Source organism: Hydrogenophaga sp. GW823-FHT04C09, from assembly GCF_058796355.1.
This window is the reverse complement of record NZ_JBXAIO010000002.1, coordinates 707879-763035: the sequence shown is the minus strand read 5'-3', so window position 1 is coordinate 763035 and position 55157 is coordinate 707879. Positions and strand designations below refer to the sequence as shown.

The window sequence follows — 55157 nt, the reverse complement described above, 5'->3', positions numbered from 1 at the left end:
CCTCGACGGCGGACACCACGGCCTGGCTCATGGGCTTGAGCAGGCGGGCGGGCTGCCGCAGCGGCGAGTACAGCAAGTGCGCCACGGCGTGGGCCACGCTGGCGCGGTAGAGCCCGCCGGCCGGCGCGGCCGCGTCCTCCAGCGCCTGTCGGCTGAGCAGCACCTGCCCGCGCGTGAGGATGGTGCGGCGAGCGCGAGGGCCGGCGCTGGCCTCGGCCACCGACAGCGGCCCGCCCAGCAGGCCCGAACCGAGCCAGGCCAGCGAGGGCAGCAGGCCGTCGATCGCGTCGACATCCGGTGGGAGCACGTGCGCCGGCAGGTCGCTCTTCATCCGAATTGCGCCTTCACGAAATCGCGGATGGCCTGCGCCATGTCGGGGTCGTCCGTCAGGGCGCGCACCAGGGTCATCTCGCAGCTCTGCGTGGGGGTGAGTCCGTCGCGCACCAGCACGCCCGCGTAGATGAGCACCCGGGTGGAGGCGCCTTCGTCCAGCCCGCGCTGCTTGAGGGCGCGCGTGCACTGCGCGATGGTGACGAGCTGGCGGGCCAGCGCGGCGTCGATGCCCGCTTCCTGCGCGACGATGGCGACCTCGGTCTCGGTGTCGGGGTAGTCGAATTCCAGGGCCGCGAAGCGCTGCCGGGTGGAGGCTTTCATGTCCTTCGCGCTGCTCTGGTAGCCCGGGTTGTAGGAGACCACCAGCTGGAAGTCCGGGTGGGCCTGGATGACCTCGCCCTTCTTGTCCAGCGGCAGGATGCGCCGCGCATCGGTGAGCGGGTGGATGACCACCGTGGTGTCCTGGCGGGCTTCCACCACCTCGTCGAGGTAGCAGATGCCGCCATGGCGCACCGCGAGGGTCAGCGGCCCGTCGTGCCAGGCGGTGCCCTGGGCGTCGAGCAGGTAGCGCCCGACCAGGTCGGAGGCGGTCATGTCCTCGTTGCAGGCCAGGGTGACCAGGGGGCGCTGCAGCTTCCAGGCCATGTACTCGACGAAGCGCGTCTTGCCGCAACCGGTGGGCCCCTTGAGCATCAGCGGCAGGCGGTGCCGGTACGCCCGCTCGTAGCATTCGATCTCCTCGCCCGAAGGCTGGTAGAACGGTTCGGAGCGGATGAGATGGTCGTCCAGGGGTGACTGCATGGAACGGGGTCCTCCGGTGCGGAACAGGGCGCGGTTGGGGGTGACGGGCTCAGCGGTGTTTCGTCTCTTCGTTCGGAATGCCTTCCATCGGGCACTCGGCGGTGCCGACGGTGGTGCGCGTGAACGACTCGACCATCTCGCGCGTGGCCTCGGGGTCGTTGACCCATTTGGCGTAGAAGTTGTACGGGCAGGCGGCCACGCCCTTGTCCCCGTCGCCCGAGTTGATGAGGCCGGTGTAGCCGCGGTGCACGAGCTTGAACAGGTGGTTCTGCGACTGGCCGTTCTTGCGCGCGTCGCGGATCAGGCTCTTGGACAGCTCGGCGTACTGGATGCCCATTTCCTCTTCGCCGCATTCGCCCAGCGTGCGGCCGTCGAAGCCGATCACGGCGGAGTGGCCGAAGTAGGAGTACACGCCGTCGAAACCGGTGGCGTTGGCCACAGCCACGTACGAGTTGTTCATGAAGGCCATGGTCTTGGCCACCATGATCTGCTGTTCCTTCGCCGGGTACATGTAGCCCTGGCAGCGGATGATGAGTTCGGCGCCTTTCATCGCGCAGTCGCGCCAGATCTCGGGGTAGTTGCCGTCGTCGCAGATGATCAGGCTCATCTTCATGCCCTTGGGGCCTTCGCTCACGTAGGTGCAGTCGCCCGGGTACCAGCCCTCGATGGGCACCCACGGCATGATCTTGCGGTACTTCTGCACGATCTCGCCCTTGTTGTTCATCAGGATGAGCGTGTTGTAGGGCGCCTTGTTGGGGTGCTCCTCGTGGCGCTCGCCGGTGAGCGAGAACACGCCCCAGACGTTGGCGCGGCGGCAGGCATCGGCGAAGATCTCCGTCTCGGCACCGGGAATCGTGGAGGCGGTTTCGTACATCTCCTTGGCGTCGTACATGATCCCGTGGGTGGAATACTCCGGGAAGATCACCAGGTCCATGCCCGGCAGGCCTTTCTTCATGCCCACCAGCATGTCGCCGATCTTGCGGGCGTTGGCCAGCACCTCGGCCTTGGTGTGCAGGCTGGGCATCTTGTAGTTGACGACGGCCACGCCGACGCAATCGTTGCTGCTGGAAATGTCACCATGTCGCATGAAAGACTCCTTGGGGGGTTGACGTCAGACGGTCAGGAAGGACTTGACCTTTTCCTGATCCAGATTGGCACGGGCTTCTTCGTGCACGATGCGCCCTCGGTCGATGACCAGGAACCGGTCGGCGAGATCGAGGGCAAAACTGAGCACCTGCTCCGACACGACGACAGCAAAGCCGCGTTCCCGCCGGAGCACGTTGAGGGTCTGGGCCAGCTCCTTGATGATGGAAGGCTGGATGCCTTCGGTGGGCTCATCGAGGATCAGCACCTTGGGCTCGGAGATGAGCGCGCGCGCGATGGCGAGCATCTGCTGCTGGCCGCCCGAGAGGTTGCCCGCCTTGCGGTGCTTCATCTCCTTGAGCACCGGGAAGAAGCGGTGGATGTAGTCGGGCACCTCGCGGTGGCCCGAATGCTCGGCGCCCGAGAGGATGTTCTGCTCCACCGTGAGGAACGGAAACACCATGCGCCCCTGGGGCACGAAGGCCAGGCCGTGCTGCACGCGGCGGTGGCTGGGCAGGCCCTGGAGGGCGCGGCCATCGAGCTGGATGTCGCCCGAGCGCGTGGGCAACAGGCCGATGAGGGACTTGAGCAGGGTGGTCTTGCCCATGCCGTTGCGCCCCATGATGGCCACCGACTCGCGCGCCTGCACCTGGAACGAGATGTCGTGGATCACGTGCGACTCGCCGTAACACACGTTCAGCCGGGAGATGTCGAACATGGGGTGCCTCCTCAGTGGCCGAGATAGACGTCGATGACGCGGGGGTCGGCCTGCACCTGGGCGGCGCTGCCTTCGCTCAGCAGCCGGCCCTGGTGCAGCACCGTGACGCGGTGGGCGATGCGCTTGACGAAGTCCATGTCGTGCTCGATCACCACCACCGAGCGGCCGCTGGCGATGCGGCTGAGCAGGTCACCGGTCTGCTCGCGTTCGCGCGGGCTCATGCCGGCCACCGGTTCATCCAGCAGCAACAGGGTGGGCTCCTGCATCAGCAACATGCCGATTTCCAGCCACTGCTTCTGGCCGTGGCTGAGCAGGCCGGCGCGGTGGCCCAGGCGATCGATCAGGAAGACCTGCTCGGCCATGGCCTTCACGCGCTCCACGATGGCGCCGCTGCGCCGGAACGTGAGGGACTGGAACAGGCCATGCATGCGGGGCAGGGAGATCTCCAGGTTCTCGAAGACCGTGAGGTCTTCGTAGACCGAGGGCGTCTGGAACTTGCGGCCCACGCCGAGGCGCACGATCTGGTGTTCGCTCAGGCGGGTGAGGTCCCGCCCTTCGAACAGCACGCGGCCGGCGGTGGGCCGGGTCTTGCCGCAGATCATGTCGAGCAGCGTGGTCTTGCCCGCGCCATTGGGACCGATGATGACGCGCAGCTCGTTGCGCTCCACCGCCAGGCTCAGGTCGTTCACGGCCTTGAAGCCATCGAAGGAGACGGTGAGGTTCTCGACCTGCAGCACGTGGTCGCGGGTTTGAGAGGGGGTCATGGAAGACAGGGCGTGGGTGGGAACGTGCATGGCAAGTTGGGCGCTCATCCCGCGCTCCTCGCACCGCCGCGGCGGGCCTGCCACTGGTCCTTCAGGCCCGCCAGGCCGTTGGGCATGACCCACACCACGAGGATGAACACCCCGCCCAGGAAGTACAGCCAGGCCTCGGGGAAGGTCTCCGACAGGTAGGACTTGAGAAAGCCGATGAGCAGCGCGCCCACCACGGCGCCGGGGATGGACAGGCGCCCGCCCACCGCGGCGTAGATGACCATCTCGACCGAGGCCACCACGCCGATGACGCTGGGCGAAATCAGGCCGACCTGCAGCGTGAAGAACGCGCCCCCCACCGAGGCCAGCACCGCGCCGCAGGCGAAGACGAAGGCCTTCATGTGGGCGGTGTCGTAGCCGCTGAAGCGCACCCGGTCCTCGCGATCGCGGATGGCGATCAGGATCTTGCCGAAGCGCGTGCGCACCAGCGTGAGCGCCAGCAGCATGGCCACGGCCAGGAAGGCGACCTCGACGAAGTACAGCACCCGAAGGGCCTCGTCGCTCAGGATGTCCATGCCCAGCAGCGTCTTGAAATCGGTGATGCCGTTGGCGCCGCCGGTGTCGCCCTGCTGTCCGACCACCACCACCGTGAGGGTGAGCGCCAGCGACAGCGTGACGATGGCGAAATACACCCCGCTGACCCGGCGGCGGAAGATGGCGAACGAGAACAGGTAGGCGATCACCGCCGGCAGGACGAAGATGCCCAGCACGGTCCAGCCCAGCGAGCGGAACGGCGTCCACCAGACCGGCAAGGTCTCCACGCTGCTCCACACCATGAAGTCGGGCAACTCGGGGGCCGAGGCCTCCAGCTTGAGGAACATGGCCATCAGGTAGCCCCCCAGGCCGAAGAACACGCCCTGCCCCAGGCTGAGGATGCCGCCATAGCCCCAGGTGAGCACGATGCCGATGGCGACGAAGGCCAGCGCCAGGTACTTGCCGATGAGGTTGAGGCGGAACGGGTCGAGCAGCAGGGGCAGCGCGATGGCCAGCAGGGCGATCAGCGCGACGGCGCTGGCGAAGTCGAGTCGGTGCGTCTGGGATGACATGCTCAGCTCCTGGAACGCACGGCGAACAGGCCGTTGGGACGGAAGTACAGAACCAGGATCACCAGCAGCAGGATGGTGGCCTTGGCCATGGAGCCGCTCATCAGGAACTCGAGCCAGGTCTGGCCCTGCGCGATGGACAGGGCCGAGAGCGCCGTGCCGATCAGGCTCTGCACGCCGCCGAAGACGACCACGATGAAGGAGTCGACGATGTAGAGCTGGCCCGTGCCCGGGTTGGTCGAGCCGATCATGGTGAACACGCAACCGGCGATGCCCGCCAGGCCCGAGCCCAGCGCGAAGGTGAGCGCGTCCACGCGGTGGGTGTCGATGCCGACGGCACCGGCGATGGCGCGGTTCTGCGTGACAGCACGCACCTTCAGGCCCCAGCGCGTGCGGTACAGCAGCAGGTACACGCCCACGGCCACGGCGATCGTCAGGCCGACGATGAAGATGCGGTTGATCGGCAGCTGGATACCCTCGGTGGGCTCCCAGGCGCCCGCCAGCCACACGGGCAAGGGCACGCTGACCTCCTGCGCGCCGAACACGGTGCGGTAGGTCTGCTGCAGGATGAGGCTCAGCCCCCAGGTGGCCAGCAGCGTGTCCAGCGGGCGGTTGTAGAAGAAGCGGATGAAGCCGCGTTCGAGCACGTAGCCAAAGGCGAACGTCACGCAGAACGCGAACGGGATGGCCGCGAACAGGTAGATGCCCATCCACTCGGGCGCCCAGTGCTCGAAGCCCCGCGCCGCGAGGTAGGTCATGTAGGCGCCCAGCGCCATCAACTCACCGTGGGCCATGTTGATCACGCCCATCAGACCGAACACGATGGCCAGACCGATGGCCATCAGCAGCAGGATGCTGAACAGGCTCACGCCGTTGAACACCTGCATCACCGCAATGTCGAAACCCATTGACCGACTCCTGAATCGTTGGAATCGACCGGCCGCCCACGCGGGCGACCGGCCGGCCTCCTGCCCCGCGATGTCAAATCTTGGGGAACGGGTTGGGCTCGATCAGGGACGGCGTTTCCCACACGATGTCGAACTGGCCGTCGGCGCGCGCGCGGCCCACGCGCACCTTTTTCCACACGTGGTGGTTGGTGGCGTGCATGCGCACCGTGCCCTCGGGCGCTTCCAGCTCGATGCCGCCGGAGGCGGCGATGACCTTGTCCACGTCGAAGGACTTGGCCTTCTCCACCGCCATCTTCCAGAGGTACACGCTGTTGTAGGCCACCTGCATCGGGTCGCCGATGACGCGCTCCTGGCCGTACTTGGCCTTGAAGGCCTTCACGAACTTCTCGTTCGCGGGCGACTTGATGCTCTGGAAGTAGCCCATGCAGGCGTAGTAGCCGGCGGCGTTGTCCTTGCCGATGCCCTCGACCTCGTTCTCCGACACCACGGTGGAGAGCAGCGTCTGCTTGGAGCCATCGAGGCCCGCGGCGCGCAGCTGCTTGTAGAAGGCCACGTTGGAGCCACCGACCACCGTGCTGTAGATGCAGTCGGGCTTGGCGGCCTTGATCTTGTTGATGATGGACGAGAACTCGGTGTGGCCCAGGGGCGCGTACTCCTCGCCCAGCACCTTGCCACCGGCCTTGGTGATGGTGGGCTTGGCGATCTTGTTGCAGGTGCGGGGGTAGATGTAGTCCGAGCCCACCAGGAAGAAGCTCTTGCCCTTCTCGCGCGCCATCCATTCGACGGCGGCGATCACCGACTGGGTGGCTTCCTGCGAGGGGTAGAACACCTGCTTGTCCTGCTCCTGGCCTTCGTAGTAGGTCGGGTAGTAGAGCAGGCCCTTGGCGCGGCCGAGCGCCGGCAGGATGGCCTTGCGCGAGGCGGAGGTGTAGCAGCCGATGATGGCCGCGACCTTGTCGCGCTCCAGCAGCTTGCGGGCCTTCTCGGCAAACACCGAGTTCTCGCTGGCGCCGTCCTCGACCACGACCTCGATCTTGCGGCCGAGCACGCCGCCGGCGGCGTTGATTTCGTCGATGGCCATCTTCTCGGCGTCCACCAGCGAGGCTTCGGCAATCGCGATCGTGCCCGAGAGCGAATGCAACAGACCGAGTTTCACGGTCTCCTGCGCGGATGCGATGGCAGGCAGGCCGCCTGCGGCGCCCAGAATCAGCATGGACCCACCGGTCTTCACGATGTCGCGACGATTCATCTCACTCATGGCCTTGTCTCCTAGCGTTGGTATGGACGGATTGAGAACCTGCCACCCCCGGGGTGGCTGACAAGCAGCCGGTCACATCCACGCCTTCGTGCCAGACACGCGCAGGGCTCCGCCAGCGGATGCAGGCCATGGCCTGTCCGGAACCCATGCGAACGAGCAGAACAAAAAAAAGCCCGAACCGGTGTTCAAACCGGTTCGGGCTTTCTTGCCCAACACCTGACTGGCAGCACTGGCAGTCGGCGTCGATGAATGCGTGACAACTTCTTGTCAGCGCGCATCTTCCTTTTCAGGTCTTCGGGCCGCCATAGGAAATCCACCAACTAGACAAGGTGGCGCCGTCGGTGGTATTCGCGCAGCGCCCGCACGGGCGCTCACACCCGCGAATACACCAGCCCCGAGGCCACACCGCCGAACAGATCGCCCTCCACCAGCGGCACACCGGCGAACTCGGTCTGCAGCGCGAGCTGGAACGGCCGCAGGGCCGACGAACCACCCGTGAGGTAGATCGCGTCCAGCGACGCATCGCCCAACCCGGCGCGTTGCACGCATTCGCGCGCGCATTGCACCGCGCGCGCCAGCAGCGCGGACAAATGCTCGGCCATGTCGCCCGGACTCAGCGAGGCCGCCAGGCCCGGCTCCACGTCCGACAGGTCCACCCTGGTCGGTGCGTCCTGCTGCGAGCAGCGGATCTTGGCCTGCTCCACCTCGTGCGCGATGCGGTGCCCATCGCGCTGCCGCAGCACGCGCATCAGGCGCTCGTGCAGGCGCACGTCGGTGTAGTTCACGCGCAGCCCCTGCGCCTGGCTGAGCGCGCGCGGCAGGTACAGCCACTGGATCAGGTGCCAGGTGGAGAGGTCCATGAACACACGGTTGGGCACCTCGCGGCCCTGCGGCCCATGGTGCCGGTAGCCCAGCAGCGGCATCACGCGCGCCAGGCTCAGGCGCTGGTCGAAGTCCGTGCCGCCGATGTGCACGCCCGCCGTGGCCAGCACGTCGCCGCCGCGGTCGGCCCGTGCCATGCGCTGCGGGCCCAGGCGCACCACGGTGAAGTCCGACGTGCCCCCACCCACGTCCACCACCAGCACCAGGCTCTCGCGCGTGAGGCGGCGCTCGTGGTCCAGGGCGGCGGCGATCGGCTCGAACTGGAACGACACGGCCTCGAAGCCCACGGCCAGCGCCGCTTCGTGCAGCGACTGCTGGGCCAACGCGTCGCGCGCGGGGTCGTCGTCCACGAAGTGCACCGGCCGGCCCATCACCACGCGCGCGGGTTCGTGGCCCAGCGTGCGCGCGGCGCGCTCGCGCAGCTCGGCCAGGAAGATCTCCACGATCTGCTGGAAGCTCACCTGCTGGTGGTTCACCTCCGTGGATTCGTTCAGCAGCGGGCTGCCCAGCAGGCTCTTGAGCGAGCGCAGCAGGCGCCCTTCGGTGCCGCTGAGGTACTGCGCCACGGCATCGCGGCCGAAGTGCGTGTGCCGGTCTTCGACGTTGAAGAACACCGCCGTGGGCAGGTTCGTGGCCTCGCCTTCCATTGGCAGCAGCCGCGAGGCGCCGCCGGGTTCGGCCCAGGAGACGGCGGAGTTGGACGTGCCGAAGTCGATGCCCAGCGTGCCGGGTGGCGAAGATGTCATGGAGAGGGAAGAGAAAAAAGAGGGCGGGGCCTGCGGGAGCCATGCGCCGGCGAGGAGGCTGGATTCTGCCACCCAGCCCCATTGCTTACACGGCGCAGCGGTTCCCGACGCCTTACAGCGGCCCAAACCGGGGCGACTCGCTCTTTTTCTCTTCTTCAATGATCTCGCTGGGGCCGATGCTGGAGTCGTGCATGGCGAGCAGTGAAATGTGAAAGGAATTGCCGTTGTGCCCCGCCTGGCTGATCGGCGTGATGGGCTGTCCGTTGTGGGGCTGGCCAAAGCTCCAGACCGTGCCGCTGTGGCTCATCGGCGAGATGCTCAATGGGGTCACCTCGCTCGGCGGCGTCGGATCGGACCCCAGGCTGTTCAGGTTCAGATAGGAAATGCCCGCCGCTTCGAAGCTCTGAAGCAGCTTCTTTTTCACCCCTTCTTCTGGGGCGCACGCGGCCACCCGCGCTTGGCCATCCTCGTCCAATGGCAGGCTGTACAAAGCCCCGAAGGCGGCCTCCTTCATCTCGATGGAAAGACCGCCCATGGACAGCACAGCCAGACAAAACCTCAGCCGATCGTCGGCATCGGCGTTCAGGGCGGCGAGCAGGGCCCGTCTGAATGCCTCGCCAAACGCATCCGGCACCACGTGCTGGCTGCGCAGCACGTCGGAGACGTGGCGGCAAGACGGGTTCAAGGAGGGCAAATCTTCCAGCGCACCGGCCAGCAAGGGGTCGTTCTGCGCCGCCTGGCGAATGCCGGTGGGCGCGTTGAGCACGTTGAAATGCTCCATGAAGCACAAGGCGGCCCATTGGGTCGCCCAATCGGCTGAGTGAAAGGCTTGCAGCAATGCGGCGTTTTCAATCACCCCGAAAGCGGTGCGGTTCAGTTGAGACAACTTGAGAGGTGTCGAATCAAGCGATGGGGAATTCGAGCCGAGGAGGAGCGGGGAGATCATGTGGGATGTGGTCAGAACCGAGGGACGCCCTCGGCGGGCGAGCCGTTGCAACGCGGACGGCCGCTTTGAGTGGCCCCGCATGGCGGAAGGTTCGAAGGCGAGCGGATCAGATGCGCCAGAGCAGATTCAGCCGCGCCTGCGCCAGGTGGTCGAAGATCGCGCGCCGCGCGGTGTCCACGTCGCGCTGGCGCAGCGCGGCCACGATCTGGCGGTGCTCCTTTTGCAGCACGGCGCGCCGCTCGGCCGTCAGCACCTTCTGCTTCAGAAAGCCCCACTCGCCGCTTTCGCGGATCTCGGCCATCAGGCGGAACACGCTGATGAACAGCGCGTTCTGCGTGGCCAGGGCCAGTTGCTCGTGCAACTCGCTGTCGAGCTTTTCGAATTCGTCCAGCGTCTGCGCGGCCTCGGCGCGCGCGCAGCAATCCTCCAGCCGCTCGAAGTCGGCGGTGTTGGCGTTGTTCACGATGAGGTCCACCAGCATGGGCTCGAGCAGCAGCCGGGCGTCCATCAGCTCGGCCGGGCTCACCGACGGCACGGCGAGAAAACGCCCGGTGCCGGTGGCGCCGTCGGCCTTGCCGGTGGCGCCGCTGGGTTTTTCCGCCACGTAGGTGCCGCTGCCCACCTTCTGGGTGATCAGGCCTTGTTCGCGCAACTCGGCCAGCACACGCCGCAGCCCCGAGCGGCTCACGCCGAAGGTGGCGCACAGGTCGCGCTCGGTGGGCAGGCGGCTGCCGGGCGGCCAGCTGCCGCTCTGCAAGCCCTTGAGCAGCTCCATGCGCAGGGACTCCATGGAATCCGTCTTGATCTGCAAGGTGGCGGTGTTGGTCATGGCGCGCATTCTAGATTGGCTTCAATTGGTTTGAACCAAAGGGGCGCATTTTGGCCTGAAACCTCGGGTAATCCCCGATCTTTGTGGCGCACGACCTCGTCTAAAGTTGAACCAAAGCAGATCATAAGAAACCAATTTGAACCAATTGGTGGGCAGCCTTTCCCTCAAAACCAGGAGACCAGCAGCATGAAGACCCAGGTTCTCGCGGCCGTCCTCGCGGCCGCCTCGTTCGTGGCGGCAAGCCCCGCCCACGCGGAGTACCCCGATCGGCCGATCAGCCTCATCGTGCCCTTCCCGCCCGGCGGCACGGCGGACAACATGGCGCGCGCCCTGCAGCCCGCCCTGCAGCGCGCGCTCAAGCAGACCGTGCTGGTGGTGAACAAGGCCGGCGCGGGCGGTGCCATCGGCGTGAGCCAGGTGGCCAATGCGCCGGCCGACGGCCACACCGTGCTGCTCTCGCTGCTGAGCGTGGCCAGCCTGCCCGAGCAGGCCGTGGTCAACAAGCAGAAGCCGCCGTTCACGCTTGACCAGCTCACGCCCGTGGCATTGCTCAGCGCGGAGCCGGTGGCCATGGTCGTGCCCGAGGCCAGCCCCTACAAGAGCTTTCGCGAATTGATCGCCGCCGCCAAGGCCAGGCCCAACGCGCTCACCTTCGGCTCCACCGGTTTCTTTGGCGAGGTGCATGTGCGCTCCGAAGCCTTCGTGGACACCGCCGGCATCGATGCCCGCCACATTCCTTACCAAGGCGGCGGGCCGCTGCTCAACGCGCTGATCGCCAACGAGGTGGACTTCGCCCTGCTCTCGCGCGCGCTCACCGCCGCCCAGGTGAAGGCGGGCCGGCTGCGCTACCTCGCCACGGCCGGTGACGAACCCTGGACCGAACCCGCCGGCCTGCCGCGCATGAAAGACCAGGGCGTCAACTTCGACACCGTGGCCGGCACGGCGGTGTTCATCCCCGCCGGCACGCCCGAGGCGGTGGAGCGCAAGCTGCGCCAGGCCGTCGAGGCCGCCGCGCAGGACGCCGAGTTCAGGCAGATGGTCACGCAGACCGGCGGCGCGGTGAAGTACGTGGCGGGCGGCGAGTTCGCCAGCTTCTGGTCGGGCTACGTGAAAGCCATCGCCGTCATCACGCGGCGCATCGCCCAGAGCGAAGCGCAAGGGAAGGCCCGATGACCTCCAAGAACCCGGTGTTCATCGGCACGGAGGCCATTGAACGGCTCATGACCTGGGACGCGCTCATCCCCGCGCTGCGCGCGGCCTACGCCCAGCCTTACGACGAGCGCACCAGCCCGCCGCGCACCTTCGCCAAGGGGCCCGACGCCTCGCTGCGCGCGCTGGCGGCCGTGCCACCGGGCCAGCGCTTCATGGGCGCCAAGGTGTTCGGCCGGGGGCGCAACAAGGGCATGAACTACCTCATCTCGCTGGCCGAGCAGGACACCGGTGAAATCCGCGCGCTGGTCGACGCGAACAAGATCACCGCCTTTCGCACCGCCGCTACCTCGGCGCTGTTCGTGGACGCGCTCGCCCCCCAGGCGCCGATGCGCCTGGGCGTGCTGGGCAGCGGTGCCGAAGCGCGCTCGCACGTGCAGGCCATGGCCTCGCTGCGCCCGGTGGAAAGCCTGCGCGTGTACAGCCCCACGCCGGCCAACCGCGAGAAGTTCGCGAGCGACTTCTCCGCCGCGCTCGGCATCCGCTGCGAAACCGCCGCCACGCCGGCCGAGGCGCTGGACGGCGCCAGCGTGGCCATCGCCGCCGCGCGCTCGCACGACGAATCGCCCATCCTGCACGCCGACGCGCTCCAGCCCGGCATGCTGCTGGTCTCGGTGGGTTCCACGCTGCCGGTGCAGCGCGAGATCGACGTGAGCGTGATCGAACGATGCGACCTCATCGTGAGCGACATGCCCGACGAGGTGGCCCACGAGTCCGGCGACATGCGCGCCGCCACCGCCGCCGGCATCGCCTTCGAACACAAGATGCGCTCGCTCAACGCGCTGGTGCGCGGCGAGATCGAAACCACGGCGCGCCTGCCCATGTTCAAGTCCGTCGGCTCCGCGCTGCAGGACATCGTGGCCGCCGAACTCATCTACGAACGCGCCATCGCCGCCGGCCTGGCCGTGACGCTGCCCATCCAGTTTTCCTACAAACAGTAAACAACCCCAACCAGGACCGACACCGACATGGCACTCTACCAACGACACGAAGCACGCGAATGGGCCCACGCACACCTCAAGGGCGTGGCCAACGTGGTCATCCCCTCCTTCACCGCCGACCTCAAAGGCCTGAACGAACAAGGCATCCGGCACGACATCCGCCACGAGATCGAGCTGGGCTTCTCGGGCACGCTGCTGGTCTCCGAAGTGGCGATGAGCCTGGCCGAGTACGAGCAGTTCTTCCAGTGGTCGAACGACGAGGCCCAGGGCCGGCTCCAGCTCATCCACCACGCCAGCTTCAACACGCTGGAAGAAAACATCGAGGCCGCGAAGATCGCGGAGCGCAACGGCGCCGCGCTCATCCTGCTGTCGTACCCGGCCAACTTCTACGCCGCCACCTCGCAGGACATCTACGACTACACCAAAGCCTTCTGCGACGCCACCAGCCTGGGCGTGATGCTGTTCCAGGTGCCGCACTGGGGCTTCGACCGCGTGCACCCCTCGGACATCGACGCCGCCCTCATCCGCCGCCTGCTCGACGACTGCCCCAACATCTGCGCGCTGAAAGCCGAAGGCGGCATGCCCAGCATCATGGGCTGGGTGGAGGCCTACCGCCTGTTCAGCAAGGAAGTGGTGGTCACCATGCCGCTGGAGCAGTTCGCGCTCGCGCTCGGCCAGCTCGTGCCCATCCAGTTCATCGGCACCAGCGACACCGAGTACTACGGCGGCATGATCCCGCGCATCTTCAAGCTCATGCAGGAACACAAGTACGACGAGGCCACCGCGCTGTACTGGCAGATCAACCCGGCGCGCAAAGCCCGCGCCGCCGCCAATGCCTATTCGGCCCAGGCACAGTTCCTCAACCGCATGCTGTGGAAATACGAAGGCTGGCTCAACGGCTTCAACGGCGGCCCGCTGCGCCAGCCCACCATGCGCATCAACGAAGGCACCATGAACAGCCTGCGCCAGGCTCTGGTCAAATCGGGCATCACGCCGACGGACCTGCCCAACGGCGACTTCTTCACCGGCCGCCACCCGGTGGCCACGGTGAGCTGACCGGCCTTTTCAAGGAGACGCGCATGCACCAGCTTCCCCCCTGCCCCACGCAGCTCTACATCGACGGCGAATGGCGCGCCCCCCACAGCGGCCGCAGCTTCGACGTGGTGGACCCCGCCACCGGCGAGGTGATCGCCCAGGTGGCCGACGGCGACCTGAACGACGGCCAGGCCGCCGCCCACGCCGCCGCCGCCGCCCTGCCGGACTGGAGTGCCACGCCCCCGCGCACCCGCGCCGAGGTGCTGCGCAAGGTGCATGCGCTGATGATCGAACGCCTGGAACCCCTGGCGAAGATCATCACCCTGGAAAACGGCAAGCCCCTGGCCGACAGCCGCGCCGAGGTGCGCTACGCGGCCGAGTTCTTCCGCTGGTATTCGGAAGAAGCCTGCCGCAACCTGGGCAGCGTGAGCCATGCGCCCGCCGGCGGTTACCGCATCCTCGTGCAGCACCAGCCCATCGGCGTGGTGGTGCTGGTGACGCCCTGGAACTTCCCCGCCGCCATGGGCACACGCAAGATCGCGCCCGCACTGGCCGCCGGCTGCACCGTGCTGGTGAAGCCCGCCGGCATGACGCCGCTGAGCATGCTTGCGCTGGCCGATTTGCTGGCCGAAGCCGGCGTGCCCAAGGGCGTGGTCAACATCGTGCCCACCACCAAGTCCGGCGCGCTGGTGGACATGTGGCTGCACGACCCGCGCGTGCGCCTGGTCTCGTTCACCGGCTCCACCGAGGTGGGGCAGAAACTCATCAAGGCCGCGGCCGACCAGGTGCTCAAGACGCCGATGGAACTCGGCGGCAACGCACCCTTCCTGGTGCTCGACGGCGCCAACGTGAAAGACGCGGTGGACGGCGCCATGATCGCCAAGATGCGCAACATGGGCGAAGCCTGCACCGCCGCCAACCGCTTCTACGCGGGCGATGCGGTCTGCGACGCCTTCACCGCCGAGTTCGTCCAACGCATGCAGGCCCTGCGCATCGGCCACGGGCTGGATGAAAACAACCAGGTCGGCAGCCTGGTGGACGAACCCACCCGCAAGAAGGTGGACGAGCTCGTGCAGGACGCCGTCTCGCGCGGCGCCAGGATCCTGTGCGGCGGCAAGAAGGTGCCCGGCCCCGGCCACTTCTACGAACCCACGGTGCTCGGCGACGTGCCGCTGGACGCGCGCATCCTGAAAGAAGAGGTGTTCGGCCCCGTCGCGCCCATCGTGCGCGTGAAGGGCGGCGTGGACGACATGGTGAAACACGCCAACGACACCGAATACGGCCTCACCGCCTACCTCTACAGCGCCGACCTGGCGCAGGGCCTCAAGATCGCCGAACGGCTGGAGTTCGGCATGGTGGCGGTGAACCGGGGCCTGGTCTCCGACCCGGCCGCGCCGTTCGGCGGCGTGAAGCAGAGCGGCCTGGGCCGCGAAGGGGCGGCCGAGGGCATGCACGAGTACATGGAGACCAAGTACATCGCCGTCACCTGGTGAGGCGACGACCGCGACAGGGGCGCCCTGGCGTCAGGGCGCCTTCTTCGCGATCCGGTCCCAGTCCTTCAGCGTCTGAGCCAGGCGGTTCTTCGCATCCGCGTGGCTCTTGTTGAACACGCTCGCGAGCCGCTTCTTCAGCGCCTCGTCGGCCGGCGGCGCGCCCAGCGCCTTGAGCCGATCGATCACCAGCATCACGGTCTGGAAGTTGCCCGAGTGGATGGCCATGTACAGCGGCGTGCGCCCCGCCACGCTCACCTCGCCGTCCGCCGCGTCCAGCACATCGGCACCGCGCTCCAGCATGTGCTTCACCAGCCCGGCCTTGCCTTCCGAGCAGGCCCAGTGCAGGGGCACGAGGCCGCCTTCCAGCCGGGCGTTGAAGTCGGCATCGGGCGCCAACAGCAGCTCGGGCGCGAGCGGCCAGCCGGAGGCCTTGATCATCTGCTGGGTTTTCCAATCGCTCATGGCTGGGGCTGCTGCCGGGTGGTGGTGGGGTGTGCGAGTGTACGCACCGGCTGCGTGCATGGGAAATGCAGGGGCTCATGCGCCATGGCGGCAGAACCCCGTGGCTATACTGCCCCGCTCACGCCAAAACCGCGTGATCGGAGTTGACGTTCCGCTTCCCTCAAGTTTTGGTGGCCCGAATGGGGAGCCGCAAGGCTCGCCGGCTTCGCGCAGCGAGGGACTGGTACGTCAACCTGTTCGGGCCGCCGCCCCTGCTCCACAAGAGAGGGGGCGGCGGTGTGTCAAACACACGACCGGGAGGCCGACATGGTCACCAAAGCCAAAAAATCTCCAATGGATTTGCGCGCGCCGCACAAGCGCAGCGCTTCCCTCACCTTTTCCCACGACGCGTCGCACCGGGTTCGCGTGCTCACCAAAAGGGCATCCACCCAGATCGGCCAGCTTCGCCAGCTGATGCCGCTTTACCAACGCACCGAACGCATCCTCATGCCCGAAGGCCTCAAACGCATGCGCGACACCTCGGGCATCCCGGCCGCGCAACTGGAAGCGGGCGCGATGCTGTACGCGCTCAACCACGAGCTGGTGCTGTTCATGAACGGGCTCACGGACACCGTCGCGGCGCTGCAGGCCTATGTGGAGGACGCCTCAGGGTCGGACGACTGACACAGGATCTTCGGTGGCCTGGGGCTGAAACAGCGATCGGCGGCTGGCACAGCAGTTGCTAACACCCTGAACCAGAGAGGCGCTGTGCCCTGCACCGCACACGCCAGCCTAGAAGACCGCTAGGGTTCCGGGCGCCGCGCAGTTGACCACCAACTGAAAGACAGACACGCGGCGCCGTCTGGTCCGAGAGCGGTCGGCCACGATCGTGTGGCTCCACGGAGGGACAAAAGCCCGGGAGACGCTGCTGCGCGCAACGAAGCGCAAGCACGACGCCTCTCCGCTTTTGTGTCCCCCGTTCAGGAGCCTGCATGTCTTCCTCGCCACCCGCCATCGAGATCCGCGCGCCGCAAGCCGGCGCCCGGCGCCGCCGCACCCACAGCCTCTGGACGGTGCGTGCGCCCATCGCCCGGCGCACCTATTGGGTGCTTGCGCTCATCGGTCTGTTCACCCCTTTGGTGCTTTGGGCGGTGCTGGCGGCCTACGGCGGGCTGGACCCGGTGTTCCTCCCCGCCCCGCTGCAGGTGCTGACCAAGACCTGGACCTGGCTGACCGAAACCGGCCTGCTCGATGACATGGGCATCAGTGTCTACCGCGTGGTCACGGGCTTTCTGCTCTCGGCGGTGATCGCGCTGCCGCTGGGCCTGTTCATCGGCTCGTACCGCGCGGTGCAGGCGCTGCTGGAGCCGCTGACGGATTTCATCCGCTACATGCCGGCGGTGGCCTTCATTCCGCTGGTGATGCTGTGGGTGGGCATTGGCGAGGGCTCCAAGATCGCCATCATCTTCATCGGCACCTTCTTCCAGATGGTGTTGATGGTGGCCGAGGACGTGCGCCGCGTGCCGGCCGCGCAGGTGGAGGCGGCGCAGACCATGGGCGCGAACCGCTCGGAGCTGATCGAGAAGGTGATCTTCCCCAGCGCCAAGCCGGCCTTGCTGGACACCTTGCGCATCACCATGGGCTGGGCCTGGACCTACCTGGTGGTGGCCGAGCTGGTGGCCGCGAACTCGGGCCTGGGCTACGCGATCCTGCGCGCGCAGCGCTTCCTGCAGACGGACACGATCTTCGCCGGGATCATCGTCATCGGCCTCATCGGCCTGGTGACGGACCAGCTCTTCCGCCTCGCGCACCGCCGCGCCTTCCCCTGGCTTTACCTGAAGGGCTGATGCGATGAGCACCCCACATCCCCACACCCACCCCGTGCCCAAGATCGCGATCCGCGATGTGTTCAAGCGCTTCGACGGCGCGCCGGTGAACGCGCTCGAAGGCATCAACCTGGACATCCGCGCCAACGAGTTCGTCACCTTCGTGGGCGCCTCGGGCTGCGGCAAGTCCACCCTGCTGCGCACCATCGGCGGGCTGGAGGTGCAGAGCAGTGGCGACCTGCTGGTGGACGGCCAGGCCGTGACCGGCCCGGGCATCGACCGCGCCATGGTGTTCCAGCACTACAGCCTGTACCCCTGGATGACGGTGTGCCAGAACATCAAGTTCTGCCGCCAGCTGCAGGCGCACACCGAGGGTCGCACCTCGTCGGACGTGGAGGCGGCCGATGGCCGGGCCGACGCGCTGCTGCGCCTGATGGGCCTGGAGGCGATGGGCCACGCCTGGCCCAACCAGCTCTCGGGCGGCATGCAGCAGCGCGTGGCGATCGCGCGCGCGCTGATGGGCCGGCCCGACATCGTGCTGATGGACGAACCCTTCGGCGCGCTGGACGCGCAGACGCGCGAGGTGATGCACGACCTGATCCGCTACGTGCACAAGCTGGAGAAAGCCACCATCGTGTTCGTGACGCACGACGTGGAAGAGGCGCTGTACCTGGGCGCTCGCGTGGTGCTGATGGCGCCGCGCCCAGGGCGCATCGACACCATCTACGAGGTGCCCTTCGGCGACCAGCGCACGCAGGACCTGAAGCACGCCCCCGAGTTCGTGCGCCTGAAGCGCGACATCCTGGACCGCATCCGCGAGACCTCCGGCATGAAGACCGACCTGGAGCAGCTCCAGCGCATGACGGGCGCCCCCGTTTGAAGCACTTTTTGAAGACCCCCACATGAACCACACCCTCGACGACACCCCGGTGGACGCCCCCGCGTTCTGGCAAGGCTTCCCCGCCCCCACGCTCGCGGGGGTGGACACCCGCCAGCTGATGTGGAGCGAAATCGTGCCCGGTGGCAACCACTGGGGTTGGCGCATGCCGCGCGGCAGCGCGATCCGCTTCGTGGCGCTGGAAGCCGGCGCGAACGTGAGCCTGGTGCTCTACAGCGCGCTGGAAAAACTGGAGCGCTACAACATGCCCGACTCGCTCAAGGCGCAGCACACCGCGCACTACTCGCGCGGCCATGTGCTGATGAGCGACATGGGCCGCAGCATGGCCAGCTTCACGGCCGACAGCCTGGGCTGGCACGACCCGCTGGGCGCGCTGCTGGACAGCGAGCTGATGCGGCAGAAATACGGCGAGCAGCGCTACGAATCGCACCGCAACGCCATGCACCGCTCGGGCAAGGACGGGCTGCTGATCGAGATCGGCAAGCACGGCCTTTCCAAGCGCGACCTGATCGCGCCGGTGAACCTGTTCAGCAAGGTGGGCGTGGACGCGCAGGGCCGCTTCGCCTTCGTGCCGGACCACGCGAAGGCCGGCGACTTCGTGGAGCTGCGCTTCGACATGGACGTGATCGCCGCCATCAGCACCGCGCCGCACGGGCTGGACCCGGCGCCCACCTACGCGCCGAAGAAGGTCGGCCTGGTGGCCTGGCGCTGCGGCGCCGCGCCGGCCGACGACGTGTGCCGCGCCTTGCGCCCGGAGAACGCGCGCGCCCTGCACAACACCGACCTGCTCTACCTGTGAGGGAGACGATGACCATGAACACCGCCACCGCGATTCGACTTCAAGAAAGCGCGCTGGACCCCGCGCACGCCGTGCTGAACCAGCGCCACCCGGCGGGCGAACCCATCCTGTTCGAGGTGAAGCGCGGGCAGACGCTGCGCATCGTGGACCTGGAAGGCAACCAGGCCGCCGACGTGCTGTTCTACAACCGGCACGACCCGGCCGAGCACTACAGCGCCACCGACACCATGCAGCGCCAGGGCGGCATCTACCTCACCACCGGCTCGGTGATCCGCAGCAATGACGGCAACCCCATGCTCACCATCGTGGCCGACACCTGCGGCCGGCACGACACGCTGGGCGGCGCCTGCGCGGCCGAGAGCAACACGGTGCGCTACGCGCTGCAGAAGAAGTACATGCACAGCTGCCGCGACAACTACCTGATCGCCCTGCAGCACGCCGACGTGGGCCTGGGCAAGCGCGACCTGGTGCCCAACATCAACTTCTTCATGAACGTGCCGGTGACGGCCGAGGGCGCGCTGAGTTTCGAGGACGGCGTGTCCGGCCCCGGCAAGTACGTGGAGATGCGCGCCGAGATGGACGTGTGGGTGCTGATCAGCAACTGCCCGCAGCTCAACAACCCCTGCAACGCCTACAACCCGACGCCGATCCAGTTGCTGGTCTGGGACTGACCCCGCCTTCTGAACCCCATCGCCCCGGGACGGCCCGGGGCGCCAAGACAGCTTTGCAGGACGGCCTGCATCCGGAGACCCCCTCATGTTCAGCAAGGTCCTGATTGCCAACCGCGGCGCAATTGCCTGCCGCATCATCCGCACGCTGAAAACCCTGGGCGTGCGCAGCGTGGCCGTGTATTCCGAGGCCGACGCCCAGGCCCGCCACGTGCGCGAGGCCGACGAGGCCTGGCTGCTGGGCCCTGCCCCGGCGGCCGAGAGTTATTTGCGCGCGGACCGCATCCTTCAGATCGCCAAGGACTGCGGCGCGCAGGCCATTCACCCCGGCTACGGCTTCCTGTCGGAGAACCCGGCCTTCGCCGAGGCCTGCGAGGCGGCGGGCATCGCCTTCATCGGCCCCGCGCCGCAGCAGATGCGCGCCTTCGGCCTGAAGCACACGGCGCGCGACCTGGCGCAGGCGCGCGGCGTGCCGCTGCTGCCGGGCTCGGGCTTGTTGCTCGACCTGGCGCAGGCCACGGCCGAGGCCGCGCGCATCGGTTACCCGGTGATGCTCAAGAGCACGGCGGGCGGCGGCGGCATCGGCATGCGGCTGGTGTGGAATGACACCGAACTGCGCGACGCGTTCGAGTCCGTGGGGCGGCTGGCGCAGGCGAACTTCAAGGACGCGGGCCTGTTCCTGGAGAAGTACGTGGAGCAGGCGCGGCACATCGAGGTGCAGGTGTTCGGCGACGGCGCGGGCGGCGTGATCGCGCTGGGCGAGCGCGACTGTTCGGTGCAGCGGCGCAATCAGAAGGTGATCGAGGAAACCCCGGCGCCCGGCCTGAGCGACGCGCAGCGCACCGAGCTGCACGCCACCGCCGTGCGGCTGGCGCAGGCGGTGAACTACCGCTCCGCCGGCACGGTGGAGTTCGTGTACGACGCAGCGAGCGGTGCCTTCTACTTCCTGGAGGTCAACACGCGCCTGCAGGTGGAGCACGGCGTGACCGAGCAGGTCTGCGGCGTGGACCTGGTGGCCTGGATGCTGCAGCTCGCGGCCGGCGACCTGCCGCCGCTGGCCACGCTGCAGCCGGTGCCGCGCGGTGCGTCCATCCAGGTGCGGCTGTACGCGGAAGACCCGGCGAAGAACTTCCAGCCCAGCGCGGGCCTGTTGACCGACGTGGTGTTCCCTCCCCGCGCGCGGGTGGACAGCTGGGTGGAGCGCGGCACCGAGGTGCCCGCCTGGTACGACCCCATGCTGGCCAAGCTGATCGTGACCGCCGACACGCGCGAGCAGGCCCTGGCGCAGCTCGAAGACGCGCTGGACGCCACGCGCCTGGCCGGCATCGAGACCAACCTTGGCTACCTGCGCCAGGTGGTGCGCGACCCGGTGTTTCGCGAAGGCCGGCAGGTCACGCGCTTTCTCTCCACGTTCGAGTTCAGGCCGCGCACCATCGACGTGCTGGAGCCCGGCGTGCAGACCTCGGTGCAGGACTGGCCGGGCCGCCAGGGCTACTGGGCCGTGGGCGTGCCGCCGAGCGGGCCGATGGACGCGCACGCGCACCGCATGGCCAACCAGCTGGTGGGCAACGCCAGCGATGCGGCGGCGCTGGAGATCACGCTGGCCGGGCCCACGCTGCGCTTCAACGTGGCCACGGTGGTGGCGGTGACGGGCGCGCCCGCGAAGCTCACATTGAATGGTCAGCCCGTGGCCATGTGGCAGTCCCTTCAGGTGCCGGCCGGCGCCACGCTGGCCGTGGGCCGCTGCGAGACCGGCGTGCGGCTCGCGCTGGCCGTGGCCGGCGGGCTGGACGTGCCGCTGTACCTGGGCAGCCGCAGCACCTTCACGCTGGGCCAGTTCGGCGGCCACGCGGGGCGGCACCTGCGCACGGGCGATGTGCTGCACCTGGCGGACGCACCGGCTTCGGTCGAGGCACAGACCATGAGCGACTACGTCTACGCACCCGAGTACACGAACCACTGGGACATCGACGTGCTCTACGGCCCGCACGGCGCGCCGGACTTCTTCACGCCGGAGGACATCACGATGTTCTTCGGCACCGACTGGAAGGTGCACCACAACAGCAGCCGCACCGGCGTGCGCCTGATCGGCCCCAAGCCGCAGTGGGCGCGCAGCGACGGCGGCGAGGCCGGGCTGCACCCGTCGAACATCCACGACAACGCCTACGCCATCGGCGCGATCGACTTCACCGGCGACATGCCGGTGATCCTCGGGCCCGACGGCCCGAGCCTGGGCGGCTTCGTGTGCCCGGCCGTGGTGCTGCACGACGAGCTGTGGAAACTGGGCCAGCTGCGGCCGGGTGACACGGTGCGTTTTCACCGGCGCGCGGGCTCGCCGGCCAGCCCCATCCTGGACGACCGCGCGGCCGAGGGCGAGCGCCCGCGCCGCGTGGTGCGGCAGGCGGGCGACCGCTACGTGCTGATCGAGTTCGGCCCGCTCACACTGGACCTGGAGCTGCGCATGCGCGTTCAGGCCCTGCTGGAAGGCCTGAAGCGCCAGCACCTGGACGGCGTGATCGACCTCACCCCGGGCATCCGTTCGCTGCAGGTGCATTTCGACCCCACGCGCCTGCCGCGCGAGGCGCTGCTGCGCGTGATCGCCGAGGTGGACGACGCGCTGCCACCGGTGGACGAGATGGTGGTGCCCTCGCGCACCGTCGTGCTGCCGCTCTCGTGGGACGACCCGCAGACGAAGCTCGCGATCGAGAAGTACATGCAATCGGTGCGGCCGGACGCGCCCTGGTGCCCGAGCAACATCGAGTTCATCCGCCGCATCAACGGGCTGGACTCGATCGAGGACGTGTTCCAGGTCGTGTTCGACGCGCGCTACCTCGTGCTGGGCCTGGGCGACGTGTACCTGGGCGCGCCGGTGGCCACGCCGCTGGACCCGCGCCACCGGCTGGTGACCACCAAGTACAACCCCGCGCGCACCTGGACGCCGGAGAACGCCGTGGGCATCGGCGGCGCCTACCTCTGCGTGTACGGCATGGAAGGCCCCGGCGGCTACCAGTTCGTGGGCCGCACGCTGCAGATGTGGAACCGCTGGCGGCACGGCACGCCGGGCACGCCGTTCGAGCAGCCCTGGCTGCTGCGCTTCTTCGACCAGATCCGCTTCGAGCCGGTGAGCGAGGACGCACTGAAAGACATCCGCGCGCGCTTCCCGCACGGTGGTTACGCGCTGCGCACGGAAGACGGCACGTTCAGCCTGAAGGACTACCGGCGTTTCCTGGCCGAGAACGACGCCGCCGTGGGCGCGTTCAAGGCAAGGCAGCAGGCCGCGTTCGAGGCCGAGCGCGAGCGCTGGGCCGCCGCCGGCCAGGTGGACTACGCGAGCGAGGCCGATGTGACCGCCGCTGGCGTGGAGGCCGAGATCGACCTGCCCGAGGGCGGCCGCGCGCTGGCCACCAGCGTGCCGGGCAACGTGTGGAAGGTGGCCGTGAGCGTGGGCCAGCAGGTGCGCGCCGGCGATGTGCTGCTGGTCATCGAGTCCATGAAGATGGAGTTCAACCTGCTCGCGCCCGCGGACGCAACCGTCCACAGCCTCATGTGCGCGCAAGGCGGCGCGGTGGCCGCCGGGCAGAACGTGCTGGTGCTCATTGATGAAGCCGCGGCCTGAGATGAAACACCCCCCTGCGCCGCTGCGCGGCTTCCCCCCTCCGTGGCGCGCCTTCGGCGCTTCGAGGGGGGACGGCACCTGGGGCCGGCAAAGCCGGACCCTCGGTGCCTCTGGTCGGCGTTGTTTCATGCGTTGCGTATAGACCTTTTCACGAATTCCAAGGAGATTTCATGTCCCTGAGCTCACTGTCCTTCGATCTCGCCAGCCTGCAGGCCGCCTATCGCAAAGGCACCGCGACCGCGCGCGAGGTGATCGCCGAAGCCTTGCGCCGCAGCGCGGCCGACCCGCACCACGCCTACATCCACGTGCTGAGCGAGGCCGAGGTCGAACCCTACCTCACGCGCCTGGACGGCGTGGACCCGGCCAGCCTGCCGCTGTACGGCGTGCCCTTCGCGATCAAGGACAACATCGACCTCGCGCACGTGCCCACCACCGCCGCCTGCCCCGAATTCGCCTATACGCCGCAGGACAGCGCCTTCGTGGTGCGCCAGCTGATCGCGGCCGGCGCGGTGCCGGTGGGCAAGACCAACCTGGACCAGTTCGCCACCGGCCTGAACGGCACGCGCTCGCCGTACGGCGCGTGCCAGAACCCGCACCACCCCGCCTTCATCTCGGGTGGCTCCAGCTCCGGCTCGGGCGTGGCCGTGGCCAAGGGGTATGTGACGTTCGCGCTGGGCACCGACACCGCCGGTTCGGGCCGCGTGCCGGCGTCGTTCAACGGGCTGATCGGCCTCAAGCCCACGCTGGGCCTGCTCTCGGCCTGGGGCGTGCTGCCGGCCTGCCGCTCGGTGGAGACGCCCTCCATCCTCGCGCTCACGGCCGGCGACGCGCAGGCCGTGCTGGGCGTGGCGGCGGCGTTCGACGAGGCCGATGCCTACAGCCGACCCGCGCAGCCACTGGGCGTGGACTTCTCGGCCGGGCCGTTCCGCTTCGGCGTGCCGCGCCACGAGGACCTGGACTTCTTCGGCAACGAGGCGGCGGCCACGCTGTTCGCCGACGCGGTCAAGCGCCTCGAATCGCTCGGCGGCACGGCCGTCACCATCGACCTCACGCCCTTCCTGGCCGTGGCCAAGCTGCTCTACGAAGGCCCCTGGGTGGCCGAGCGCTACGTCGCCATCCAGGGCTTCATCGACGCGCAGCCCGAGGCGGTGTTCCCGCCGGTGCGCCGCATCATCGAAGGGGGTCGCGGCAAGACCGCCGCCGAGGCCTTCGCGGGCGCCTACAAGCTCAAGGCGCTGCGCCGCGTGTGCGACCGCGTGTGGAACGAGGTGGACTGCCTGCTCACGCCCACGGCCGGCACGGTCTACCGCATCGCCGAGATGCAGGCCGACCCGATCCGCCTCAACGCCAACCTGGGCCGCTACACCAACTTCGTGAACCTGCTGGACCAATGCGCCGTGGCCGTGCCGGCCGGCGTGCTGGCCAGCGGCGACGCGAAAGGCCTGCCCTGGGGCGTGACGCTGGGCGCGCCCGCGCACAAGGACCTGGCGCTGCTGCGCCTGGCCGATCGTTTTCACCGCGCGCTCGGTGGCTCGTTGGGCGCGACGGGCACCGACGTGTCGGCCACACCGGCGTGCGTGGGCCTGCCGGGCGGCGAGGTGGGCGCGGCCGGCTCGGGCACGGTGCGCGTGGCGGTGTGCGGCGCGCACCTCTCGGGCCTGCCGTTGAACCACCAGCTCACAGCACGCGGCGCGCGGCTCGTGGACAGCCCCGTCTCCGCACCCGAGTACCGCTTCTACGCCTTGGCCGGTGGACCGGTGCAACGGCCCGGCATGGTGCGGGTGGCCGAGGGCGGCGCGGCGATCGCGATGGAGGTGTGGGAAGTACCGTCGGCTCTTTTCGGCAGCTTCGCGGCCGGCATTCCCGCACCGCTGGGCATCGGCAAGGTGAAGCTCGCCGACGGCAGCGAGGTGCCGGGCTTCATCTGCGAAGGGCTGGGCGTCGGTGGCGCGACCGACATCACCGCCTTCGGCGGCTGGCGCGCCTGGCTCGCGGCGGGTGCACCCCGATGAACCAGCGCGACGCGGTGGTCACTAGGGTGCATGAACGCCTTTCACCCTTTGCACATCTCACACGACTCACTTGACCCGATCGCCCTTCAGCCGCAGGACACCGTGCCCTCGCTGCAGGACCTGGAAGACCAGGTGGCCCGTGCCATCCAGGCCAGGAACGATTTCATCCACTCGCGCCTGCCCAGTTCGCTCTCGCACTGTGGTTACTGGTTTCTCGCCGGTGTGTTCGCCACAGGGAGCGCCACGATGCTCGGGGCCACGGCGGTGTGGGCCGCCACGCTCGGGAAAGACATCTACCAGGCGACCACCCGAGGGAACGCCTCTCCGATGGGTCTGGCGTTCTCGCTGACGATCGGCACCGCGTCGCTGGGCGTTCCCCTGATCCCGGCCCGGGCGTTGGCGCAACTGGCGGTCCTGACGGTGAGGCAGATCACCGAGGACAACGAGGCCATCGTGCAGCAACTGGAGCGCGACATCAAGGACGCCTGCCAGCGCGTGGCGGAGGCGGCCAAGACCTTGTCGCCGGTCGAGTTCGAGCGCCTTTTGCACAGGGGGGTCGTCCCCCTGCCCTCGCTCATCGCGGCATGCACCGAGGACGTCGAGAAGGCGTCGATGCTCGCGCAGGGCCTGCTCGAAGCCGGGCAAGCGGCCCCGCTCCTCGCCCTGGCCAGCCTCGGCCTCCACCATTGCAGCGAGGTGGGCGACGTGCTTCTGGGCGCACTCGCGGCGCCTCAGGCGTTCGTCGCGCTGCTGGCGTCGTCGCCCGATGCGGCGGACGTGCTCGCCGTGTTGTGCATGGCGCGCAACGCGATGTCCGACAGCGCGCCCGAAGCGCTGGAAGCCTACCTGGAGGAGCACCCGGATGTCGCGCGCGACGCCCTGGCGCGGCTGGAGACACGGGTCGCGAACTGCGGTCTGCACGAACTGCACGATCAGATCCGCCAACGCCGGCTCGCCGGCGTGGTGATGGCGATCGCCCGCCACGCGCCATCGCTGGACGCACAACCTGTGCCGGCCTGACGCCGTCGCCCGTGCAAAAAAAGCCAGGCCCTAGGGCCTGGCTTTTTCATGGATGACCGGATCGATCAGCGCGGTGCGCGGCGCGCCATCGGGCGGGCCGGGCCGCCTTCGTTGCGGCGCGGCGCGAACTCGCCACGCATGGCGCCGCGCTCAGCGTTGCCACGGTCGCTGAAGCCACCACGTTGCTCGCCGCCCTTGTCGCTGCGGCCGAAGCTGGAGAAGCCACCGGGCTTGCCACCGGTGCGCGCCGGGGCGGCGCCCCGGTCGCCGAAGCCCCGGCTGGCCGGGCGCGTGTCGTTGCGGTAGCCGCCTTGATCACCGCGGTTCTCGAAGCGGTTTTCACCCCGGTTGTCGAAGCGATTCTCGTGGCGCGGCTGCGGCTCGGCACGGCCTTCGAAGCGCGGGTCGAAGCGCGTTTCCGGGCGGCTGTGGTCGACGCGGGGGGCGTCGAAGCGGCCTTCCGGGCGACCTTCGAAACGCGGGCCGCGCGGTGCGGGGCCACGGGCGTTGAAGTTGCTGCGGTCGGCATAGTTGCGATCACCACCACCACCGAAGCGATCACCACGGCCTGCGCCCGGGCGGCCACGGCCACCGAACTCGGGTTGCGGCGCGCGCTGGCGCGGTTCGAGGCCGGGCACGGTCTCAACGTTGATGCGCTGGCGCGTGTAGGCCTCGATGTCGCCGATCTTGCGGCGGTCGCGGAACTCGGCGAAGGTGACGGCCAGGCCGTCGCGGCCGGCACGGCCGGTGCGGCCGATGCGGTGCGTGTAGTCCTCGGCCTTCATCGGCAGGCCGAAGTTGAAGACGTGGGTGATGGTGGGCACGTCGATGCCGCGCGCGGCGACGTCGGTGGCCACCAGGATCTGCACCTGACCGTTGCGCAGTGCCATCAGGCGGCGGTTGCGCATGCCCTGGTTCAGCGCACCGTGCAGCGCCACGGCGGCAAAGCCGGATTGCTGCAGGTCGTTGGCGAGGCCATCGCATTCGATCTGCGTGCTGCAGAACACCACCGCCTGGTTGATGGTGGTGTCGCGCAACCAGTGGTCGAGCAGCTTGCGCTTGTGGTCGGCGTGGTCGGCCCAGAACAGCACCTGCTTGATGTTGGCGTGTTGCTCTTGCGGCGAATCGATCTGCACCTTTTGTGCGTGCTTGCCGTTGTCGTGCATCACGCGCATGGCGAGTTGCTGGATGCGCGGCGCGAAGGTCGCGCTGAACATCATGGTCTGGCGGCGCTGGCTGGTCAGGGCGTTGACTTCGGCGAGGTCGTCGGAGAAGCCCAGGTCGAGCATGCGGTCGGCTTCGTCGACGACGAGGAACTGCACCTGGTCGAGCTTGAGCTGCTGCGAGCGCTGCAGATCCAGCAGACGGCCGGGGGTGGCGACCACGAGGTCGGCGTTCTGCAGGCGCGCGATCTGCAACTGGTAGGGCATGCCGCCCACCACGTTGGCGATGCGCAGGCCGCGGCAGTGACGCACGAGGTCGATGGCGTCGTTGGCCACCTGCTGCGCGAGTTCGCGCGTGGGGCACAGGATCAGGGCGCCGGGGGTGGCGGCCTTGAAGTTGCGCGAGCTGGTGGGGTCCTTGCGCTTGGGCGCCTTGGGCGGTGCTTCGCCACGGGCCAGGGCGTCGGCCACCGCTTGTTCGCGGTCGGCGCGCTCCTTGGCGTCGGCGGCGGCGCGTTGCTGCAGCAGGGTGTGCAGCACGGGCAGCAGGAAGGCCGCGGTCTTGCCGCTGCCGGTCTGGCTGGAGACCATCAGGTCGGCAAAACGCTGCTCGCCTTCGGCCAGCAAGGCCTTGGGGATCACGTTGTTCTGCACGGTGGTGGGCTGCGTGTACCCGAGGTCCACGCAGGCTTGCACCAGCTCGGGCGCCAGGCCCAACAGCTCGAAGCCGTTGGGGCCGGTGGGCTCGATGGCCTCTGCGGCCTCAGCGATCACGGGGGTGGAAAGGTCTGCCTCGGTGTCGGCAGAGAGGATTTCGGGCGAGAAATCGCCGCGGGCTTCAAAAGAGTCGCTCATGTTCGTCCATGCGCCAGAGGGCGCAATTGATCGAATGCAAACGCTAAAGGGACGGCCTACCTTGAAAAGGTGGCAGCTCCGGGGCGTCGGATCCGTTCGTGGTTACAAAACATCAACCATCAAACGATCGACGCGCCATGGGTCACAGAGAGAAGCGTGACACCGGGAGCGAAGGCCCCATCCTGCGGTTGCGGGGGGCCTGGTGTGTGAGGCAGATGCACAAATCATCGCAGTTGCCTGCGAAGCCGCTGATTATGGCATGGATTCGGGAAAACCCCAAGTCTTTACATCCGCGCTCAATTGAGCACGGCGCGCACCACGTAGAACAGCAGCGCCGCCAGCACGGCGGTGGCCGGCACGGTGACGATCCAGGCCGCCACGATGCGCATGACCACGGAGCGCTTGACGATTTCCTTCTTGTAGGCCTTCTTGAACGCCTTCTGTTCTTTCTTGGCGAACACCGCATCTTCCGGTTGCGCCAGCTCCCGCTGCTTGGCAAGCCGCTTCATGTCCGCCAGCATGCGCTTCTTCTCGCTCACCTCGGCGGCCTCGAAGCGGCTCAGGTAGGCCTCGACCACGTCGCGGTCGGCACCCTGGTGGCCTGAGCGCACCACACGTTCCATCTTCGCGTAGTTCACCTTGAGCAGTTCGCGCAGGAAGCCGACGCCGAACACCGCGCCGATGGAGATGTGCGTCGTCGACACCGGCATGCCCAGCTGCGAGGCGACGATCACCGTGAGCGTGGCGGACATCGCGATGGCGTACGCGCGCATGTTGTCCAGCTCGGTGATTTCCTTGCCCACGGTGCGGATGAGCCGCGCGCCGTACAGCGCCAGCCCCACCGCTAGGCCGAGCGCGCCCAGCACCATGATCCACAGCGGCGTACCGGCCTTGGTGGCGATGGCGCCGTCTTTCACGGCTTCGTAGATCGCGGCCAGCGGGCCGATGGCGTTGGCCACGTCGTTGGCGCCGTGGGCGAAGCTCAGCAGCGCGGCCGAACAGACCAGCGGCCAGGTGAACAGGCGGTTGACACCGTTCTTGCTGTTCTCCTGCCGCCGGGCGTGCTTGGCGATGGGCTTGCGGATCAGTGCCCACACGACCACGGCCAGCACCACCCCCGCGCTCATGGCCGTCGGGACCCCGACATGCACCATCTGGCCCAGGCCCTTGAGCAGCATGTAGGTGGTATAGGCCCAGACCATGGCGGCGATCAGGATGGGCACCACGCGGCTGGCGGCGTCGATCATGTCGCTGCGGTAGGTCACGCTGCGCTTGATGATGTACAGAAAGGCGGCGGCCATCGCACCGCCGGCCAGGGGCGAGATCACCCAGCTGATCACGATCTGGACGATGGTTTCCCAGTTGACCAGGCCCCAGCCGCCGGCGGCGATGCCGGCGCCCATGACCGCGCCGATGATGGAGTGCGTGGTGGACACGGGGGCCCCCACGGCCGTGGCGAGGTTGAGCCAGAGCGCGCCGGCCAGCAGCGCGGAGAACATCACCCACGCGAACAGCGCCGGGTCCGAGATGGCATTGGGATCGATGATGCCGCCCTTGATGGTGCCGACCACGTCGCCACCGGCCACGATGGCGCCCAGGGCCTCGAAGACGGCGGCCACGACGATGGCCCAGCCCATGGTCATGGCACCCGAACCCACCGCCGGGCCCATGTTGTTGGCCACGTCGTTGGCGCCGATGTTCATGGCCATGTAGGCCCCCACCGCCGCCGCCACGATCAGCAGCCACATCGCCGAAGTCGCCAGGCCTGCGGTGGATGCACCGGTGAGGGAGGCGTACAGCCCGACCAGGAGGAGGAACAGCACCGCGGCGCCCAGCTGGAGCACCTCCTGGTGCTTCGAAACGAAGCGGTAACGGGATTTTTTTGTCATGCAAATCTCATGTGAACGTCACAATTTTGACATGTAGCCGCAGACCCCAAGGCCGGCGCGCAGGGGCGCCGGTGCAAGCCGTGGGGCGCGCGTTCAGCGCAGAAAGTGGGTGCGGTAGTGCTCGAGCTCGTCGATGGACTCGTGCACGTCGGCCAGCGCGGTGTGCTTCTGGTGCTTCTTGAACGACTCGTACACCTCGGGCCGCCAGCGGCGGGCCAGTTCCTTGAGCGTGCTCACGTCCAGGCAGCGGTAGTGGAAGTAGGCCTCCAGCTTGGGCATGTACTTCACCATGAAGCGGCGGTCCTGGCTGATGGTGTTGCCGCACATCGGCGAGCCGTTCTTGGGCACGTACTGGGCGATGAAGGCCAGCAGGGTGTCCTCGGCCTCTTCCTCGCTCACCGTGCTGGCCTTGACCTTGTCGATCAGGCCGCTGCGGCCGTGCGTGCCCTTGTTCCAGGCGTCCATGGCGTTGAGCACGGCGTCGCTCTGGTGCACCACGATCACCGGCCCTTCGATGCGCGGCGTGAGCTGCGGACCGGTGATGACCACCGCGATTTCCAACAGGCGCTCTTTTTCGGGGTCGAGCCCGCTCATCTCGCAGTCGATCCAGACCAGGTTCTGGTCGCTCTTGGCGAGGGTGGGGGTGTCGGCGGCGGTGCCCGCCGGGGCGGTGGAGGCAGAAGTCATGGCCGGCATTCTCGCCGATCCGCCGCCCGGGGCCCCCGGCCCCACGGCGCGCGCAAAGGGCCGTCTTCGATAGACTCGGCCCCATGGACACCGCTTCCTTCGCATTCACCGCCGTTTTCTGCGCCCTGCTGCTGCTGGGCCTGCTGGTGCGCACCGTGCTCGCCAGCCGACAGATCCGCCATGTGGCACGCCACCGCCACGCCGTGCCCGCGGCCTTCAGCGACACGATCTCGGTGGCCGCGCACCAGAAGGCGGCCGACTACACCATCACCAAGGCGCGCTTCGGCCTGCTGGAGACCGCCATCGAGGCTGCGCTTCTGCTGGGCTGGACGCTGCTGGGCGGCCTGGACTGGCTCAACCAGCGGCTGCTGGACGCGCTGGGCGGCGGCATGCTGCAACAGCTGGCGCTGCTCGCGGCCTTCGTGCTGATCGGCGGCCTCATCACCCTGCCCCTGGGCTGGTACGCCACCTTCCGCATCGAGGAACGCTTCGGCTTCAACAAGATGACGATGTCGCTCTGGCTGGGCGACCTGGTCAAGGGCACGCTGGTGGGCGCGCTGATCGGCCTGCCGATCGCCGCGCTGGTGCTCTGGCTCATGGGCGCGGCCGGCCCGACCTGGTGGCTCTGGGCCTGGGGCGTCTGGATGGCCTTCAACCTGCTCGCGCTGGTGCTCTACCCCACCCTCATCGCGCCGCTGTTCAACAAGTTCGAACCGCTGGCGGACGAAACGCTCAAGGCGCGCGTGAACGCGCTCATGCAGCGCTGCGGCTTCGCCGCCAAGGGCCTGTTCGTGATGGACGGCAGCAAGCGCAGCGCCCACGCCAACGCCTACTTCACCGGCTTCGGCGCGGCCAAGCGCGTGGTGTTCTTCGACACCCTGCTCAAACAGCTCAGCCCCGACGAGATCGATGCCGTGCTCGCGCACGAACTCGGCCACTACAAGCGCCGCCACATCCTCAAGCGCATCGTGCTGATGTTCGCGCTGAGCCTGGCGGGCTTCGCGTTGCTGGGCTGGGTGTCGAGCCAGGCCTGGTTCTTCAGCGGTCTGGGCGTGACGCCGTCGATGGACACGCCCAACGACGCGCTGGCCCTGCTGCTGTTCATGATGGTGGTGCCGCTGTTCACCTTCTTCCTCTCGCCGCTGATGGCGCAGCTCTCGCGCCAGCACGAGTTCGAGGCCGATGCGTATGCCGTGGCCCACACCAGCGGCCCCGATCTGGCCAGCGCGCTGCTCAAGCTCTACAAGGACAATGCCAGCACGCTCACGCCCGACCCGCTGTACGCGCGCTTCTACTATTCCCACCCGCCGGCGAGCGAACGCCTCTCCCGCCTGCAAACCGCCTGACGCGAACCCGACCCATGAACCCGATCCACCAGAACCGCCGCGCCCTCTCCGCCACCGAAATCGTGACCCAGCTCACCCAGCTCAACGGCGATGCCGCCCAGGGCTGGAAGCTGATCGACGGCGCGCTGGAGAAAACCTACAGCTTCGCCAACTTCCACGAGACCATGGCCTTCATGAACGCCCTGGCCTGGATCGCGCACCGCGAAGACCACCACCCTGACCTGGCCGTCAGCTACGGCCGCTGCACGGTGCGCTTCAACACGCACGACGTGAACGGCATCTCGGTCAGCGACATCCACTGCGCCGCCGCGGTGGACGCCCTGCAGAAGGCCTGATGGCCGATCTGCAACCCGGTCTGGTGGTGGCCGCCCACGGGCGCCACTGCCTCGTGGAAAGCCTCGACGGCGAACGCCGCATCTGCCACCCGCGCGGCAAGAAGAACGCCGTGGTCGTGGGCGACCAGGTGCAATGGCAGGTCACCGGCGACGAAGGCAGCATCGAGCGCGTGGACGAGCGGCGCAACCTGTTCTACCGGCAGGACGAGATGCGCACCAAGTCGTTTGCCGCCAACCTCGACCAGGTGCTGGTGCTGGTGGCGGCCGATCCGGAGTTTTCCGAGAGCCAGCTGACCCGGGCCCTGATCGCGGCACAGGCCGAAGGCATCGACGTGCTGATCGTGCTCAACAAGAGCGACCTGCAGCCCGCGTTCGACCGCGCCTGGGCCCGCCTGGAGCCCTACCGGCGCATGGGCTGCGCGGTATTGCCGCTGCGCCTGAAATCGGCCGACGGTTCGGAAGCCGGCCTCGATGCCCTGCAGCAGCGGCTGGCGAACAAGCGCACCCTGGTGCTGGGCCCCTCGGGCGTGGGCAAGAGCACACTGGTGAACCGGCTGGTGCCCGAGGCGCGCGCGCTGACGGGCGAGATTTCGCGGGCGCTCAACTCCGGCAAACACACCACGACCAGCACCACCTGGTACTGGGTGGACGCGGAACGCCGCACCGCGCTGATCGATTCACCGGGGTTCCAGGAATTCGGCCTGAACCACATCGAGCCCATGCAGCTGGCCCACCTCATGCCCGACCTGAACGCCACGCTGGGCCATTGCCGCTTCTACAACTGCACGCACCTGCACGAGCCGGGTTGCGGGGTGTTGGAACACGTGCAGACCGGGGAGCCGGACCAGCCGGCCGACGATCCGCTGGCGATCAGCGAAAACCGCTACCGCCTCTACGGCGAGCTGTTCGCGGAACTCTCGGACAAGCGGCGGTATTGATAGGCTCCCCCCGCGCCGCGCCTTCGGCGCGTCACCCCCCAGGGGGCAACACCTGTGGCCTGGCGAAGCCAGTTCCACGGTGTTCTGGATGGATTGACCGCTCTCCGGCTACAGGCCAGCGAGGGTGAGCAGCGCGAGCAGCAGCATCCAGAGCACCACCGCGCGCCACACCAGCCCCACCACACTGCTCAGGTGGGCCAGTTGCGGATCCGGCCGGGCGCCGGGGTCGCCCACCACCTCGTCGTCTTCGATCGTGAGCGGATCGAGCTGCGGGGTCAGCCGCACGTTGATGGCGCCCGAGGTGGCGGCCAGCACCACGCCGTCGCTGCCCGGGGCAAAGCGCTCGGCATCACCGCGCCAGCTGGCCACGGCCTCCTCGAAGTTGCCCACCACGGCGAAACCCAGCGCCGTCACGCGCGCCGGCACGTGGTCGACCCAGCGCCAGGCGGTCGCGGCGGCGTGCTGCAGCGCCGGGCTGGGCGTGCCGTCCGGGCGCGCGCGCCAGTTGCGCGAGAGGTACTCGGCCAGGCGGTAGAACACCGCGCCCGAGGGGCCCAGGCCGATGGCCCAGAACACCACGAAACACACCAGCACGCCGAACACGTGGCGGTGGGCGGCCAGCACCGAGTGCTCGATCACCTGGCGCAACAGCTCGGTGCGCGGCAGGCTGGAGGCGTCCACACGCAGCCAGCGGGCCAGCTTCTCGCGCGCGGTGGCGTCGTCGCCCACATCGAGCGCCTGCCGGATTTCGCTGAAGTGGTGGCTGAACTGGCGAAAGCCCAGCGTCACGTAAAGGATGCCGATGGTCCACACGAAAGCCAGCACGGAGCTGAATTGCCACAGGCCCCAATACACCAGCCCCGCGATGGCCGCCGGCACGCCCACCGCCAGCACCCAGGCGACCCAGCCATGGGAGGACTGGCCTGCATCGAGGTTGCGGCGCACGGTGCGCGCCCAGCCGCGCAGACCGGCGTGAACGGGGTTGTCAAAGGCGAGCGGGCGCGCCTGTTCCAGCAGCAGGGCAATGAGGATGGCGAAAAAACTCATGGCGCCATCATAGTGGCGTGAGGGGCGCGCGCCACAGAGCGCCGCACGGGCCTAGGCGCTGAGCATGCGGTAGAAGTTGCGCAGCATGCCGGCGGTGGCGCCCCAGATGAAGCGCTCGCGGTCGCCGTCCAGGTAGGGCATGGAGTACCACTCGCGCACCACGCCCTCGAAGGCCAGCGCGTGGCGCCGGTGGTGCAAGGGGTTCATGAGGTAGGCCAGCGGCACCTCGAACACGTCGTCCACCTCGTCCGGGTTGGGCACCAGCTCGAAACCCGGCCGCACCAGCCCCACGACCGGCGTGACGATGAAGGACGTGCCGGTGACGTACACCGGCAGCGTGCCCAGCACCTCCACCCGATCCGGCGCCAGGCCGATCTCTTCCTGCGCCTCGCGCAGGGCGGCGGCGGTGGCGTCGGCGTCCTCGGGGTCGAGCTTGCCGCCCGGCAGGGCGATCTGGCCCGAGTGGGTGGAGAGGTGGGCCGTGCGCTGGGTCAGGATGAGCGTGAGCTCGTCGCGCATCACCAGCGGCAGCAGCACCGCCGCCTCGGCGGGCGCGCGGTCGACGAACTTGCGCTCGCGGTGCAGTTCGGGCGTCCACACCGGCGGGCGGGCGAAGAGTTCGCGCAGGCCGGTGGGCGTGAGGCGCTGCGCCTGCGCGGGGCGCAGCATCTCGTCGGCCTCGTCCGCGACGATGGGCACCAGGCGCGGATCAAAAGCGGGCAGAACGTGGGTCATGTGAAGGCAAGCATAGGCCAGACGCAAAAAAGCCGCTCCGGGGAGCGGCTTTTTTTGGGAGGGTGCAGGCGACCGGGCCAGGCCCGATGCGCTTTACGCGCCCAGCTTTTCCTTGATGCGGGCCGACTTGCCGCTGCGCTCGCGCAGGTAGTACAGCTTGGCACGGCGCACGGCACCGCGGCGCTTGACTTCGATCTTGGCGATCAGCGGGCTGTACAGCGGGAAAGTGCGCTCGACGCCTTCGCCGTTGGAGATCTTGCGCACGATGAAGCTGGAGTTCAGGCCACGGTTGCGGCGGGCCACCACCACGCCTTCGTAGGCCTGCACGCGCTTGCGCGTGCCTTCGATCACGTTCACGCTGACGATCACGGTGTCGCCAGGGGCGAACGGGGGAATGACTTTGCCAAGGCGAGCAATTTCTTCTTGCTCAAGGGTTTGGATGAGGTTCATGATTTCCTGTTTTGTCGGTCATGGCCGCGCTGCACTAAAGGCCGCGAATCCGGCAGGGCCCCTGTCCAGACCCTTGCGGGTTTGCGGGGTGGCCCGGTCGCGGCGGCCGGTCAGAGGATCGAAAAGCCTTGGATTATAGCAATCCCTGAGCGCGGAGGAAAGCCTGGTCCGCCGCGTCGAGCAATCCCTGCGCCCGGGCACGGGCCAGCAGGTCGGGCCGGCGGCTGGCCGTGAGCAGCAGGCTTTGCTCGCGCCGGTGGCGGGCGATGCGCTCGTGGTGGCCGCCCAACAGCACCTCCGGCACCGCCATCGGCCCCCGCGGGCCCTGCCAGACCTCGGGGCGGGTGTGGTGCGGGCTGTCCAGCAGGCCGTCGAGCGCCGGGTTGAAGCTGTCCTGCTGGTGGCTGCCCTCGTCGGTCAACACGCCGGGCTGCAGGCGCGCCACGGCATCCAGCAGGGCCATGGCCGCGATCTCGCCACCCGAGAGCACGAAGTCGCCCAGGCTGATCTGCCGGTCCACGCAGGTGTCGATGAAGCGCTGGTCGATGCCTTCGTAGCGGCCGCACACCAGCACCGCGCCCTGGCTGCGCGACCAGCCCTCGACGCCCGCGTGGTTCAGCGCCTCGCCGATCGGGGAAAAAAGGACCACGGGGGCGCGGGCATCGTCGGCCTCCGCGCGCGCGGTGCGGATGGCCTGCAGGCACTGCCACAGGGGTTCGGCCATCATGACCATGCCCGGGCCGCCGCCAAACGGGCGGTCGTCGACCCGGCGGTAGTTGCCTTCGGCGAAGTCGCGCGGGTTCCACAGGTGCACGGCCACCTGGCCGGACTCGAAGGCGCGGCGGTTGATGCCGTGCTGCAGGAAAGGCGCGAACAGCTCCGGGAAAAGCGTGATGACGTCGAAGCGCATGGCGGTATTGTGAGCGTCAACGATCCGGTGCCGGGCCGCCCCAAGCCGGATCAACCTCCTCGGGGGGCAGCGACCCGCGCAGCGGCGGAGCGTGGGGGCCTAGTAATCCGGCTGCCAGTCGGCGGTGATGCGGCGCCGCGCCTTGTCGACATCGTCGATGTAGGCCGCCACGAACGGGATCATGCGCTCGGCGGTCTGCTCGGTGCCGTCCACCGTCTCGGTGTGTTCGAGCACCAGCACCGAGGTGGGCCCGGTGGGCATGAGGTCGCGCACCACGCCCAGGTGCACGCCTTCGCGGTTGAACACGTCCAGGCCGATCAGGTCGACCCAGTAGTACTCACCTTCGGGGGTGGCCGGAAAGGCGCTGCGCGGTAGGTAGATGCGCACGCCCTTGAGGGCCTCGGCCGCATTGCGGTCGTCCACGCCGTCCAGCTGGGCGACCAGGCCGTCGGTGTGGGGTTTGACTTCCGCCACGCCCACGCCCACGCAGCCCGTGAACGCCGAGAAGCCGCGCGCGAAGCGGGCTTCGGGCGGCTGCAGGAACCAGGAAGAGGAAGCGATCAGCGCCGAGGTGTCGGCGCTGTGGGGCAGGATGCGGACCCAGCCCTTGATGCCCCACGCGTCCTGTATGCGCCCCAGCTCGACGGCGTCGTCGGGCAGGGGCAACGCCTTGAAGGCGCCGGACGCGGGGTGGCTCACCTTGCTGCGGGCAGGATCAGGCCGCGGCCTTGGCGGCGTTCTGCTTGACCAGGCGCGCCACGGTGTCCGACGGGGTGGCGCCAACGCCGGTCCAGTAGGTCAGGCGGTCCAGGGCGATGCGCAGGGGCTCTTCACCACCGCGGGCCAGGGGGTTGTAGAAACCGATGCGCTCGATGAAGCGGCCATCGCGGCGATTGCGCTTGTCGGCAACCACGATGTTGTAGAACGGACGGGCTTTTGCGCCGCCGCGGGAGAGTCGAATGACGACCATGATTTATCCTTCGGGTGGAGAGGTACCAGGATCGGTACTTCACTGGATCTTGCGACCCGCTTTATTTGCAGCGCTTGAGACACACGACTGACCACCCGGCCAGCGAAACGCCACGAAACCCGCGATTATAGCCCGTTCGCTGGTTTTGCCAGCCCCTTCCCGAGCGACCCACCTTACCCATGCCCCTGATCCGCCCCAGCCGCGACGAAGACCTCGACGCGATCACCCGCATTTACGGCCACCACGTGCTGCACGGCACCGGCACTTTCGAAACCACCCCGCCCACCCTGGCCGAGATGACGGCGCGCCGCGCCGACGTGCTGGGCAAGGGCCTGCCCTGGCTGGTCGCCGAAGAAGGCGGCCAGGTGCTGGGCTACGCCTACGGCAACTGGTTCAAGCCGCGCCCGGCCTACCGTTTTTCGGTCGAGGACTCGATCTACATGGACCCGGCGGCCCACCGCCAGGGCCTGGGCCGCGCGCTGCTCGCCGAGCTGCTGGCCGCGCTGGAACGCGCCGGCACGCGCAAGGTGATGGCCGTGATCGGCGATTCGGCCAACGCCGGCTCCATCGGTGTGCACAAGGCGCTGGGCTTCGAGCCCGTGGGCGTGGTGCAGTCGTGCGGCTGGAAATTCGGCCGCTGGCTCGACATCGTGCTGATGCAGAAGACCCTGGGTGCCGGTGACAGTGCGCCGCCGAACGAGGGCGCATGACGATGATGCGCAAGAACAAGACGCTGGCGGTCTGGCTGGCGCTGCTGGGCGGCATGCTCGGCCTGCACCGTTTCTACCTGCGCGGCCTGGGCGACTGGGTGGGCTGGCTGCACCCGATCCCGGCGGCGCTGGGCCTGTGGGGCGTGGACCGTGTGCTGCTCTACGGGCAGGACGACAAGCTCTCGTGGGTGCTGATCCCGCTGCTCGGCGCGACCATCTCCGCCAGTTGCCTGATGGCCATCGTCTATGCCTTGACCGACCGCGAGAAGTGGAACCGCCAGTTCAACCCCCAGTTGCCGGCGGACGCCGTCTCGGGCGGCACCAACTGGCTGACCATCGGCGCCCTCGTGGCCGCGCTGCTGATGGGCACGGTCGCGCTGATGGGCAGCCTGGCCTTCGGCTTCCAGCGCTACTTCGAGTACCAGGTCGAAGAAGGCCGCAAGATCAGCCAGTGAGCGAGCACCCGGCGCTCAGTTGAGCCAGGCCATGGTGGTCATCACCAGGCTGAGCGTGAACAGCGCGAGCACGGTGGACAGGCCCATGGCCGCGGTGGTGACTTCCTGCGCCACCTCGTAGCGCTGGGCGAACAGGAACACGTTCGCCCCCACCGGCAGGGCCGCGGCCACCACCATCACGGTCAGCGGCATGCCGGTGATGCCCATGCCCCAGGCGCACAGGCCCACCAGCAGCGGCAGCACCAGGTTCTTGGACACGCTGACCCACAGGGCCTGGCGCAGGTGGCCGGCCATGGGTGTGCGCGCCAGGGTCACGCCCACCAGCACCAGCGCGATCGGGCCGAAGGCGCTGCCCAGCAATTGCAACGGCCGGTCCACCACCGTGGGCAGCGTGAGGCCGCTCTGCGCGAACAGCAGGCCGCACAGGATGGGCAGGGGAATCGGGTGGATGAGCGCGCCCTTGAAGGCCGACCACGCCGTGGCCAGCACGTGCGGCGCGCGCTGGCCACCCGCGCGGGCTTCGCGCGCCACCGCGAGTTCGAGCACGATGGAACCGGTGGTCAGCAGGATCAGCGCATGCACCGACACCAGCGTGAGCACCGTGACCTGCGCGCTCTTGCCGTAGGCCAGTTCCACCAGCGTGATGCCCAGCATCACCATGTTGGAGAAGGTGCCGGCCAGGGCCAGCACCACGCTGCCCCGGTTGAAGCCCCGCCAGGCGATGGACACCGCCAGCAGCGACAGCGCGGCCAGGAAGTAGGCGCCGATCGGCCGCAGGTCGAGTTCCTCGAAATGCACCGAGCTCATGGTGCGGAACAGCAGGGCCGGGATGAGCAGCAGGAAGACCAGGTTGGACAGGTCCTTGACCGCGGCATCGCGGATCCATTGCAGGCGCCCGGCCAGGTAGCCGAGGCCGATCAGGATGAAGACCGGGGTGAGGGAGGCGACGACGGGGTGGCTGGCGATGTTCACCCGGCGATGGTATCGCCAGGCGTGCGCGTCACTCGACGCCGACGGCGCCGGTGATGCGGTAGTACAGGCCGTAGGGGTCGTTCTGCAGCACGTGGAAGGTGCCCTCGACGACCACCGCCTCCAGCTTGTACTTCACCGGCTTGCTGGTGCGCACCTCGACCATGCTCTCGGGCCCGCCCGGCGTGCAGAAACCGCAGGTCAGCGGCACCGAGGCGAGCAGGAAGTGGCGCTGGCTCTCGCCCGGCTCCAGCGGCATCATGAAGCCCTGCAGCCGCAGCTTCTTCTGGTTCAGCTCGGCCACCGGCGCCGGGTACACCGGCACGATGCGCTTGTTCTCCACCTTGGTGGTGATGTCGGTCAGCGTCGACCAGGCGACCACGTCGCCGCGCCTGGGCAGGGGCGCGAACGGGCTGAGCGGGCTGTGCACACCCGCACCCTGGCCGTGCGGCAGGCCCGAGGGCTGGCTCGAGGGGGTGCCGGGCGGCACCGGCGAGCTCAGGGTCTGGGCCCCGGCACCGACCAGCACGGCCCCGCCCATCACGAGCAGCGCGGCGAAACGAGAGGCTTGGAACAGGTGGCGCATGGGGAATCGTCTCGGTTGGGTTCAGGCCGTCAGTGCGCGTGGCGCATGCCGCAGTATTTTCCCAGGGCCAGACCCTTGCAGGCCACCGCGAGTTCCTGCATGCAGACTTTTTCGCCCTTGCCGGCCTCCAGGCACTTGGCCGCGCCTTCGTGCGCCACGGCCATGGCGCGGTGGCGGGCGATGTCTTCCCTGGTCTCCTTGTCGGAGTGCTGGGCCAGCGCGGCGGTGGACAGCAGGGCGGCGGCGAACAGGAACAGTGTTTTCTTCATGGTGTTACCTCGAATTCAGGAGTTGAGTGACATCGACACGGTAGGCATGGAGGGCCGGCAGGAGCGCCGCCACCACCGCCACCCCCAAGGCCAGCACGGGCACCCAGGCTTCGCCCGACACCCATTGCCAACCGGTGATGGCCAGCGAATGCCGGGCCATCAACATCTCGCCCATGAGGGCCGTGAGCGCATGCGCGGCCAGCAGGCCCAGCGCGCACGCCAGCAACGCGAGCCACAGCGCCTCGCACAGCAGCAGCGCGGCCACGCGCCGCGGCGGCGCGCCCAGCATGCGCAGCATCGCCAGGTCGGCGCGGCGCTCGCGCACCGCGCTCCAGAGCGCGATGAACACCGACAGCCCGGCCACGCCCAGAAGCACGGCCGCCAGCCCGCGCAGCACCTGCGTGCCCACACCGACCATGCTCAGCAGGCGCGTGATCTCCACCGCCGGCGCCGCGGCCTGCAGCGAGGTGGTCTGGTTGATGAAGCGCGGGAAGCTCACCGCCGCCAACGGCGTGCGGTAGCGGATCAGGGCCAGCGTGATCTCGCGCTCGGCCGCCAGCGCCTCGGCCAGTTCGGCGCGCTCGGCCTCGTCCATGTTCGCGCCGGCGTGCATGTCGTCGTGCACGCGCCAGACCGATTCGGTAGCGGTGAGCACCAGCCGGTCGAGCACGCAGCCGCAGGGCGCGAGCACGCCGGTGACGGTGTACGGCGTCTCGCCGTGCGAGCTGCCACCCACGCCCAGGCCGTGCGCGCCTTCGAAGGCCTGGCCCACCTGCAGGCCCGTGCGCGCGGCGACCTGTGCGCCCAGCACGGCCTCCAGCGGCGCCTGCCAGAGCGCGCCCTGCGCGAGCCGGGCACCGTAGTGGGCCGGGTAGTCGTGCGTGGTGCCCACGATGCGGAAGCCGCCCAGGTTGTCGCCCAGGCTCAGCGGGATGAGCTGCGCCACCTGCGGGTGTTCCGCGAGCTGGCGGGCCTCGGCCAGCGGGATGTTGCCGGGCGGCACGTCCAGGTGGAACACGCCCGCGAGGATGAGCTGCATCGGGCTGCCCTTGGCGCCCACCACCGCGTCGATGCCGGCGAGGTCGCGTTCGAAGGCGCGGTCCACCTGGTCGCGCGCGATCAGCACGAACGCCATGGAGGCCAGGCCCAGCGCGAGCAGCAAGAGGTTGAGCGCCGTGGCCAGCGGGCGCGACCAGAGGTAGCGCCAGGAAAGGGACAACACGTTCATGCCACGCGCTCCGGGCGCGTTGCCACGAAGGTGAGCACCTGCGCATGCGGCAGCGCGTCGCGCACGCGGGCGTCGTGGGTGGCGATCACGAGCGTGGCGTCCAGCGCCTTCGCGCTGCGGCGCAGCAGCGAGAGCGCCGTCATGCAGGCGTCGTCGTCCAGGCTCGCGGTCGGCTCATCGGCCAGGATCACGCGCGGGCGCAGCAGCACGGCGCGCGCCAGGGCCACGCGCTGGGCCTGCCCGCCCGAGAGCTGGGTGGGCCGGCGGTTCGCCAGCGCGCCGAGGTCCAGCGCCGCCAGCACCTCGGCCACGGCGGCGCGGTCCACCAGCAGGCCGGCGGCGAAGTGCGCGAGCGCCAGGTTGTCGGCGACCGTGAGCGCGTCGCTCAGGTGCAGCTGCTGCGGCAGAAAACCGATGTGGCGCGCGCGCCAGGCATCTCGGGCCGCACCGCGCAGGGCACCCACCGACTGACCGGCCACCACGATCTCGCCCGCGCCGGGCGTGAGCAGGCCGGCGGCCAGCGCCAGCCAGGTGGACTTGCCGCTGCCCGAGGGCCCGCGCAGCAGCAGGGTGCCGCCCTGCGCCACCGACACATCGGCCATGCGCAGCGGCGCCTGGCCCGCGTGGGCGTATTGCAGCCCCCGGGACTCGATCACGCGGCGGGCTCCAGGCAGTCCGCGCAGGTGCCGTGCACCGCCACCTGCTCGCCCCGGTGGCCCTGGCGCGCGAGGCTGTGCAACAGGTCGCGGGCCAGCTCGCTCACGTCGGCCATCGGAAATTGCCGGTGGCAGGCGTCGCATTCGAAGCGCGGCGGTGTGCCCTCGTCGGCATTCGCATCCAGCGGCGCCAGGCTGAAGCGCCAGGTGCGGGCCTGGTCGTCGGTCTGGCGTTGCAGCACGCCGCAGGCGGCCAGGCGGTCGAGCAGGCGGTAGAGCGTGACGCGGTTGATGTCCAGCCCGCGCGCGGTGAGCGCGTTCAGCGCCTGCGCATGGGTGAGCCCGCCGTGCGGCTGCGCGAGGAACAGGCCCAGCACGGCGCGCGTGGCCAGCGTGCGGCGCAGGCCGGCGGCTTCCAGCCGGGTCTGGATGTGGGGTGGCACAGCCACCGGTTCTTTGGTCTGGCGTGGCGACATGGCTTGGGTCTCCATAAATGCAACTATGTTGCGTTAACATACGCACTATCGCAATTCAGTTGCAGTATCTTAGCTGCAATCCTCCCGTGCCCGACCTTCAAGCTTCCGCCCCATCGGCCATCGTGCTGCACGACCTCACGCTGGGCTACGAGCGCCATCCGGCCGTGCACCACCTCTCGCTCACGCTGCCACCGGGTGCGCTGGTGGCGGTGGTCGGCCCCAACGGCGCGGGCAAATCGACCCTGCTGAAGGCACTGGCCGGGCAGCTCCCACCGCTCGGCGGGCGCATCGACGGCCTGGGCACGCGCCAGCGCGTGGCCTGCCTGCCGCAACACAGCGGGATCGACCGCAGTTTTCCGATCTCGGTGCAGGAGCTGGTCCTGCTCGGCCTGTGGCACGAGGTGGGCGCGCTCGGGCGACACAGCGCCGCGCACCGCCGCGCCTGCCACGAGGCGCTGGCGGCGGTCGGCCTGCTGGGTTTCGAGCGGCGCGCGATCGACACGCTCTCCGGCGGCCAGCTGCAGCGCGCCCTGTTCGCGCGCCTGATCCTGCAGGACGCCCCGGTGGTGCTGCTCGACGAGCCCTTCGCCGCGATCGACCAGCGCACCACCCGCGACCTGCTCGTCCTGCTGCACCGCTGGCATGCGCAGGGCAAGACGGTGATCGCGGTGCTGCACGACCTGGCCCAGGTGCGCGAGCACTTTCCGCACACCCTGCTGCTGGCCCGCGAGCCGGTGGCCTGGGGCGTGACGGCGGAGGTGCTGACCGCCGACCACTGGGCCCGCGCCCTGCGGCTGCAGGAGCCGTTCGACGACGGCGCCGAGGCCTGTGGCGCCACCGCCCACGGGGTGCCGGCATGAGCAGCGCGCTGTGGCTCGACCCGTTTCTGGAGTTCGGCTTCATGCAGCGCGCGCTGCTGGGCTGCGTGCTGCTGTCGGTGAGCGCCGCACCGGTCGGTGTGTTCCTGATGCTGCGCCGCATGAGCCTGACCGGCGATGCCATGGCCCACGCGATCCTGCCCGGTGCCGCGCTGGGTTACCTGGTGGCCGGCCTGTCGCTGGGCGCGATGACGGTGGGCGGCATCGCGGCCGGCCTGGCGGTCGCCGTCGGCTCCGGCCTGGTCGCGCGCCACACCGTGCTGCGCGAAGACACCAGCCTGGCGGCCTTCTACCTGCTCTCGCTCGCGCTGGGCGTGCTGATCGTCTCGACGCGTGGCAACAGCGTGGACCTGCTGCACGTGCTGTTCGGCACCGTGCTCGCGCTGGACGACGCCGCGCTGGCGCTGCTGGGCGGCATTGCACTCGTGACGCTGCTGGCCTTGCGCGTGCTGTACCGCCCGCTGGTGCTGGAGTGCCTGGACCCGGGTTTCCTGCGCGGCACCAGCCGCTGGAGCGCGGCCGCGCATTTCGGTTTTCTGACGCTGCTGGTGATCAATCTCGTGGCCGGCTTCCATGCCCTGGGCACGCTGATGGCGGTCGGAATGATGGTGCTGCCCGCCGCCACCGCGCGTTTCTGGGTGCGCCGCCTCGTGCCGCTGCTGGCCTGCGCCGTGGCCTTCGCCCTGTTCGCCAGCGCCAGCGGCCTGCTGGTCTCGTACCACGCCGACTGGCCCACCAGCCCGGTGATCGTGCTCAGCCTGGGCGCGATGTACCTGCTCTCGATGCTGTTCGCGCCGCACGGCCTGCTGCGCCAGCGGCGCCCCGCCCTTTCCCACCTCAAAGCCTGAAACCAAGGACCTGCTCATGACACACACCACCGCCTTCCTGCCCCGCCGCCTCACCACCCTCGCCGCGCTCGCGCTGGGCCTGGCCGCGCTCACCCCGCCGCTGCACGCGCAGGCGCCGCTGCGCGCGGTCGCCAGCTTCAGCATCCTGGGCGACATCGTGAAAGAGGTCGGCGGCGACCGCGTGGCGGTCGACGTGCTGGTCGGGCCCGGTGCCGACGCCCACGTGTTCCAGCCCACGCCGGCCCATGCGCGCCTGGTCGGCCAGGCGCAGGTGGTGTTCGCCAACGGCCTGGGCTTCGAGGGCTGGCTGGGCCGCCTGCTCAAGACCTCGGCCTACAAGGGTCGGCCCGTGACCGTCAGCCAGGGCATCCCGCCGCTCAAGAGCGAGCCGGACCACGACCACGGCGAGCACAAGAAGGGCCATGACCACGGCCATGGCGAGACCGACCCGCACGCCTGGCAGAGCGTGGCCAACGTGAAGGTGTACGCGCGCAACATCGCCAAGGCCCTGTGCCAGGCCGACGCCGCCAGCTGCGACCTCTACAACCGCAATGCCCGCGCCTACGAGGTCAGGCTCAACGAGCTCGAGGCCGAGATCCGTGCCGCCTGGGCGCCGATTCCGGTGGCGCAACGCAAGGTGATCACCTCGCACGACGCCTTTGGCTACTACGCGCGCGACCACCAGGTGCGCTTTCTCGCGCCGCAGGGCGTGAGCACCGAGAGCGAGGCCTCGGCCAAGGGCGTGGCGCAGCTGGTGCGCCAGATCCGCCAGGACCAGATCAAGGCCCTGTTCGTCGAGAGCATCTCGGACCCGCGCCTGATCGAGCAGATCGCGCGCGAGACCGGCGTCAAGCCCTCGGGCGCGCTCTATTCCGATTCGCTCTCCGCGCCCGGCGGCGCGGCGCCGAGCTACATCGAGCTGATGCGCTTCAACACCCGCGCACTCACCACCGCCGTGCGCGGGCAGTGAGGACCATCCCTTTCACGATCAAGCCGAGCACCGCATGTTTCCTACCGCTTTCCGCCTTCTCCCGTGCGCGATGGCCAGCGTCTCGATGGCCGCCTGGGCCCAGACCGAGCCCACGCTGGAGACCGTCACCATCAGCGACACGCGCGAACGCGCCTACCGCGCCATCGTCGCGCCCACGGCCAACAAGAGCGACACCACGGTGAAGGAGACGCCCTTCTCCATCCAGACCGTCACGCGCGAGCTGATGGAAGACCGTGGCGTCACCAGCTTCGGCGAAGCCGTGCGCACCGTGCCGGGCCTGACGCCGCAGGTGGGCTGGGGCGGCAGCAACGACCGCTTCCGCCTGCGCGGCTTCGCCACTTCCGCCAACCTCAAGAACGGCTTTCGCCGCAGCGTGTTCGCCCCGGTGGACGAGCTGGTCAACATCGAACAGATCGAGGTGCTCAAAGGGCCGGCCTCGGCGCTCTACGGCCGCTTCGAACCCGGTGGCGTGGTCAACCTGGTGACCAAGCAGCCGCAGGACACCGCGCGCACACGCTACGAGCTGACCGCCGGCAGCGACCGCTTCTACCGCGCCACCGTCGACAGCACCGGCCCGATCAGCGAGACCCTGAGCTACCGGCTCACCGGCTCGTGGCAGGACAACCAGAGTTTTCGCGACTTCGTCGGCGCCGAAACGCAGTTCGTCTCGCCGGTGTTCCGCTGGCGGCCCGCGCCGCACACCACGCTGACCGCCGAACTCGAACTCGGCCGCAAGCGCGGCGCCTTCGACCGCGGCTTCGGCAACAGCCCGCTCTTCCTCGGCGTGCCCATCCACACCAACTACGCCGAAGCCGACACGCGGCTGAAAAATGACAGCGCGCTGGCCTCGCTGGTGCTCGATCACCGCCTGGACAGCGGCTGGCAGCTGCACGCGGGCCTGCAGGCCTCGTCGGCCAAGACCGACGCGCTCTGGTACCCCTTCGGCTTCAGCCCCATCACCGGCGCCGGCACCCCCAACCCGCAGGTCAACCGCCGCCAGCAGCGCAGCATCGACAACCAGACCGACCTCTCGGTCCTGGCCGAGGTCTCGCGCCGCTTCGAGACCGGTGGCGTGCACCACCGCGTGCTGTTGGGCGCCGACGCCAATCGAGACACCTGGGACTTCCGCGCCGACGCCAACGTCGGCCCCTTCGGTTTCCCGACCAACTTGCCGATCGACTTGTACAAGCCAGTGCACGGCACCACCGTGGTCGGCCCGCTCGTGCCCTACGACGCGTCGAACTACCGCAGCCGCAACGTGGGGCTGTACGCGCAGGACGAGCTGCAGCTCGGCGCCCAGTGGCGCGTGCTGTTCGGCCTGCGTTACGACCGCTCGCGCACCTTCGCGCGCGCCGACTACCTGCCGGTCTCGGACACGCTGGCGCGCAGCGACGACGCGCTCTCGCCGCGCCTGGGCGTGACCTGGACGCCGAGCGACGCGGTGTCGCTGTACGCGAGTGGGTCGAAGTCGTTCCTCACCGAGCCCTTCAGCGGCATGCTGCGCAACGGCAGCCTGCCCGCACCGTCGCGCGGCACGCAGCTGGAAGTCGGCGCCAAATTCAGCCTGCTCGACGGCCGCCTGGAGCCCACGCTGGCGGTGTTCGACATCCGCCGCCGCAACGGCCTGGTGTCGGACCCCACCGACTTCGACCACGTGCTGCAGGTCGGCGAGCAGCGCAGCCAGGGCTGGGAGCTGGACGTGCCGTTCAGCATCACGCCGCGCTGGCGCCTGCTGGCGAGCGTCACCGAGCTGAAGGCGCAGATCAGCCGCGACAGCGACGCCAGCCTGGTGGGCACCCTGCTGGCCAATGCACAGCGCCGCAGCGCCAGCCTGTGGACCACCTTCGATTTCAGCGGCCGCGCCGCGGGGCTGAGCGCGGGCCTGGGCGCGATCTACGTGGGCGAGCGCCAGGCCAACACCGCCAACAGCTTCGTGCTGCCCTCCTACGTGCGCTGGGACGCCAATGTGGCCTACCGCTTCGGCGCCGGCCAGCGCTACAAGCTGCAGCTCGCGCTGCAGAACCTGGGGAACAAGCGCTATTACGACTCGGGCGGCGCCTTCGTGCCGACCTACCCGGGCGCGCCGCGCACCATGCTCGCCAGCTTCGCCATGGCGCTCTGATGGGCCTGAGCACCCATGGCCTGACGGTCGGCCACGGCGGCCAGGCCCTGTTCGGCCCGCTGGACCTCGAGCTGCCCGCAGGCCGCTTCGTCTGCCTGATCGGCGCCAACGGTGCCGGCAAGTCGACCCTGATCCGCACCCTGTGCGGCATGCAGCCCGCCGTCGCCGGCGAGGTCCGGCTCGGTGGGGTGGCGCTGAACCGCATCACGGCGACCGAGCGCGCGCGCCGGCTCGCGGTGGTGCTCACCGAGCGCGTCGACGTCGCGCAGATGACCGGCCACGACCTGGCCTGCCTGGGCCGTTATCCGCACCTGGGCTGGGGCGGTCGGCTCGGCGCGGCCGACCACGCCGCGGTGCAGACCGCGCTGCAACAGGCCGGCGCGCTGGCGCTGGCACACCGGCTGGTCGCCGAGATGTCGGACGGTGAACGCCAGAAGGTGCTGATCGCCCGCGCGCTGGCGCAACAACCGCGCGTGCTGGTGCTGGACGAAGCGACCGCCTTTCTCGACCTGCCGCGCCGCATCGAGACCATGCACCTGCTGCTGGCGCTGGCGCGCGAACAAGGTCTGGCCGTGCTGCTGTCCACGCACGACCTCGAACTCGCGCTGCGCCACGCCGATGCGCTCTGGCTGATCGACGGCCAGCGCCGCCTGCACGCCGGCGCGCCCGAAGACCTCGCGCTGGACGGCACCCTGGCCGCCAGCTTCGCCGCCGACGGCCTGGCCTTCGACCTGGAGCGCGCCGAGCTGCGCGTGGGCCGCAGCGCGGCACGCGGCATCCGCCTCGAAGGCGAGGGCATGGCGGCGGCCTGGGCACGGCGGGCGCTGCAGCGTGCGGGCTGCGCGCACGACCCCGAGGCCACGCAGACCGTGCACGTGGTGGCACACGGCGTCTACACCCTGAGCCAGCGCGGCGAAACGCCGAGGCCCTTCACCAGCCTGGGCGCCCTGGTGGACGCGCTCGGCGGCCAAGCATGAGGCGCCTGCAGCTGATACCGCTGCTGCTGTTGTGCGGCTGCATGCAGATCGCACCGCCGCCGCGCGCGGCCTGGCCCTCGGTGGTGGTGGGCGTGGACGGCCTGAGCGACAACCTCGACGCCGCCTGCGTGGCCGAGCACCGCCCGGGCGTGGATCTCTTTCCGCACAAGACCACCTTCACCCACTCGGTGCAGTTGCAGGTGAGCTACGGCCTGCACTACAAACGCGTGCGCTTCACGCCCAGCGTGGGCACCGGCGAAACACTGGACTACCTGCTGGTGCAGTGCGGCACACCGGTGCCCACGCACGGACCGCACGAGCAGGTGATTCAAGTGCCGATACAAAGGCTGGTCACCGGCAACGCGGCCATGCTGGGCGCACTCGACGAGCTGGGCCTGGTGGACCGGCTGTACGGGGCCGAAAACACGCGCAGCGCCACCGTGCCGGCGGTGCGCGAGCGCATCGCGCAAGGCCTGGTGCACGACATGTGGGGCTACGGCCACGCCTCCATCGAATCGGTGATGGCGGTGCAGGCCGATGTGTACCTGAGCTTCTACTCCGCCTACCCGCAGGGCAACATGCACCCGCGCCTGTGGGAGCTGGGTGTGCGCGCGATCGCGCAGGCCGACCACCACGAGACCCACCCGCTGGGCCGCGCCGAATGGCTCAAGCTGCTGGCCCTGCTGACCAACCGCGAGGCCCTGGCCAACGCGCGGTTCGACCGCATCGAGGCGCAGTACCTGCAGTTGGCTGGCGTGGCGGCCACGGCGCCCGACCGCCCCCTGGTGATGGCCGGATTCGCCGCCGGCCGCGACACCGTCGAGACCTTCGACGGGCGCAACCAGCGCGCCCGGCTGATCCACGACGCCGGCGGGCGCTTTGCGCTCGCGGACGACGCGCGCAGCAGCAGCCTCGTGTACGAACGGTTCGAGAAGGTCTACGCGCGAGCGGCCGATGCGCCGGTCTGGCTCGGCACGCTGGGCGGCCAGGCCAGCGTGGCCACCCTGGTCGACGCCAACCCCTTGCACGGCTGGTTCCGCGCCGCGCGCGAAGGCCGCGTGTTCGCCTGGGACCAGGGCTACACCGGCGCCTGGGCCTATCCCTTCCAGGACCAGGGCATGACCCGGCCCCATGTGCAGCTGGCCGAAGCCATCCGGGCGCTGCACCCGAGCCTGCCCCTGCCGCCCCTCGTGACCGACACCCCTTTCCTGCGCCGACTGCCATGACCACCATCCCGCTCACCTCCGCCAGATTCGCGGCGATGACCCTGCTGATGCTGGCCTTGTTCGTGGCCGAACTCTCGCTCGGCTCGGTCGCCATCCCGCTGGCCGAGGTCTTCGACGTGTTGTCCGGCGGCGCCGGCCACCCCGTGTGGCGCGACATCGTGCTGGGCTTTCGCCTGCCGCGCGCGCTCAACGCGCTGTGCTCCGGCGCGGCGCTCGGGGTGGCCGGCCTGCTGCTGCAGACCCTGTTCCGCAACCCGCTGGCCGACCCCTTCGTGCTCGGCATCGTGCACGGCGCGCGGCTGGGCAGCGCCCTGCTGGTCACGGTCGCGGGCGTGGCCGGCAACGCGCTGTTGCTGCGCTTCGGCCTGACCGGCGACATCGGCCTGGCGCTGGCCTCGGTGGCCGGCTCGGTGGCGGTGCTCGCGCTGCTGGCCGGCCTGTCGCGCCGGGTCGGCACCGTCACGCTGCTCATCATCGGTCTGATGCTGGGTTACCTCGCCATCGGCCTCATCAGCGTGTCGATGCACTTCATCGACGAGACCCAGGCGCGCGCCTTCAAGGCCTGGGACGACGCGAGCTTTGCCGGCGCCACGCGCCAGCAGCTGCAGATCCTCGTGCCCGGCGTGCTGGTCGGCCTGCTCGCGGGCGGCCTGCTGGTGAAGCCGCTCAACGGCCTGCTGCTGGGCGAGCGTTATGCCGCGTCCATGGGCATGCGCGTGACCCTGGTCAAGCGCGGCGCGCTGCTCGCCACCGCGTGGCTGAGCGGGCTGGTGACGGCCTTCTGCGGCCCGGTGGCTTTTCTCGGCCTGGTGGCCGCGCAGGTGGCGCGCGCCCTGATGCGCAGCGCCGACCACCGCCTGCTGCTGCCGGCCGCCGGCCTGGTGGGCGCGGTGCTGGGCCTGGCGGCCGACCTGGTGCTGCACCTGCCCTGGAGCCGCCACGTGTTCCACCTCAACGCGGTGATCGGCCTGGTCGGCGCGCCCGTGGCCCTGTTACTCCTCTACCGCACACGGGCATTGCACTGAGCGCGCAGGCAGGTGGCGGGCCGCTGGCTACACTGCCGGTCTCCCCGCTTCACACCACGCCGTGCCCATCACCCACCTGCTCCTCGCCCTCTCGGTGGTGTTCGTCTGGGGCACGAACTTCGTGGTGATCCGCTGGGGCCTGGACGGTCTGCCGCCCTTCCTGTTCGCCACGCTGCGCTTCGCGCTCTCGGCCCTGCCCTGGCTGCTGTTCATCCCGCGACCGACCGCGCCCTGGCGCAAGATCGCCGCCTTCGGCGTGTTGTTGGGCGTGGGCCAGTTCGGCCTGCTGTTCCTGGCGATCCGCAGCAGCATCTCGCCGGGCCTGGCGTCGCTGGTGGTGCAGCTGCAGGTGTTCTTCACCATCGGCCTGTCGCTGTGGCTCATGGGCGAGCGCGTGCGCGGCTTCCAGGTCGCGGGCCTGCTGCTGGCGCTGGCCGGCCTGGGCGTGATCGCGGCCAACCTCGACGCCTCGGTCACCCTGCTGGGCATGGGCCTGGTGCTGAGCGCGGCCTTCTTCTGGTCGCTCGCCAACCTGGTGGTGAAGTCGCTCGGGCCGGTGAACATGCTGCACTTCATGGTCTGGAGCAGCGTGTTCGCGGTGCCGCCGCTGTTCGCGCTGTCGTGGTTCGTCGAAGGCCCGCAGGCCATCGCGAGCAGCCTGCAACACGCGGACGGGCTGGTGTGGGCCAGCGTGCTGTGGCAGGCGGTGGGCAATACGCTGTTCGGCTACGGCGTGTGGAACTGGCTGCTGGCGCGCCACCCGGCGGCCACGGTGACGCCGCTGGCGCTGCTGATCCCGGTGTTCGGCATGGGCGCCTCGGCCCTGTCCCTGGGCGAGTCGCTGCCCGGCTGGAAACTCGGCGCGGCCGCGCTGGTGCTGCTGGGCCTGGCGGTGATCGTCTGCTGGCCGCTGCTGCAGGCCCGGTGGGGCCGCGCGAAACCGGCCTGAGCCCATCGCCGGGTCTTTTTTGAATCCAGTGCGGGGTCGCGCTGCGTATCTCCTTCAGCCGCAGTTCCGGCTTCAACCCAAGGAGATTCCATGATCACGCAGACCCTCAGCAAGACCGTTCTGGCCCTGGCCATCGGCACCGCATCCCTCGGCGCCTTCGCGCAAGTCATGGTCGGCGGCGCGCCCATGCTGGCCAGCAAGGACATCATCGACAACGCGGTCAACTCCAAGGACCACACCACGCTGGTGGCCGCCGTGAAGGCCGCCGGCCTGGTGGACACGCTCAAATCGCCCGGCCCGTTCACCGTGTTCGCGCCCACCAATGCGGCCTTCGCCGCCCTGCCCGCCGGCACCGTGGACACCCTGCTCAAGCCCGAGAAAAAGGGCATGCTCACCGGCATCCTGACCTACCACGTGGTGCCCGGCAAATGGGACGCCGCGGCCATCGCCAAGATGATCGCCGACGGCAAGGGCATGGCCTCGATCAAGACCGTGGCCGGCGGCACGCTGGTGGCCAAGTCGGCCGGCGGCAAGGTCACGGTGACGGATGAAAAAGGCGGCGTGGTCACCGTGACCATCGCCGACGTTTACCAGTCCAACGGCGTGATCCACGTCGTGGACAAGGTGCTGATGCCGAAGTGATCGGCCCCGCAGGACCTACTTCGCCAGGCGGGCGAAGGTCTTGCGGAATTTCGCCACCTTGGGCGCGGCCACGGCCATGCAATAGCCCTGGTGCGGGTTGCGCTCGAAGAAGTCCTGGTGGTAGGCCTCGGCCGGCCAGTAGTTGAGCAGGGGCTTGAGCTCGGTGACGATGGGCTTGCCGAAGGCGTTGTCTTTGGTGAGCTCGTCGATCAGCGCCTGAGCCACCCGCTGCTGCTCGGCCGTGGTGAAGTAGATGCCGCTGCGGTACTGCGTGCCCACGTCGTTGCCCTGGCGGTTGAGCGTGGTCGGGTCGTGGATCACGAAGAAGATCTCCAGGATCTCGCGCGTGGTCACCTGCGTCGGGTCGTATTCGAGCCGCACCACCTCGTTGTGGCCGGTGGTACCGGTGCACACCATCTCGTAGCTCGGCCGCTCGACCTGGCCGTTGCTGTAGCCCGACTCGACATCGGTCACCCCGGTCACTTCCTTGTAGACGGATTCGGTGCACCAGAAGCAGCCACCGCCCAGCACCAGCACCTGTTTGTCGCTCATCGCATGTCTCCAAAAATGTTGCATGCACCGAATGAGACGGCGCACTTCAAGACACCGCCGGGCCGGCTTTGCCGGACGGCAGGTGTGCCCCTTGAGGGGTCGCGCGAAGCGCGGCGGGGTGGGCCTACTCTACTGGCTGGGCAAAGGCCCGCACCGCGTCGAGGAATGCCGCCAGCGCCGCCTGATCGCGGTCGGTCTTCCAGAGACAGTGCGTTTCATACGGCGGGGTCTGCACATCCAGCGGCACGAACACCGCGCCGGGCAGGCCGGCCTGCTGCAGCGCGGCCGGCACCAGCGCCACGCCCAGGCCTTGTGAAACCAGCGACACCACGCTGAGCCAGTGGCGCAGCTCGTAACGGATCTCGGGCGAGAAGCCCGCGTCCGCGCACAGGCCCAGGATGCGCTCGTGGTAATCGGGCGAGACCGCGCGCGACACCACCGCGAACGGCTCGCCCTGCAGCTGCACCAGCGGCAGGCGGCGCCGGCGCGCCAGCGCGTGCCCCACCGGCAGGCAGGCCACGAAGGGCTGGCTCGACACCAGGATCTGCGAGAAGCTCGCCGGCACGCGCGTGGTGTGCACGAAGCCCAGGTCCAGCCGCTCGTGCATGAGGTCGATCAGCTGGTCGCTCGAACTCATTTCGCGCAGCACCAGCCGCAGGCGTGGATGGCGCGCCGCGAACCCCTGCAGGATCTGCGGCAGCCCCCGGTACAGCACCGTGCCGGCGAACCCGATCTGCAGGCTGCCCACCAGGCCCTGGGCCACCTCGCGCGCCTCGCGCGCGGCCTGGCCTGCCTGGTCGAGCAAGGCCCGCGCGGCCGGCACGAAGGCCTGGCCCGCGGCCGTGAGCTGCACGCCGCGGCTGTTGCGCGTGAACAGCTGCGCCCCGACCGAGGCCTCCAGCTGCTGGATGTTGAGCGAGAGCGGCGGCTGCGTGATGGCCAGGCGCTGGGCCGCGCGGCCGAAGTGCAGCTCTTCGGCCAGCACGAGGAAATAGCGCAGGTGGCGGAATTCCATGAATCTGAAATTTATATGGATGAATACACCAACGATATTAGACAGATATTCATCAGCCGTCGACAATCTCCGCATCGCCACCCGAACACCGGAGACAAGCATGAGCACCCCCAAAGCCCGCTTCAGCTGGGAAGACCCGTTCCAGCTCGACCAGCAACTGAGCGACGACGAGCGCCAGGTGCGCGACGCCGCCCACAGCTACTGCCAGGAAAAGCTGCTGCCGCGCGTGACCGAGGCCTTCCGCCACGAGAAGACCGACGCCGCCATCTTCCGCGAGATGGGCGCCCTCGGCCTGCTGGGTCCGACCATCCCCGAGGCCTACGGCGGCAGCGGCCTGAACTACGTCTGCTACGGCCTGGTGGCGCGCGAAGTGGAGCGCGTGGACTCGGGCTACCGCTCCATGATGAGCGTGCAGAGCTCGCTGGTGATGGTGCCGATCAACGAATTCGGCTCCGAGGCGCAGAAGCAGAAGTACCTGCCCAAGCTGGCCACCGGCGAGTGGATCGGCTGCTTCGGCCTGACCGAACCCAACCACGGCTCCGACCCCGGCAGCATGGTCACGCGCGCCAAGAAGGTGGCCGGCGGCTACAGCCTCTCCGGCGCCAAGATGTGGATCACCAACTCGCCGATCGCCGACGTGTTCGTGGTCTGGGCCAAGGACGACGAAGGCGCGATCCGCGGCTTCATCCTGGACAAGGGCATGAAGGGCCTGAGCGCCCCGGCCATCCACAGCAAGGTGGGCCTGCGCGCCTCCATCACCGGCGAGATCGTGCTGGACGAGGTGTTCTGCCCCGAAGAGAACGCCTTCCCCGAGGTGCGGGGCTTGAAGGGCCCGTTCACCTGCCTCAACAGCGCGCGCTACGGCATCGCCTGGGGCGCGCTGGGCGCGGCCGAGGACTGCTACTTCCGCGCCCGCCAGTACGTGCTGGACCGCCAGCAGT

General features: G+C 69.0%; 56 protein-coding genes and 1 riboswitch (2 of these 57 running past the window's edge). Of the genes, 27 read left to right on the top strand and 29 right to left on the bottom strand.

The features are described from left to right. The 11 genes from AC1Q9M_RS08825 to AC1Q9M_RS08775 form a co-directional block, all read right to left on the bottom strand. Positions 1-331 carry the start of a nitric oxide reductase activation protein NorD gene (locus AC1Q9M_RS08825; RefSeq protein WP_492433364.1) on the bottom strand. The gene continues 1373 nt to the left of window position 1, outside the view, so the window shows 331 of its 1704 coding nt (coding positions 1-331); the start codon lies at positions 329-331; its stop codon lies beyond the left edge, outside the window. Then, positions 328-1134: a CbbQ/NirQ/NorQ/GpvN family protein gene (locus tag AC1Q9M_RS08820; RefSeq protein WP_382159744.1), complete on the bottom strand. Its 807-nt coding sequence runs from the start codon at positions 1132-1134 to the stop codon at positions 328-330. The genes AC1Q9M_RS08825 and AC1Q9M_RS08820 overlap by 4 nt, the downstream gene beginning before the upstream one ends. Positions 1135-1183: 49 nt before the next feature. Then, positions 1184-2221, bottom strand: a complete 1038-nt coding sequence (locus AC1Q9M_RS08815) for an aliphatic amidase (protein WP_291120616.1) — start codon at positions 2219-2221, stop codon at positions 1184-1186. A gap of 24 nt (positions 2222-2245) precedes the next feature. Then, positions 2246-2935: an urea ABC transporter ATP-binding subunit UrtE gene (gene urtE / locus AC1Q9M_RS08810; protein WP_382159747.1), complete on the bottom strand. Its 690-nt coding sequence runs from the start codon at positions 2933-2935 to the stop codon at positions 2246-2248. 11 nt (positions 2936-2946) lie between these two features. Beyond that, positions 2947-3699: an urea ABC transporter ATP-binding protein UrtD gene (gene urtD, locus AC1Q9M_RS08805; protein ID WP_382163688.1), complete on the bottom strand. Its 753-nt coding sequence runs from the start codon at positions 3697-3699 to the stop codon at positions 2947-2949. A gap of 44 nt (positions 3700-3743) precedes the next feature. Continuing rightward, a complete protein-coding gene (gene urtC / locus AC1Q9M_RS08800) occupies positions 3744-4793 on the bottom strand; it encodes an urea ABC transporter permease subunit UrtC (protein ID WP_444688206.1) in 1050 nt (349 codons plus the stop codon). Positions 4794-4795: 2 nt separating this feature from the next. Next, positions 4796-5698, bottom strand: coding sequence for an urea ABC transporter permease subunit UrtB (gene urtB, locus AC1Q9M_RS08795; RefSeq protein ID WP_291120624.1), 903 nt, complete (start codon positions 5696-5698; stop codon positions 4796-4798). A gap of 73 nt (positions 5699-5771) precedes the next feature. Then, positions 5772-6956 (bottom strand): urea ABC transporter substrate-binding protein, encoded by a 1185-nt coding sequence (gene urtA / locus AC1Q9M_RS08790; RefSeq protein ID WP_291120626.1) that lies wholly within the window; start codon positions 6954-6956, stop codon positions 5772-5774. Between the two features lie 371 nt (positions 6957-7327). Then, positions 7328-8584, bottom strand: coding sequence for an Hsp70 family protein (locus tag AC1Q9M_RS08785; protein WP_492433360.1), 1257 nt, complete (start codon positions 8582-8584; stop codon positions 7328-7330). 112 nt (positions 8585-8696) lie between these two features. After that, positions 8697-9530: a hypothetical protein gene (locus AC1Q9M_RS08780; RefSeq protein ID WP_444688208.1), complete on the bottom strand. Its 834-nt coding sequence runs from the start codon at positions 9528-9530 to the stop codon at positions 8697-8699. A 106-nt stretch (positions 9531-9636) separates the two neighbouring features. Beyond that, entirely contained in the window at positions 9637-10359 is a 723-nt protein-coding gene (locus tag AC1Q9M_RS08775; RefSeq protein ID WP_444688209.1) for a FadR/GntR family transcriptional regulator, read from the bottom strand. Between the two features lie 186 nt (positions 10360-10545). On the opposite strand from AC1Q9M_RS08775, the gene AC1Q9M_RS08770 reads away from it, so the two are divergent. From AC1Q9M_RS08770 to AC1Q9M_RS08755, 4 genes are read left to right on the top strand one after another with little or no spacing between them, the layout of a single operon-like run. Beyond that, positions 10546-11532, top strand: a complete 987-nt coding sequence (locus tag AC1Q9M_RS08770) for a tripartite tricarboxylate transporter substrate binding protein (RefSeq protein WP_492433358.1) — start codon at positions 10546-10548, stop codon at positions 11530-11532. Then, on the top strand, positions 11529-12509 hold the full coding sequence (locus AC1Q9M_RS08765; RefSeq protein ID WP_492433356.1) for an ornithine cyclodeaminase family protein: 981 nt from the start codon (positions 11529-11531) through the stop codon (positions 12507-12509). The genes AC1Q9M_RS08770 and AC1Q9M_RS08765 overlap by 4 nt, the downstream gene beginning before the upstream one ends. A 27-nt stretch (positions 12510-12536) precedes the next feature. Next, a complete protein-coding gene (locus AC1Q9M_RS08760) occupies positions 12537-13565 on the top strand; it encodes a dihydrodipicolinate synthase family protein (protein ID WP_492433354.1) in 1029 nt (342 codons plus the stop codon). A gap of 23 nt (positions 13566-13588) precedes the next feature. Further along, positions 13589-15037, top strand: coding sequence for an NAD-dependent succinate-semialdehyde dehydrogenase (locus tag AC1Q9M_RS08755; protein ID WP_492433352.1), 1449 nt, complete (start codon positions 13589-13591; stop codon positions 15035-15037). 30 nt (positions 15038-15067) lie between these two features. On the opposite strand, the gene AC1Q9M_RS08750 is transcribed toward AC1Q9M_RS08755, so the two are convergent. Then, positions 15068-15499, bottom strand: coding sequence for an ankyrin repeat domain-containing protein (locus AC1Q9M_RS08750; protein ID WP_444688214.1), 432 nt, complete (start codon positions 15497-15499; stop codon positions 15068-15070). A 306-nt stretch (positions 15500-15805) separates the two neighbouring features. Here AC1Q9M_RS08750 and AC1Q9M_RS08745 point away from each other — a divergent pair, with 306 nt between their 5' ends. The 8 genes from AC1Q9M_RS08745 to AC1Q9M_RS08710 all read left to right on the top strand — a co-directional run bounded on the left by AC1Q9M_RS08745 (position 15806) and on the right by AC1Q9M_RS08710 (position 26317). Beyond that, positions 15806-16162 (top strand): hypothetical protein, encoded by a 357-nt coding sequence (locus AC1Q9M_RS08745; protein WP_492433350.1) that lies wholly within the window; start codon positions 15806-15808, stop codon positions 16160-16162. A 108-nt stretch (positions 16163-16270) separates the two neighbouring features. Beyond that, positions 16271-16402, top strand: a riboswitch (guanidine-I (ykkC/yxkD leader). A gap of 68 nt (positions 16403-16470) precedes the next feature. Continuing rightward, a complete protein-coding gene (locus AC1Q9M_RS08740; RefSeq protein WP_492433348.1) occupies positions 16471-17325 on the top strand; it encodes an ABC transporter permease in 855 nt (284 codons plus the stop codon). A 4-nt stretch (positions 17326-17329) separates the two neighbouring features. Continuing rightward, positions 17330-18184 carry an ABC transporter ATP-binding protein gene (locus AC1Q9M_RS08735; protein WP_492433346.1) on the top strand — a complete coding sequence of 285 codons (855 nt, stop codon included), beginning with the start codon at positions 17330-17332 and terminating at the stop codon, positions 18182-18184. A gap of 22 nt (positions 18185-18206) precedes the next feature. After that, entirely contained in the window at positions 18207-19001 is a 795-nt protein-coding gene (locus AC1Q9M_RS08730) for an urea amidolyase associated protein UAAP1 (RefSeq protein ID WP_492433344.1), read from the top strand. Between the two features lie 8 nt (positions 19002-19009). After that, positions 19010-19672: an urea amidolyase associated protein UAAP2 gene (locus AC1Q9M_RS08725; protein WP_382323685.1), complete on the top strand. Its 663-nt coding sequence runs from the start codon at positions 19010-19012 to the stop codon at positions 19670-19672. A gap of 85 nt (positions 19673-19757) precedes the next feature. Then, positions 19758-23285, top strand: a complete 3528-nt coding sequence (locus AC1Q9M_RS08720; RefSeq protein WP_444688217.1) for a 5-oxoprolinase/urea amidolyase family protein — start codon at positions 19758-19760, stop codon at positions 23283-23285. Between the two features lie 170 nt (positions 23286-23455). Beyond that, on the top strand, positions 23456-25297 hold the full coding sequence (atzF, locus tag AC1Q9M_RS08715; RefSeq protein WP_492433342.1) for an allophanate hydrolase: 1842 nt from the start codon (positions 23456-23458) through the stop codon (positions 25295-25297). Between the two features lie 30 nt (positions 25298-25327). Continuing rightward, positions 25328-26317, top strand: a complete 990-nt coding sequence (locus AC1Q9M_RS08710) for a hypothetical protein (RefSeq protein ID WP_382323683.1) — start codon at positions 25328-25330, stop codon at positions 26315-26317. Positions 26318-26382: 65 nt separating this feature from the next. On the opposite strand, the gene AC1Q9M_RS08705 is transcribed toward AC1Q9M_RS08710, so the two are convergent. The 3 genes from AC1Q9M_RS08705 to orn form a co-directional block, all read right to left on the bottom strand. Continuing rightward, positions 26383-28335 carry a DEAD/DEAH box helicase gene (locus tag AC1Q9M_RS08705; protein WP_444688220.1) on the bottom strand — a complete coding sequence of 651 codons (1953 nt, stop codon included), beginning with the start codon at positions 28333-28335 and terminating at the stop codon, positions 26383-26385. Between the two features lie 296 nt (positions 28336-28631). After that, a complete protein-coding gene (locus AC1Q9M_RS08700; RefSeq protein ID WP_492433339.1) occupies positions 28632-30224 on the bottom strand; it encodes an inorganic phosphate transporter in 1593 nt (530 codons plus the stop codon). Between the two features lie 93 nt (positions 30225-30317). After that, positions 30318-30911 (bottom strand): oligoribonuclease, encoded by a 594-nt coding sequence (gene orn / locus AC1Q9M_RS08695; RefSeq protein WP_492433337.1) that lies wholly within the window; start codon positions 30909-30911, stop codon positions 30318-30320. 83 nt (positions 30912-30994) lie between these two features. Here orn and AC1Q9M_RS08690 point away from each other — a divergent pair, with 83 nt between their 5' ends. The 3 genes from AC1Q9M_RS08690 to rsgA are packed head-to-tail and all read left to right on the top strand — an operon-like array spanning position 30995 to position 33530. After that, positions 30995-32257, top strand: a complete 1263-nt coding sequence (locus AC1Q9M_RS08690) for a M48 family metallopeptidase (RefSeq protein ID WP_492433335.1) — start codon at positions 30995-30997, stop codon at positions 32255-32257. A 14-nt stretch (positions 32258-32271) separates the two neighbouring features. Beyond that, positions 32272-32592, top strand: a complete 321-nt coding sequence (locus tag AC1Q9M_RS08685; protein ID WP_492433333.1) for a 4a-hydroxytetrahydrobiopterin dehydratase — start codon at positions 32272-32274, stop codon at positions 32590-32592. Further along, positions 32556-33530 (top strand): ribosome small subunit-dependent GTPase A, encoded by a 975-nt coding sequence (rsgA, locus tag AC1Q9M_RS08680; RefSeq protein ID WP_492433413.1) that lies wholly within the window; start codon positions 32556-32558, stop codon positions 33528-33530. The genes AC1Q9M_RS08685 and rsgA overlap by 37 nt, the downstream gene beginning before the upstream one ends. Positions 33531-33638: 108 nt before the next feature. Here rsgA and AC1Q9M_RS08675 read toward each other — a convergent pair whose 3' ends face one another. The 6 genes from AC1Q9M_RS08675 to rpsP all read right to left on the bottom strand — a co-directional run bounded on the left by AC1Q9M_RS08675 (position 33639) and on the right by rpsP (position 37642). Next, positions 33639-34577, bottom strand: coding sequence for a CobD/CbiB family protein (locus AC1Q9M_RS08675; RefSeq protein ID WP_492433331.1), 939 nt, complete (start codon positions 34575-34577; stop codon positions 33639-33641). A gap of 51 nt (positions 34578-34628) precedes the next feature. After that, entirely contained in the window at positions 34629-35312 is a 684-nt protein-coding gene (locus tag AC1Q9M_RS08670) for a CoA pyrophosphatase (protein WP_382159818.1), read from the bottom strand. Positions 35313-35405: 93 nt separating this feature from the next. Continuing rightward, on the bottom strand, positions 35406-35762 hold the full coding sequence (gene rplS / locus AC1Q9M_RS08665; RefSeq protein ID WP_066268749.1) for a 50S ribosomal protein L19: 357 nt from the start codon (positions 35760-35762) through the stop codon (positions 35406-35408). 133 nt (positions 35763-35895) lie between these two features. Then, on the bottom strand, positions 35896-36672 hold the full coding sequence (gene trmD / locus AC1Q9M_RS08660) for a tRNA (guanosine(37)-N1)-methyltransferase TrmD (RefSeq protein ID WP_382323677.1): 777 nt from the start codon (positions 36670-36672) through the stop codon (positions 35896-35898). Between the two features lie 99 nt (positions 36673-36771). Continuing rightward, positions 36772-37371 (bottom strand): ribosome maturation factor RimM, encoded by a 600-nt coding sequence (gene rimM, locus AC1Q9M_RS08655; protein ID WP_492433328.1) that lies wholly within the window; start codon positions 37369-37371, stop codon positions 36772-36774. A 16-nt stretch (positions 37372-37387) separates the two neighbouring features. Continuing rightward, positions 37388-37642, bottom strand: a complete 255-nt coding sequence (rpsP, locus tag AC1Q9M_RS08650; protein ID WP_382159826.1) for a 30S ribosomal protein S16 — start codon at positions 37640-37642, stop codon at positions 37388-37390. A 179-nt stretch (positions 37643-37821) separates the two neighbouring features. Between rpsP and AC1Q9M_RS08645 the strand changes: the two genes are divergently transcribed. Together AC1Q9M_RS08645 and AC1Q9M_RS08640 are read left to right on the top strand one after the other, a co-directional pair. Continuing rightward, a complete protein-coding gene (locus AC1Q9M_RS08645; protein ID WP_492433325.1) occupies positions 37822-38352 on the top strand; it encodes a GNAT family N-acetyltransferase in 531 nt (176 codons plus the stop codon). A 5-nt stretch (positions 38353-38357) separates the two neighbouring features. Beyond that, positions 38358-38807, top strand: coding sequence for a hypothetical protein (locus AC1Q9M_RS08640; RefSeq protein ID WP_382163694.1), 450 nt, complete (start codon positions 38358-38360; stop codon positions 38805-38807). Positions 38808-38822: 15 nt separating this feature from the next. Here the strand turns inward: AC1Q9M_RS08640 and AC1Q9M_RS08635 are convergent, their stop codons facing one another. From AC1Q9M_RS08635 to AC1Q9M_RS08610, 6 genes are read right to left on the bottom strand one after another with little or no spacing between them, the layout of a single operon-like run. Continuing rightward, positions 38823-39779 carry an AEC family transporter gene (locus AC1Q9M_RS08635; RefSeq protein WP_444688224.1) on the bottom strand — a complete coding sequence of 319 codons (957 nt, stop codon included), beginning with the start codon at positions 39777-39779 and terminating at the stop codon, positions 38823-38825. A gap of 28 nt (positions 39780-39807) precedes the next feature. Next, on the bottom strand, positions 39808-40362 hold the full coding sequence (locus AC1Q9M_RS08630) for a DUF3299 domain-containing protein (RefSeq protein WP_382323674.1): 555 nt from the start codon (positions 40360-40362) through the stop codon (positions 39808-39810). A gap of 29 nt (positions 40363-40391) precedes the next feature. After that, complete coding sequence (locus tag AC1Q9M_RS08625; RefSeq protein WP_382323673.1) at positions 40392-40631, bottom strand: hypothetical protein; 240 nt, start codon at positions 40629-40631, stop codon at positions 40392-40394. Positions 40632-40635: 4 nt separating this feature from the next. Next, positions 40636-41859 (bottom strand): FtsX-like permease family protein, encoded by a 1224-nt coding sequence (locus AC1Q9M_RS08620; RefSeq protein WP_492433322.1) that lies wholly within the window; start codon positions 41857-41859, stop codon positions 40636-40638. Further along, positions 41856-42515 carry an ABC transporter ATP-binding protein gene (locus AC1Q9M_RS08615; protein WP_492433320.1) on the bottom strand — a complete coding sequence of 220 codons (660 nt, stop codon included), beginning with the start codon at positions 42513-42515 and terminating at the stop codon, positions 41856-41858. Before AC1Q9M_RS08615 ends, AC1Q9M_RS08620 begins: the two co-directional genes overlap by 4 nt. Then, positions 42512-42991 (bottom strand): Fur family transcriptional regulator, encoded by a 480-nt coding sequence (locus AC1Q9M_RS08610; RefSeq protein WP_492433318.1) that lies wholly within the window; start codon positions 42989-42991, stop codon positions 42512-42514. Before AC1Q9M_RS08610 ends, AC1Q9M_RS08615 begins: the two co-directional genes overlap by 4 nt. Before the next feature lie 86 nt (positions 42992-43077). On the opposite strand from AC1Q9M_RS08610, the gene AC1Q9M_RS08605 reads away from it, so the two are divergent. The 9 genes from AC1Q9M_RS08605 to AC1Q9M_RS08565 all read left to right on the top strand — a co-directional run bounded on the left by AC1Q9M_RS08605 (position 43078) and on the right by AC1Q9M_RS08565 (position 52649). Then, positions 43078-43851, top strand: a complete 774-nt coding sequence (locus AC1Q9M_RS08605) for a metal ABC transporter ATP-binding protein (protein ID WP_382323669.1) — start codon at positions 43078-43080, stop codon at positions 43849-43851. Next, positions 43848-44717, top strand: a complete 870-nt coding sequence (locus tag AC1Q9M_RS08600; protein WP_382323668.1) for a metal ABC transporter permease — start codon at positions 43848-43850, stop codon at positions 44715-44717. The genes AC1Q9M_RS08605 and AC1Q9M_RS08600 overlap by 4 nt, the downstream gene beginning before the upstream one ends. A gap of 16 nt (positions 44718-44733) precedes the next feature. Beyond that, positions 44734-45687 carry a metal ABC transporter substrate-binding protein gene (locus tag AC1Q9M_RS08595; RefSeq protein WP_492433315.1) on the top strand — a complete coding sequence of 318 codons (954 nt, stop codon included), beginning with the start codon at positions 44734-44736 and terminating at the stop codon, positions 45685-45687. A gap of 34 nt (positions 45688-45721) precedes the next feature. Then, positions 45722-47830: a TonB-dependent siderophore receptor gene (locus tag AC1Q9M_RS08590; RefSeq protein ID WP_492433313.1), complete on the top strand. Its 2109-nt coding sequence runs from the start codon at positions 45722-45724 to the stop codon at positions 47828-47830. After that, positions 47830-48807 (top strand): ABC transporter ATP-binding protein, encoded by a 978-nt coding sequence (locus tag AC1Q9M_RS08585; RefSeq protein WP_492433311.1) that lies wholly within the window; start codon positions 47830-47832, stop codon positions 48805-48807. The genes AC1Q9M_RS08590 and AC1Q9M_RS08585 overlap by 1 nt, the downstream gene beginning before the upstream one ends. After that, positions 48804-50033, top strand: a complete 1230-nt coding sequence (locus tag AC1Q9M_RS08580; RefSeq protein ID WP_492433309.1) for an ABC transporter substrate-binding protein — start codon at positions 48804-48806, stop codon at positions 50031-50033. Before AC1Q9M_RS08585 ends, AC1Q9M_RS08580 begins: the two co-directional genes overlap by 4 nt. Next, the gene (locus tag AC1Q9M_RS08575; RefSeq protein WP_492433307.1) at positions 50030-51058 is read left to right on the top strand and encodes a FecCD family ABC transporter permease; all 1029 of its coding nucleotides are present in this window, start codon (positions 50030-50032) and stop codon (positions 51056-51058) included. The genes AC1Q9M_RS08580 and AC1Q9M_RS08575 overlap by 4 nt, the downstream gene beginning before the upstream one ends. Before the next feature lie 61 nt (positions 51059-51119). Next, positions 51120-52007, top strand: a complete 888-nt coding sequence (locus AC1Q9M_RS08570) for an EamA family transporter (protein ID WP_492433305.1) — start codon at positions 51120-51122, stop codon at positions 52005-52007. 90 nt (positions 52008-52097) lie between these two features. After that, positions 52098-52649 (top strand): fasciclin domain-containing protein, encoded by a 552-nt coding sequence (locus tag AC1Q9M_RS08565; protein WP_492433303.1) that lies wholly within the window; start codon positions 52098-52100, stop codon positions 52647-52649. A 15-nt stretch (positions 52650-52664) separates the two neighbouring features. Here AC1Q9M_RS08565 and msrA read toward each other — a convergent pair whose 3' ends face one another. Both msrA and AC1Q9M_RS08555 read right to left on the bottom strand, forming a co-directional pair. Continuing rightward, positions 52665-53201, bottom strand: a complete 537-nt coding sequence (msrA, locus tag AC1Q9M_RS08560; protein ID WP_382323661.1) for a peptide-methionine (S)-S-oxide reductase MsrA — start codon at positions 53199-53201, stop codon at positions 52665-52667. 124 nt (positions 53202-53325) lie between these two features. Next, complete coding sequence (locus AC1Q9M_RS08555; RefSeq protein WP_492433301.1) at positions 53326-54216, bottom strand: LysR family transcriptional regulator; 891 nt, start codon at positions 54214-54216, stop codon at positions 53326-53328. Positions 54217-54316: 100 nt separating this feature from the next. On the opposite strand from AC1Q9M_RS08555, the gene AC1Q9M_RS08550 reads away from it, so the two are divergent. Next, positions 54317-55157, top strand: the 5' portion of a protein-coding gene (locus tag AC1Q9M_RS08550; RefSeq protein ID WP_492433300.1) for an acyl-CoA dehydrogenase. It continues 344 nt past the right edge of the window; only the first 841 of its 1185 coding nucleotides appear in the window; it begins with the start codon at positions 54317-54319; its stop codon lies off the right edge, out of view.

Excerpts from the sequence above, each read along its gene's own strand:
- AC1Q9M_RS08690 (WP_492433335.1), top strand. The coding sequence starts at position 30,995 with ATGGACACCGCTTCCTTCGCATTCACCGCCGTTTTCTGCGCCCTGCTG.
- urtA (WP_291120626.1), bottom strand. The coding sequence starts at position 6,956 with ATGAGTGAGATGAATCGTCGCGACATCGTGAAGACCGGTGGGTCCATG.
- AC1Q9M_RS08620 (WP_492433322.1), bottom strand. The coding sequence starts at position 41,859 with ATGAACGTGTTGTCCCTTTCCTGGCGCTACCTCTGGTCGCGCCCGCTG.
- AC1Q9M_RS08670 (WP_382159818.1), bottom strand. The coding sequence starts at position 35,312 with ATGACCCACGTTCTGCCCGCTTTTGATCCGCGCCTGGTGCCCATCGTC.
- AC1Q9M_RS08630 (WP_382323674.1), bottom strand. The coding sequence starts at position 40,362 with ATGCGCCACCTGTTCCAAGCCTCTCGTTTCGCCGCGCTGCTCGTGATG.
- AC1Q9M_RS08705 (WP_444688220.1), bottom strand. The coding sequence starts at position 28,335 with ATGAGCGACTCTTTTGAAGCCCGCGGCGATTTCTCGCCCGAAATCCTC.
- AC1Q9M_RS08755 (WP_492433352.1), top strand. The coding sequence starts at position 13,589 with ATGCACCAGCTTCCCCCCTGCCCCACGCAGCTCTACATCGACGGCGAA.
- AC1Q9M_RS08645 (WP_492433325.1), top strand. The coding sequence starts at position 37,822 with ATGCCCCTGATCCGCCCCAGCCGCGACGAAGACCTCGACGCGATCACC.
- AC1Q9M_RS08600 (WP_382323668.1), top strand. The coding sequence starts at position 43,848 with ATGAGCAGCGCGCTGTGGCTCGACCCGTTTCTGGAGTTCGGCTTCATG.
- AC1Q9M_RS08720 (WP_444688217.1), top strand. The coding sequence starts at position 19,758 with ATGTTCAGCAAGGTCCTGATTGCCAACCGCGGCGCAATTGCCTGCCGC.
- AC1Q9M_RS08585 (WP_492433311.1), top strand. The coding sequence starts at position 47,830 with ATGGGCCTGAGCACCCATGGCCTGACGGTCGGCCACGGCGGCCAGGCC.
- AC1Q9M_RS08575 (WP_492433307.1), top strand. The coding sequence starts at position 50,030 with ATGACCACCATCCCGCTCACCTCCGCCAGATTCGCGGCGATGACCCTG.
- AC1Q9M_RS08725 (WP_382323685.1), top strand. The coding sequence starts at position 19,010 with ATGACCATGAACACCGCCACCGCGATTCGACTTCAAGAAAGCGCGCTG.
- AC1Q9M_RS08760 (WP_492433354.1), top strand. The coding sequence starts at position 12,537 with ATGGCACTCTACCAACGACACGAAGCACGCGAATGGGCCCACGCACAC.
- msrA (WP_382323661.1), bottom strand. The coding sequence starts at position 53,201 with ATGAGCGACAAACAGGTGCTGGTGCTGGGCGGTGGCTGCTTCTGGTGC.
- AC1Q9M_RS08595 (WP_492433315.1), top strand. The coding sequence starts at position 44,734 with ATGACACACACCACCGCCTTCCTGCCCCGCCGCCTCACCACCCTCGCC.
- AC1Q9M_RS08625 (WP_382323673.1), bottom strand. The coding sequence starts at position 40,631 with ATGAAGAAAACACTGTTCCTGTTCGCCGCCGCCCTGCTGTCCACCGCC.
- AC1Q9M_RS08565 (WP_492433303.1), top strand. The coding sequence starts at position 52,098 with ATGATCACGCAGACCCTCAGCAAGACCGTTCTGGCCCTGGCCATCGGC.
- AC1Q9M_RS08745 (WP_492433350.1), top strand. The coding sequence starts at position 15,806 with ATGGTCACCAAAGCCAAAAAATCTCCAATGGATTTGCGCGCGCCGCAC.
- urtE (WP_382159747.1), bottom strand. The coding sequence starts at position 2,935 with ATGTTCGACATCTCCCGGCTGAACGTGTGTTACGGCGAGTCGCACGTG.
- AC1Q9M_RS08700 (WP_492433339.1), bottom strand. The coding sequence starts at position 30,224 with ATGACAAAAAAATCCCGTTACCGCTTCGTTTCGAAGCACCAGGAGGTG.
- AC1Q9M_RS08775 (WP_444688209.1), bottom strand. The coding sequence starts at position 10,359 with ATGACCAACACCGCCACCTTGCAGATCAAGACGGATTCCATGGAGTCC.
- trmD (WP_382323677.1), bottom strand. The coding sequence starts at position 36,672 with ATGCGCTTCGACGTCATCACGCTTTTCCCGGAGCTGTTCGCGCCTTTC.
- AC1Q9M_RS08610 (WP_492433318.1), bottom strand. The coding sequence starts at position 42,991 with ATGTCGCCACGCCAGACCAAAGAACCGGTGGCTGTGCCACCCCACATC.
- AC1Q9M_RS08820 (WP_382159744.1), bottom strand. The coding sequence starts at position 1,134 with ATGCAGTCACCCCTGGACGACCATCTCATCCGCTCCGAACCGTTCTAC.
- rpsP (WP_382159826.1), bottom strand. The coding sequence starts at position 37,642 with ATGGTCGTCATTCGACTCTCCCGCGGCGGCGCAAAAGCCCGTCCGTTC.
- atzF (WP_492433342.1), top strand. The coding sequence starts at position 23,456 with ATGTCCCTGAGCTCACTGTCCTTCGATCTCGCCAGCCTGCAGGCCGCC.
- AC1Q9M_RS08770 (WP_492433358.1), top strand. The coding sequence starts at position 10,546 with ATGAAGACCCAGGTTCTCGCGGCCGTCCTCGCGGCCGCCTCGTTCGTG.
- AC1Q9M_RS08580 (WP_492433309.1), top strand. The coding sequence starts at position 48,804 with ATGAGGCGCCTGCAGCTGATACCGCTGCTGCTGTTGTGCGGCTGCATG.
- AC1Q9M_RS08640 (WP_382163694.1), top strand. The coding sequence starts at position 38,358 with ATGCGCAAGAACAAGACGCTGGCGGTCTGGCTGGCGCTGCTGGGCGGC.
- AC1Q9M_RS08555 (WP_492433301.1), bottom strand. The coding sequence starts at position 54,216 with ATGGAATTCCGCCACCTGCGCTATTTCCTCGTGCTGGCCGAAGAGCTG.
- rplS (WP_066268749.1), bottom strand. The coding sequence starts at position 35,762 with ATGAACCTCATCCAAACCCTTGAGCAAGAAGAAATTGCTCGCCTTGGC.
- AC1Q9M_RS08685 (WP_492433333.1), top strand. The coding sequence starts at position 32,272 with ATGAACCCGATCCACCAGAACCGCCGCGCCCTCTCCGCCACCGAAATC.
- AC1Q9M_RS08740 (WP_492433348.1), top strand. The coding sequence starts at position 16,471 with ATGTCTTCCTCGCCACCCGCCATCGAGATCCGCGCGCCGCAAGCCGGC.
- AC1Q9M_RS08780 (WP_444688208.1), bottom strand. The coding sequence starts at position 9,530 with ATGATCTCCCCGCTCCTCCTCGGCTCGAATTCCCCATCGCTTGATTCG.
- orn (WP_492433337.1), bottom strand. The coding sequence starts at position 30,911 with ATGACTTCTGCCTCCACCGCCCCGGCGGGCACCGCCGCCGACACCCCC.
- urtD (WP_382163688.1), bottom strand. The coding sequence starts at position 3,699 with ATGACCCCCTCTCAAACCCGCGACCACGTGCTGCAGGTCGAGAACCTC.
- AC1Q9M_RS08735 (WP_492433346.1), top strand. The coding sequence starts at position 17,330 with ATGAGCACCCCACATCCCCACACCCACCCCGTGCCCAAGATCGCGATC.
- AC1Q9M_RS08750 (WP_444688214.1), bottom strand. The coding sequence starts at position 15,499 with ATGAGCGATTGGAAAACCCAGCAGATGATCAAGGCCTCCGGCTGGCCG.
- AC1Q9M_RS08765 (WP_492433356.1), top strand. The coding sequence starts at position 11,529 with ATGACCTCCAAGAACCCGGTGTTCATCGGCACGGAGGCCATTGAACGG.
- urtC (WP_444688206.1), bottom strand. The coding sequence starts at position 4,793 with ATGTCATCCCAGACGCACCGACTCGACTTCGCCAGCGCCGTCGCGCTG.
- AC1Q9M_RS08710 (WP_382323683.1), top strand. The coding sequence starts at position 25,328 with ATGAACGCCTTTCACCCTTTGCACATCTCACACGACTCACTTGACCCG.
- AC1Q9M_RS08590 (WP_492433313.1), top strand. The coding sequence starts at position 45,722 with ATGTTTCCTACCGCTTTCCGCCTTCTCCCGTGCGCGATGGCCAGCGTC.
- AC1Q9M_RS08815 (WP_291120616.1), bottom strand. The coding sequence starts at position 2,221 with ATGCGACATGGTGACATTTCCAGCAGCAACGATTGCGTCGGCGTGGCC.
- AC1Q9M_RS08675 (WP_492433331.1), bottom strand. The coding sequence starts at position 34,577 with ATGAGTTTTTTCGCCATCCTCATTGCCCTGCTGCTGGAACAGGCGCGC.
- urtB (WP_291120624.1), bottom strand. The coding sequence starts at position 5,698 with ATGGGTTTCGACATTGCGGTGATGCAGGTGTTCAACGGCGTGAGCCTG.
- AC1Q9M_RS08730 (WP_492433344.1), top strand. The coding sequence starts at position 18,207 with ATGAACCACACCCTCGACGACACCCCGGTGGACGCCCCCGCGTTCTGG.
- AC1Q9M_RS08785 (WP_492433360.1), bottom strand. The coding sequence starts at position 8,584 with ATGACATCTTCGCCACCCGGCACGCTGGGCATCGACTTCGGCACGTCC.